General features: G+C 68.8%; 56 protein-coding genes, 1 tRNA gene, 1 pseudogene and 1 riboswitch (2 of these 59 running past the window's edge). Of the genes and pseudogenes, 30 read left to right on the plus strand and 28 right to left on the minus strand.

All coding sequences use genetic code 11. The features are described from left to right. Both DFR41_RS08985 and DFR41_RS08990 read right to left on the minus strand, forming a co-directional pair. Positions 1-48, minus strand: the start of a protein-coding gene (locus DFR41_RS08985) for a patatin-like phospholipase family protein (protein WP_114802467.1). Its footprint begins 1,044 nt before the window's first position; only the first 48 of its 1,092 coding nucleotides appear in the window; it begins with the start codon at positions 46-48; its stop codon lies beyond the left edge, outside the window. A gap of 107 nt (positions 49-155) precedes the next feature. Continuing rightward, positions 156-1,256, minus strand: coding sequence for a tartrate dehydrogenase (locus tag DFR41_RS08990; protein ID WP_114802468.1), 1,101 nt, complete (start codon positions 1,254-1,256; stop codon positions 156-158). Positions 1,257-1,355: 99 nt separating this feature from the next. Between DFR41_RS08990 and DFR41_RS08995 the strand changes: the two genes are divergently transcribed. After that, on the plus strand, positions 1,356-2,300 hold the full coding sequence (locus DFR41_RS08995; RefSeq protein ID WP_017758801.1) for a LysR family transcriptional regulator: 945 nt from the start codon (positions 1,356-1,358) through the stop codon (positions 2,298-2,300). On the opposite strand, the gene DFR41_RS09000 is transcribed toward DFR41_RS08995, so the two are convergent. Continuing rightward, on the minus strand, positions 2,248-3,105 hold the full coding sequence (locus DFR41_RS09000; RefSeq protein ID WP_425326696.1) for an AraC family transcriptional regulator: 858 nt from the start codon (positions 3,103-3,105) through the stop codon (positions 2,248-2,250). The genes DFR41_RS08995 and DFR41_RS09000 overlap by 53 nt on opposite strands. A 204-nt stretch (positions 3,106-3,309) precedes the next feature. Here DFR41_RS09000 and DFR41_RS09005 point away from each other — a divergent pair, with 204 nt between their 5' ends. Then, a complete protein-coding gene (locus tag DFR41_RS09005) occupies positions 3,310-4,557 on the plus strand; it encodes an MFS transporter (protein WP_114802470.1) in 1,248 nt (415 codons plus the stop codon). A gap of 126 nt (positions 4,558-4,683) precedes the next feature. On the opposite strand, the pseudogene arsC reads toward DFR41_RS09005, so the two are convergent. Beyond that, a pseudogene (gene arsC, locus DFR41_RS09010) lies at positions 4,684-5,037 on the minus strand (arsenate reductase (glutaredoxin)); the annotation flags it as partial. A 29-nt stretch (positions 5,038-5,066) separates the two neighbouring features. Between arsC and DFR41_RS09015 the strand changes: the two are divergent. Next, positions 5,067-5,903: an SAM-dependent methyltransferase gene (locus DFR41_RS09015; protein WP_114802471.1), complete on the plus strand. Its 837-nt coding sequence runs from the start codon at positions 5,067-5,069 to the stop codon at positions 5,901-5,903. 75 nt (positions 5,904-5,978) lie between these two features. Beyond that, on the plus strand, positions 5,979-6,446 hold the full coding sequence (locus tag DFR41_RS09020) for an EVE domain-containing protein (RefSeq protein WP_114802472.1): 468 nt from the start codon (positions 5,979-5,981) through the stop codon (positions 6,444-6,446). Positions 6,447-6,500: 54 nt separating this feature from the next. Here DFR41_RS09020 and DFR41_RS09025 read toward each other — a convergent pair whose 3' ends face one another. The 12 genes from DFR41_RS09025 to DFR41_RS09080 all read right to left on the minus strand — a co-directional run bounded on the left by DFR41_RS09025 (position 6,501) and on the right by DFR41_RS09080 (position 18,361). Then, entirely contained in the window at positions 6,501-7,004 is a 504-nt protein-coding gene (locus DFR41_RS09025) for a 6,7-dimethyl-8-ribityllumazine synthase (protein WP_043112514.1), read from the minus strand. A gap of 124 nt (positions 7,005-7,128) precedes the next feature. Then, a riboswitch (FMN riboswitch) is annotated at positions 7,129-7,302 on the minus strand. A gap of 64 nt (positions 7,303-7,366) precedes the next feature. Then, positions 7,367-8,281, minus strand: a complete 915-nt coding sequence (locus DFR41_RS09030) for a DMT family transporter (protein WP_017760066.1) — start codon at positions 8,279-8,281, stop codon at positions 7,367-7,369. Positions 8,282-8,354: 73 nt separating this feature from the next. Continuing rightward, positions 8,355-9,233, minus strand: coding sequence for a sugar phosphate isomerase/epimerase family protein (locus DFR41_RS09035; protein WP_017760067.1), 879 nt, complete (start codon positions 9,231-9,233; stop codon positions 8,355-8,357). After that, positions 9,233-10,420, minus strand: a complete 1,188-nt coding sequence (locus DFR41_RS09040; RefSeq protein ID WP_017760068.1) for a dihydrodipicolinate synthase family protein — start codon at positions 10,418-10,420, stop codon at positions 9,233-9,235. Before DFR41_RS09040 ends, DFR41_RS09035 begins: the two co-directional genes overlap by 1 nt. Positions 10,421-10,445: 25 nt before the next feature. Further along, positions 10,446-11,621: a Gfo/Idh/MocA family protein gene (locus tag DFR41_RS09045; RefSeq protein ID WP_017759123.1), complete on the minus strand. Its 1,176-nt coding sequence runs from the start codon at positions 11,619-11,621 to the stop codon at positions 10,446-10,448. 40 nt (positions 11,622-11,661) lie between these two features. Next, positions 11,662-13,119: an enolase-like domain-containing protein gene (locus tag DFR41_RS09050; protein WP_114802473.1), complete on the minus strand. Its 1,458-nt coding sequence runs from the start codon at positions 13,117-13,119 to the stop codon at positions 11,662-11,664. Further along, on the minus strand, positions 13,109-13,936 hold the full coding sequence (locus DFR41_RS09055; protein ID WP_017757979.1) for an ABC transporter ATP-binding protein: 828 nt from the start codon (positions 13,934-13,936) through the stop codon (positions 13,109-13,111). Before DFR41_RS09055 ends, DFR41_RS09050 begins: the two co-directional genes overlap by 11 nt. A 31-nt stretch (positions 13,937-13,967) precedes the next feature. Beyond that, positions 13,968-14,966: an ABC transporter substrate-binding protein gene (locus DFR41_RS09060; RefSeq protein ID WP_017757978.1), complete on the minus strand. Its 999-nt coding sequence runs from the start codon at positions 14,964-14,966 to the stop codon at positions 13,968-13,970. A gap of 46 nt (positions 14,967-15,012) precedes the next feature. Then, positions 15,013-15,834, minus strand: coding sequence for an ABC transporter permease (locus tag DFR41_RS09065; RefSeq protein ID WP_114802474.1), 822 nt, complete (start codon positions 15,832-15,834; stop codon positions 15,013-15,015). Next, entirely contained in the window at positions 15,834-16,574 is a 741-nt protein-coding gene (locus DFR41_RS09070) for a phytanoyl-CoA dioxygenase family protein (protein ID WP_114802475.1), read from the minus strand. Before DFR41_RS09070 ends, DFR41_RS09065 begins: the two co-directional genes overlap by 1 nt. A 63-nt stretch (positions 16,575-16,637) precedes the next feature. Then, entirely contained in the window at positions 16,638-17,615 is a 978-nt protein-coding gene (locus DFR41_RS09075) for a tripartite tricarboxylate transporter substrate binding protein (RefSeq protein ID WP_114802476.1), read from the minus strand. Positions 17,616-17,716: 101 nt separating this feature from the next. Beyond that, positions 17,717-18,361 (minus strand): TetR/AcrR family transcriptional regulator, encoded by a 645-nt coding sequence (locus DFR41_RS09080; protein ID WP_017761246.1) that lies wholly within the window; start codon positions 18,359-18,361, stop codon positions 17,717-17,719. A 102-nt stretch (positions 18,362-18,463) separates the two neighbouring features. On the opposite strand from DFR41_RS09080, the gene DFR41_RS09085 reads away from it, so the two are divergent. Then, positions 18,464-20,170, plus strand: coding sequence for a thiamine pyrophosphate-binding protein (locus DFR41_RS09085; protein WP_114802477.1), 1,707 nt, complete (start codon positions 18,464-18,466; stop codon positions 20,168-20,170). Positions 20,171-20,284: 114 nt separating this feature from the next. Here the strand turns inward: DFR41_RS09085 and DFR41_RS09090 are convergent, their stop codons facing one another. Both DFR41_RS09090 and DFR41_RS09095 read right to left on the minus strand, forming a co-directional pair. Then, complete coding sequence (locus tag DFR41_RS09090) at positions 20,285-20,683, minus strand: SWIB/MDM2 domain-containing protein (protein WP_017757410.1); 399 nt, start codon at positions 20,681-20,683, stop codon at positions 20,285-20,287. A 160-nt stretch (positions 20,684-20,843) separates the two neighbouring features. Continuing rightward, positions 20,844-21,731, minus strand: a complete 888-nt coding sequence (locus DFR41_RS09095) for a DMT family transporter (protein WP_244917696.1) — start codon at positions 21,729-21,731, stop codon at positions 20,844-20,846. Between the two features lie 128 nt (positions 21,732-21,859). Here DFR41_RS09095 and DFR41_RS09100 point away from each other — a divergent pair, with 128 nt between their 5' ends. The 12 genes from DFR41_RS09100 to DFR41_RS09155 all read left to right on the plus strand — a co-directional run bounded on the left by DFR41_RS09100 (position 21,860) and on the right by DFR41_RS09155 (position 33,552). Further along, positions 21,860-22,309, plus strand: coding sequence for a gamma-glutamylcyclotransferase family protein (locus DFR41_RS09100; RefSeq protein ID WP_017758902.1), 450 nt, complete (start codon positions 21,860-21,862; stop codon positions 22,307-22,309). Between the two features lie 339 nt (positions 22,310-22,648). Further along, complete coding sequence (gene aceA / locus DFR41_RS09105; protein WP_043113209.1) at positions 22,649-23,980, plus strand: isocitrate lyase; 1,332 nt, start codon at positions 22,649-22,651, stop codon at positions 23,978-23,980. A 395-nt stretch (positions 23,981-24,375) separates the two neighbouring features. Continuing rightward, positions 24,376-26,283: a threonine--tRNA ligase gene (thrS, locus tag DFR41_RS09110; protein WP_017758900.1), complete on the plus strand. Its 1,908-nt coding sequence runs from the start codon at positions 24,376-24,378 to the stop codon at positions 26,281-26,283. A 106-nt stretch (positions 26,284-26,389) separates the two neighbouring features. Then, positions 26,390-26,986, plus strand: a complete 597-nt coding sequence (gene infC / locus DFR41_RS09115; RefSeq protein WP_081682094.1) for a translation initiation factor IF-3 — start codon at positions 26,390-26,392, stop codon at positions 26,984-26,986. A 142-nt stretch (positions 26,987-27,128) separates the two neighbouring features. Continuing rightward, positions 27,129-27,332, plus strand: coding sequence for a 50S ribosomal protein L35 (gene rpmI / locus DFR41_RS09120; protein WP_017758898.1), 204 nt, complete (start codon positions 27,129-27,131; stop codon positions 27,330-27,332). A 28-nt stretch (positions 27,333-27,360) separates the two neighbouring features. Next, on the plus strand, positions 27,361-27,720 hold the full coding sequence (rplT, locus tag DFR41_RS09125; RefSeq protein ID WP_017758897.1) for a 50S ribosomal protein L20: 360 nt from the start codon (positions 27,361-27,363) through the stop codon (positions 27,718-27,720). A gap of 178 nt (positions 27,721-27,898) precedes the next feature. Continuing rightward, positions 27,899-28,942, plus strand: a complete 1,044-nt coding sequence (pheS, locus tag DFR41_RS09130) for a phenylalanine--tRNA ligase subunit alpha (protein ID WP_017758896.1) — start codon at positions 27,899-27,901, stop codon at positions 28,940-28,942. Positions 28,943-28,957: 15 nt separating this feature from the next. Further along, positions 28,958-31,387: a phenylalanine--tRNA ligase subunit beta gene (gene pheT, locus DFR41_RS09135; protein ID WP_114802479.1), complete on the plus strand. Its 2,430-nt coding sequence runs from the start codon at positions 28,958-28,960 to the stop codon at positions 31,385-31,387. Between the two features lie 16 nt (positions 31,388-31,403). After that, positions 31,404-31,784: an integration host factor subunit alpha gene (locus DFR41_RS09140; protein WP_017760992.1), complete on the plus strand. Its 381-nt coding sequence runs from the start codon at positions 31,404-31,406 to the stop codon at positions 31,782-31,784. A gap of 160 nt (positions 31,785-31,944) precedes the next feature. Then, the gene (locus tag DFR41_RS09145) at positions 31,945-32,472 is read left to right on the plus strand and encodes a MerR family transcriptional regulator (RefSeq protein WP_114802545.1); all 528 of its coding nucleotides are present in this window, start codon (positions 31,945-31,947) and stop codon (positions 32,470-32,472) included. 65 nt (positions 32,473-32,537) lie between these two features. Beyond that, positions 32,538-32,614, plus strand: a tRNA-Pro gene (locus tag DFR41_RS09150). Between the two features lie 113 nt (positions 32,615-32,727). Continuing rightward, positions 32,728-33,552: an undecaprenyl-diphosphate phosphatase gene (locus DFR41_RS09155; RefSeq protein WP_017762249.1), complete on the plus strand. Its 825-nt coding sequence runs from the start codon at positions 32,728-32,730 to the stop codon at positions 33,550-33,552. Positions 33,553-33,760: 208 nt separating this feature from the next. On the opposite strand, the gene DFR41_RS09160 is transcribed toward DFR41_RS09155, so the two are convergent. The 5 genes from DFR41_RS09160 to DFR41_RS09180 all read right to left on the minus strand — a co-directional run bounded on the left by DFR41_RS09160 (position 33,761) and on the right by DFR41_RS09180 (position 40,871). Next, on the minus strand, positions 33,761-34,561 hold the full coding sequence (locus DFR41_RS09160; protein ID WP_114802546.1) for an alpha/beta fold hydrolase: 801 nt from the start codon (positions 34,559-34,561) through the stop codon (positions 33,761-33,763). Between the two features lie 163 nt (positions 34,562-34,724). Next, positions 34,725-35,555, minus strand: a complete 831-nt coding sequence (locus DFR41_RS09165) for a proteasome-type protease (protein WP_114802480.1) — start codon at positions 35,553-35,555, stop codon at positions 34,725-34,727. Between the two features lie 35 nt (positions 35,556-35,590). Beyond that, entirely contained in the window at positions 35,591-38,185 is a 2,595-nt protein-coding gene (gene mutS / locus DFR41_RS09170) for a DNA mismatch repair protein MutS (RefSeq protein WP_114802547.1), read from the minus strand. A 186-nt stretch (positions 38,186-38,371) separates the two neighbouring features. Then, a complete protein-coding gene (gene poxB, locus DFR41_RS09175) occupies positions 38,372-40,096 on the minus strand; it encodes a ubiquinone-dependent pyruvate dehydrogenase (protein ID WP_017762245.1) in 1,725 nt (574 codons plus the stop codon). Between the two features lie 193 nt (positions 40,097-40,289). After that, on the minus strand, positions 40,290-40,871 hold the full coding sequence (locus DFR41_RS09180) for an IMPACT family protein (protein WP_114802481.1): 582 nt from the start codon (positions 40,869-40,871) through the stop codon (positions 40,290-40,292). 56 nt (positions 40,872-40,927) lie between these two features. Between DFR41_RS09180 and DFR41_RS09185 the strand changes: the two genes are divergently transcribed. Then, positions 40,928-41,308, plus strand: coding sequence for a DUF1304 domain-containing protein (locus DFR41_RS09185; RefSeq protein ID WP_211322565.1), 381 nt, complete (start codon positions 40,928-40,930; stop codon positions 41,306-41,308). A 27-nt stretch (positions 41,309-41,335) separates the two neighbouring features. Here the strand turns inward: DFR41_RS09185 and trxC are convergent, their stop codons facing one another. The 4 genes from trxC to DFR41_RS09205 all read right to left on the minus strand — a co-directional run bounded on the left by trxC (position 41,336) and on the right by DFR41_RS09205 (position 43,813). Next, positions 41,336-41,800: a thioredoxin TrxC gene (gene trxC, locus DFR41_RS09190; protein WP_114802482.1), complete on the minus strand. Its 465-nt coding sequence runs from the start codon at positions 41,798-41,800 to the stop codon at positions 41,336-41,338. A gap of 27 nt (positions 41,801-41,827) precedes the next feature. Next, the gene (locus tag DFR41_RS09195; protein WP_052383560.1) at positions 41,828-42,184 is read right to left on the minus strand and encodes a hypothetical protein; all 357 of its coding nucleotides are present in this window, start codon (positions 42,182-42,184) and stop codon (positions 41,828-41,830) included. An 88-nt stretch (positions 42,185-42,272) separates the two neighbouring features. Further along, complete coding sequence (locus DFR41_RS09200; protein WP_114802483.1) at positions 42,273-42,593, minus strand: thioredoxin family protein; 321 nt, start codon at positions 42,591-42,593, stop codon at positions 42,273-42,275. A gap of 122 nt (positions 42,594-42,715) precedes the next feature. Then, positions 42,716-43,813 carry a helix-turn-helix domain-containing protein gene (locus DFR41_RS09205; protein WP_114802484.1) on the minus strand — a complete coding sequence of 366 codons (1,098 nt, stop codon included), beginning with the start codon at positions 43,811-43,813 and terminating at the stop codon, positions 42,716-42,718. Positions 43,814-43,970: 157 nt separating this feature from the next. Here DFR41_RS09205 and DFR41_RS09210 point away from each other — a divergent pair, with 157 nt between their 5' ends. The 12 genes from DFR41_RS09210 (at position 43,971) to DFR41_RS09265 (ending at position 55,204) form a co-directional block, all read left to right on the plus strand. Further along, positions 43,971-44,474 carry a (2Fe-2S)-binding protein gene (locus tag DFR41_RS09210; RefSeq protein ID WP_017761145.1) on the plus strand — a complete coding sequence of 168 codons (504 nt, stop codon included), beginning with the start codon at positions 43,971-43,973 and terminating at the stop codon, positions 44,472-44,474. A gap of 17 nt (positions 44,475-44,491) precedes the next feature. Then, positions 44,492-46,933 (plus strand): xanthine dehydrogenase family protein molybdopterin-binding subunit, encoded by a 2,442-nt coding sequence (locus tag DFR41_RS09215; protein WP_017761146.1) that lies wholly within the window; start codon positions 44,492-44,494, stop codon positions 46,931-46,933. 27 nt (positions 46,934-46,960) lie between these two features. Next, positions 46,961-47,752, plus strand: a complete 792-nt coding sequence (locus DFR41_RS09220; protein WP_114802485.1) for an FAD binding domain-containing protein — start codon at positions 46,961-46,963, stop codon at positions 47,750-47,752. A 10-nt stretch (positions 47,753-47,762) separates the two neighbouring features. Further along, positions 47,763-48,701, plus strand: a complete 939-nt coding sequence (locus tag DFR41_RS09225; protein ID WP_114802486.1) for an AAA family ATPase — start codon at positions 47,763-47,765, stop codon at positions 48,699-48,701. Between the two features lie 16 nt (positions 48,702-48,717). Beyond that, complete coding sequence (locus DFR41_RS09230) at positions 48,718-49,929, plus strand: vWA domain-containing protein (protein WP_114802487.1); 1,212 nt, start codon at positions 48,718-48,720, stop codon at positions 49,927-49,929. A 28-nt stretch (positions 49,930-49,957) separates the two neighbouring features. Further along, the gene (locus DFR41_RS09235) at positions 49,958-50,515 is read left to right on the plus strand and encodes an SRPBCC family protein (protein ID WP_114802488.1); all 558 of its coding nucleotides are present in this window, start codon (positions 49,958-49,960) and stop codon (positions 50,513-50,515) included. Between the two features lie 14 nt (positions 50,516-50,529). Further along, a complete protein-coding gene (locus DFR41_RS09240) occupies positions 50,530-51,543 on the plus strand; it encodes an XdhC family protein (RefSeq protein ID WP_114802489.1) in 1,014 nt (337 codons plus the stop codon). Positions 51,544-51,704: 161 nt separating this feature from the next. Next, entirely contained in the window at positions 51,705-52,766 is a 1,062-nt protein-coding gene (locus tag DFR41_RS09245; protein ID WP_114802490.1) for an aldo/keto reductase, read from the plus strand. Position 52,767: 1 nt separating this feature from the next. Further along, positions 52,768-53,265 carry an aminoacyl-tRNA deacylase gene (locus DFR41_RS09250; protein WP_114802491.1) on the plus strand — a complete coding sequence of 166 codons (498 nt, stop codon included), beginning with the start codon at positions 52,768-52,770 and terminating at the stop codon, positions 53,263-53,265. A 106-nt stretch (positions 53,266-53,371) separates the two neighbouring features. Then, positions 53,372-54,025, plus strand: a complete 654-nt coding sequence (gene plsY, locus DFR41_RS09255) for a glycerol-3-phosphate 1-O-acyltransferase PlsY (protein ID WP_114802492.1) — start codon at positions 53,372-53,374, stop codon at positions 54,023-54,025. Positions 54,026-54,038: 13 nt separating this feature from the next. Continuing rightward, positions 54,039-54,392, plus strand: coding sequence for a RidA family protein (locus DFR41_RS09260; RefSeq protein WP_114802493.1), 354 nt, complete (start codon positions 54,039-54,041; stop codon positions 54,390-54,392). A gap of 56 nt (positions 54,393-54,448) precedes the next feature. Continuing rightward, positions 54,449-55,204 carry a hypothetical protein gene (locus tag DFR41_RS09265; protein WP_114802494.1) on the plus strand — a complete coding sequence of 252 codons (756 nt, stop codon included), beginning with the start codon at positions 54,449-54,451 and terminating at the stop codon, positions 55,202-55,204. A gap of 30 nt (positions 55,205-55,234) precedes the next feature. Here the strand turns inward: DFR41_RS09265 and DFR41_RS09270 are convergent, their stop codons facing one another. Continuing rightward, on the minus strand, positions 55,235-55,385 hold the 3' portion of the coding sequence (locus DFR41_RS09270) for a retropepsin-like aspartic protease family protein (protein ID WP_425326691.1). Its footprint extends 512 nt past the window's final position; 151 of the gene's 663 nt are visible here — the last part of the coding sequence; its start codon lies beyond the right edge, outside the window — the gene reads right to left on this strand; it ends in the stop codon at positions 55,235-55,237.

Raw genomic sequence — 55,385 nt, forward strand, 5'->3', positions numbered from 1 at the left:
ACGGATGCGGGCGCGGCGGGGAAGGGAAGGGGGAAGTCCTGCTGTCATCGGAAGGGACGGAGTGTGACCGCGGCGAAAAGTGCCCGGCCCGCACGCGCGTGGCCGGATCGCTGCGGCATTCCTGCCCTCCCGCCTTGCGGGGGAGGGACCCACCGTCAGCCGGCGATGTGCCGCGCCACCGCCTCGCCCAGTTCCGTCGTGCTGGCCTGCCCGCCCAGGTCCGGCGTGCGCGGTCCTTCGCGCAGCACCGCCTCGATGGCCGCCAGGATGGCGTCGTGCGCCTGCCGGCAGGCGCCTTCGCCGTGGCCGAGGAAGTCCAGCATCATCGCGCCCGACCAGATCATGGCGATCGGGTTGGCGATGTTCTTGCCGTAGATATCCGGCGCCGAGCCGTGCACCGGCTCGAATAGCGACGGGAAGGTGCGGTCCGGGTTCAGGTTGCCCGAGGGCGCCAGGCCGATGGTGCCGGTGGTGGCCGGGCCCAGGTCCGACAGGATGTCGCCGAACAGGTTGGTGGCCGCCACCACGTCGAAGCGGCCCGGCTGCAGCACGAAGCGCGCGGACAGGATGTCGATGTGCTGCTTGTCCAGCGCCACCTCCGGATAGGCCTTCTTCACCTCGTCGGCCTGCTTGTCCCACCAGGGCATGCTGATGGCGATGCCGTTGCTCTTGGTGGCCAGGGTGACGTGCTTGCGCGGCCGCGACTGTGCCAGCTCGAAGGCGAACTTGAGCAGCCGCTGCGCGCCGACGCGGGAGTACACCGACTCCTGGATCACCATCTCGCGCTCCGTGCCCTCGTACATCACGCCGCCCAGCGAGGTGTATTCGCCCTCGGTGTTCTCGCGCACCACGAAGTAGTCGATGTCGCCGGGCTTGCGGCCGGCCAGCGGGCAGGGCACGCCCTCGAACAGGCGCACCGGGCGCAGGTTGACGTACTGGTCGAACTCGCGGCGGAACTTCAGCAGCGAGCCCCACAGCGACACATGGTCCGGAACGGTGGCCGGCCAGCCCACGGCGCCGAAGAAGAGGGCGTCCATGCCCTGGAGCTGAGCCTTCCAGTCGTCCGGCATCATCTTTCCGTGCGCCGCGTAGTAGTCGCAGCTAGCCCATTCGAAGTGGCTGTACTCGATGGCGATGCCGAAGCGCTTGGCCGCGGCGTCTAGGGCGCGCAGGCCTTCGGGCATGACTTCCTTGCCGATGCCATCGCCGGGCAGGACGGCGATGCGGAAGGGACGGGTTGGGGTGCTTGCGGCCATGGTGGGTCTCCAGATGCGGGAAGGGAAGCGATGGCGTGCATTCTCGTTGCACACGCTATCCATACAATCCTGCATCCGTGAAGACATTGGCCACGAATCGTGAGCAATATCCCTGCCAACGAAGACCTGCGCGTCTTCCTCATCGTGGCCCGCCAATCCAGCTTTGCGGCGGCGGCCGAGCAACTGGGCGTCTCGACCGCCTATGTCAGCAAGCGCATCCGCGTGCTGGAAGAGACGCTGGGCGTGCGCTTGCTGCATCGCACGACGCGGCGGGTGAGCGTGACCGACCAGGGCGAGCGTGTCTTCCACTGGGCGCAGCGCGTGCTCGACGATGTGGAGCAGCTGATGCAGGAAGTGGCCGTCACCCGCGGCGAGCCGCGGGGCCTGCTGCGCATCAGCAGCAGCTTCGGCTTCGGCCGCCGCGTGGTGGCGCCGATGCTGTCGGCCATGGCGCGACGCCATCCCGGCCTGCAGGTGCGGCTCGAGGTGCTGGACCGGCTGGTGGACGTCGCCGCCGAAGGCTACGACGTGGACGTTCGCGTGGGCGACGAGATCGCGCCGCACCTCATCGCCCGGCGGCTGGCGTCCAACCACCGCGTGCTGTGCGCCGCGCCCGCCTACCTGGCCCGTCGCGAGCCGCCACGCACGCTGCAGGACCTGGCCAGCCACGACTGCCTGGTGATCAAGGAGCGCGACCATCCCTTCGGCGTCTGGCGGCTGCGTGCCGGCGCGCAGGAGGAGGCGGTGAAGGTCACCGGCCCGCTGTCGTCCAACCATGGCGAAGTGGCGGTGCAGTGGGCGGTGGACGGCCATGGCGTGGTGCTGCGCTCGCTATGGGATGTGGCCCCGCTGCTGGCCGACGGTCAGCTGGTGCAGCTGCTGCCCGAATGGCGGCAGGAGGCCAACGTCTGGGCCGTCTATCCCGAGCGCCTGGCCAGCTCGGCCAAGGTGCGGGTCTGCGTCGAGTACCTGATCGAGGCTTTCGCGGAAGTCAGCGCCGCCGATGCTGGAAGGCCGTCGGCGACTTCCCCGTCGCCTGCTTGAACATGGCACAGAACGCACTGTCGGTGGCATAGCCGCAGGCGGTGGCCACCTGGCTCACGGCCATGCCGCGGGCCAGCAGCGGCAGCGCATGGGCCAGCACCGCCTGCTGGCGCCAGGCCTGCCAGCTCATGCCCAACTGGTCGCGGAACAGGCGCGCCACGGTGCGCTCGCTGGCGCCGATGCCGCGGGCGCGCTCGGCCAGCGTGGCGCGGTCGTCGGGGGCGCGCAGCACCGCCTCGCACAGCTGTCGCAGGCGCTTGTCCTGCGGCAGCGGCACGTCGATGCGGATCTGCTGGGCGCGCTCCAGTTCGTCCACCAGCAGCGGCGCGATCCAGCGCTCGCGTTGCGGCGACGCGGGGTCGGCGGGCGGCAGGCCGTCCGGCGTGGTGTCCAGCGCCAGCATCAGGGCGCGCAGCAGCGGGCTGATCTCCAGCACCTCGCAGCGCGCCCAGTCCGGGCCCAGCCAGCGGTGCAGGTAGACGGTGCGCAACTCGGCGTCTTCCACCAGCGTGATGCTGTGCGGCACGTCCGCCGGCACCCAGAGTGCACGCGAGGGCGGGATGATGTAGCTGCCATCCCGCGTCGAAAGGCGGATCACGCCGCGGGTAGAGAAGGTGAGCTGTGGCCAGGGATGGGTGTGGGGCTCGACCTGGGTGTCGGCCGAGAGGAAATGTTCCTTGGCCCGCAGCGGTCGCAACGCATCGGGCGCGTAGAGGTGCGGCGTGAGCGGGCCCACGCTGTGCGCGGGGGCGGCTGCCGATGGCGCCGGGGCCGCACGCGGTACTGCGGAGGCCGTCCGCGGCAGCAAAGGGGCCCGCGCGGCGGGCGCTTCGGCGGGCGGTGCAAGGTCTGGCATGTTCTCGACAGAGGTTGGCAGGGTATCGGCATTCTGCCGTTTTTCGCCGCCTACCATGACGGGGCGCTGCGGGCCCGGGTCGGGTGACGCAGCCGCTTCCTCCAACGACAAGAAACCCGCCTGCTGCGTCCCCGAGGCGCGCGGCCCGCTGCCATGACCACTGCTTCCGCGTCGCCCCCGGGCGGCTCTTCCTCCCTTCGCTCCGACGCCACCCTCATCGGCCTGGTGGGCCTGGCGCATGCCATCAGCCATTTCAGCCAGCTGATCCTGCCGCCGCTCTTCCCCTGGCTGAAGGACGCCTTCGGCGTGAGCTACACCGAGCTGGGCGCGGTGCTGACCGTGTTCTTCGTCACCTCCTGCGCGGTGCAGGCGGGCTCGGGCTTCATCGTCGACAAGCTGGGTCCGCGGCCGGTGCTCTTCGTGGGCCTGGGCTGCCTGGGCCTGGCGGCCTTCGGGTATGCCATGGCGCCCAATTACTGGGGCCTGGTTGCGAGCGCCGTGGTGGCGGGTGTGGGCAACGGCGTGTTCCACCCGGTCGACTACACCCTGTTCAACCGCAAGGTGGCGCCCACCCGCCTGGGCCATGCCTACAGCGTGCACGGCATCACCGGCAGCCTGGGCTGGGCGCTGGCGCCGGCCTTCGTCGTGCCGCTGGCCATTGCCTTCTCCTGGCGCGTGGCGCTGGCCAGCGCCGGTGCTCTGGCCCTGACGGTGCTGGTGGTGCTGTGGTTCGGCCGGGCCGCGCTGGCGCTGGACGTCAAGGCGGTGCAGAAGGCCACGGGCCAGGGCCCGGGCACCGAAGGCGCCTTCGCCTTCCTGCGCATCCCGGCGGTGTGGATGTGCTTCGGCTTCTTCTTTTTCTACGCCATGGTCATCAGCGTGGTGCAGACCTTCGCGCCGCAGGCCGCCGGTCGGCTGCACGCCGTGCCGGTGGCGCTGGTCGCCATCTGCGTGACGGTCTACATGGTGGCCAGTTCGGTGGGCATGGTGCTGGGCGGCTTTCTGGCCTCGGACCCGACGCGCTGCGAGCGCATCGTGGGTGTGGGCTTCGGCATCGCGGCAGCGCTGGCGCTGGTGCTGGGCCTGGCGAACTTTCCGCCGGCGGTGGTGCCGGTGTTGTTCGGTGCCATGGGCTTCGCCTCGGGCATTGCCGGCCCCTCGCGCGACCTGATCGTCAAGCGTTCGACGCCGGCGAATGCCAGCGGGCGGGTCTATGGCGTGGTGTATGCCGGCCTGGACATCGGCCAGGCGGTGGCGCCGCTGATCTTCGGCCGCCTGATGGACGCCGGCCAGTACACCAGCGTGATCCTGGGGCTGGCGATGGTGCAGGCCGTGCTGATCGCCAGCGCTTTCAATGTGCGCCGGGCGCGGCGCGAGCTGCTGACGCCGGCTTCGGCCTGACTTTCCCGCGCCACGGGTCGGCAGTGCAGGCCGCAGGAACACGACGAGGACTTGCAGGCCGCCGCCGACCGATCCGCCGCGCGGTCGCTGTCGCGCTTTTCGCCCGGCATCGGGCGACGGCGCTCAGAGGATCTCCAGCACCACCTCCTTGGGCCGGCACAGCCGCGTGCCCTTGGGCGTGACCACCAGCGGGCGGTTGATGAGCACGGGGTGCGCCAGCATGGCGTCCAGCCGCTCTTCATCGCTGCGGTCCGGATCGAGCAGACCAAGCTCGGCGGCCAGCGGCTCCTTCTCGCGCAGCACTCCCCGCACGCCGAGGCCGCTGTCCGCGCAGAGGCGCCGCAGCGTCTCGCGGTCGGGCGGCGTCTTCAGGTACTGGACGACGGTGGGCTCGACGCCCCGTTCGCGCAGCATCGCCAGCGTGTTGCGCGAGGTGCCGCAGGAGGGGTTGTGATAGATCGTGGTGTCGTTGCTTGGCATCCGGGAATTATTCCCACCATACTGGCCGGATGCGCTGCCGACCTCTCCTGCTTCTGCTGCTTGGGCTTGCGGCGACGGCTGCGGTGCCCACGGCCGTGGCGCAGCCGCGGGGCGATGCAGCCGCCGCGGCATCGATGGTGGCGGCCGAGCGGCTCGCTCAGGCCATCGTCCGGATGGCCGCGCTGCGCAGCGACGACCATCTGCTCGACCTGGGCACGGCAGAAGGCCGCGTGGTCGTGGCCGCGGCGCTGGCCGGTGCACGCGCCACCGGCGTCGAGACCGAACCCGAGCTGCTCAACCGCGCCCGCCAGCGCGCGGCCCAGGCGGGCGTGGCGGACCGGGTCGTGTTCCGGGAGGAGGACCTCCTGCGCACGCGCCTCACCGGTGCCAGCATCGTCGTGATGCACCTGCCGCCCGAATCGCAGCAGCAGCTGCGCCCGGCGCTGCTGCGTCTGGCGCCGGGCACGCGGGTGATCTCCGACACGGACGGGTTGTCCGGCTGGCCGGCCGAGCAGACGCAGACCGTGGAACTGCTCGACCGCAGTCCCGGCCGTCTACGGACGCAGCGCATCTTCCTCTGGCGCGTGCCGGCACCGGTCGACGGCGCATGGTGCGCGCCGGGCGGCTTCCAGCTCAGCTTTCGTCAGTCGATGCTGGCGTACCAGGCCACCTTCGCGCGCGGCGCCGGGACGCCCGTGCAATGGCGCGGCCGCATCGACGGCGCGAGCCTGCCGCCGCCGGTCGGTGGCCAACTGCGGCCCTGGCTGATCTGGAGCGACGGCCAGTTGCTGGTGCGGCGCGGCATTCCCGGGCTGCCGGACGGCATCCGCCTCTTGCGGCGGCCCGCTGCCGGCTGCCCGTCCTGAGCCGCCCTGACCGGCCAGGGTGCGCAGGTGAGACGTCGTCAACCTGTGCCCGGCACCAGCCCGGACAATGCCGCCATGAGTCCCCGTTACTGGTTGATGAAGTCGGAGCCCGACGAATGCTCCATCGACGACGCCCTGGCCGCGCCCGCGCAGACCGTGCCCTGGACGGGCGTGCGCAACTACCAGGCGCGCAACTTCATGCGCGATGCGATGCAGGTCGGCGACGGTGTGCTCTTCTATCACTCCAGCTGCCCGCAGCCAGGCGTGGCCGGCATCGCGCGCGTGGCCTCGGGCGTGCGGCCCGACCCGACGCAGTTCGATGCGGCCTCGCCGTACCACGACGCGGCGTCCAAGCCCGATGCGCCGCGCTGGCTGCTGCTGGACGTGCAGGCGGTGCGCAAGACGCGGCTGCTCGGCCTGCCCGAGCTGCGCGCCGAACCGGCGCTCGCCGACATGCTGCTGCTGCGCAAGGGCAACCGGCTGTCGATCACGCCGGTGACGCCGGCCGAGTGGGCGGCCGTGCTGGCGCTGGCGGATCGCTGAGCCGACGCAAGGCTCGGGCGGCCCGCCGCCAGGCCGCCCCGCGACTGCGCGCCCTCAGGCGGCGAGCAGCGCGTCCAGCCGCGAAAGCCCCGCGATGGTCTTCACGCAGGCCTCGGCCGCCTCGGTGCCCTTGACCGCGAAGTGGCGGTGGAAGTACTTGCGGTGCTCGATGTGCTCGTGGAAGTGGTGCGGCGTGAGCACGGCCGAGATCATGGGCACCTCGGTCTCCAACTGCACCTGCATCAGCGACTCGACCACCGTGCTGGCCACGAACTCGTGGCGGTAGATGCCGCCGTCGACCACCAGCGCGCAGCACACCACGGCGGCATAGCGGCCGCTGCGGGCAAGCCGCTTGGCGTGCAGCGGGATCTCGAAGGCGCCGGGAACGTCGAAGATGTCGATCTGCGAGGCGGGCACGCCCAGGCGTTCCATCTCGGCGAGGAAGGCGTCGCGCGCCTGGTGGACGATGTCTGCATGCCACTGGGCCTCGACCAGCGCGATGCGCCGGTCACCCAAGGCGGGCAGGATCTGGAGGGGAAGGTCGTTGAGCTGACTCATGGTGTTGCCTTTGAACAAAGGGTTGGCCTGAATCAGGGCATCGAGAACACGCACGAAAAGCCGCGCCCGACCCGCAAGCCGCGCGCGGCATGACGCCGCACGCGACCAGGAGCCTGGCCGCATCTCGCGCTCTCTTTCATCCGGACTGTGACCGTCGGCTTCGGAATCGCACCGAAATCTGCTGACCCCGCTACCACGGCCCGTCAAGACTGCAGCGGCGGGCGCTCGCGGGCTCGTGCGGAAGTCGCCTTCCACCATGACCGCCGGTAGGGAATTCCACCCTGCCCTGAGAACGCTTGGCGGCCACCCGGAGGTGGCCGCGGGCGGATTTTAGGAGCGGGTCAATAGCCTTGCTGTCGCCTTCATTCCGCCTGGGCCTCCAGCGTGCGCACCGGCTGGCGGTTGCGCTCGCTGCGGATCACCTGCAGGCCCGAGCCCACCAGCAGCGCGATGCCGGCCCAGGCCCAGGCATTGGGCACGTCGTCCCAGACCGCATAGCCCAGTCCCACCGCGAAGAGCAGGGCCGAATAGCGGAAGGGCGCGGTGAGCGACACCTCGCCCTGGCGCATGCACTGGATCAGCAGGAAGTAGGCGGTGGCCAGGAAGGCGGAGGACAGCGCCAGCAGCCCGAGCTGCCCGGCCGTGGCCGGCTGCCAGCCCTCGGCCACCGACAGCGCGCCCGACAGCAGCGTGACGGCCAATGCGGTGGAGAGCGTGACCACAATGGAGGGAATGGCCGGGTCCAGCCCACGCGTGAGCAGGTCGCGCGTGGCATGGAACAGCGTGGCCGAGAGGCACAGCAGCGCCCAGGCGTTGAAGCCGTCGCCGCGCGGCTGCACCACCAGCAGAACGCCGACGAAGCCGATCCCCACGGCCCACCAGCGCGCCGCGCCGGGCCGCTCGCGAAGGAAGATCGCGGCGAATACCGTCATGAAGAGCGGTGCCGCGAGGTTGATGGCGGTGGCATTGCCCAGTGGCAGGCGGAACAGCGAGAGCAGGTACATCACCGTCGCGCAGGCATCCACGCTGGCGCGCAGCAGCACGCGCGGATGGCGCAGCGCGCCCAGGCGCCGGTGCTCACCCAGCACCACCGCCACGGCCAGCACCAGCAGCGTGGCCATCAGCCCGCGCAGGAAGATCAGCTGCCCGGCCGGCAGCCCTTGACTCACGAACTTGCTCAGTGCGTCGTTGACGACGAAACAGGCCATGGCGCCGAGCATGCAGCCGATGGCGCGCCGGCCGCGGCGGGCCGGATCAGGGAAGGAGAGGGAAGGCACGGAGGGCGAGGGTAACGCGGCTCGCCATCCGTTCTCCTTGGACCTGTCGGAGGGCAGAACGGCGCACAGCCCCTCACACCACGCTGCGATGCCGCTCGATGCAGATGCGCAGCGTCTCTTCCCCGTCGCGCTGCCACCAGTCCTGCGTGGAGAAGATCTCCACCTCGCAGTGCCCCGCATAGCCTGCGGCCTCGACCCAACCGCGCAGCTGCTGCAGCTCGATCACGCCGTCGCCCATCATCCCGCGGTCGTTGAGCAGGTCGCGCGTGGGTGTGAGCCAGTCGCACACGTGGTAGGCCAGCAGGCGCTCGCGGCCGGCGCGGGCGGTCTGGGCTTCGAGCTTCGGGTCCCACCAACAGTGATAGGCATCGAGGGCGACACCCAGCATGCCGGTGCGGTCGGGGTCCAGTTCGTCGCACAGGTCCAGCGCATGTTCGAGCGTGTTGATGCAGGCCCGGTCGGCGGCCTGCATGGGATGCAGCGGCTCGATGGCCAGCGGCATGCCCACGCTGCGTGCGTACTCGAGGGAGGCGGCGATGCCGTCGCGCACCTCGCCGCGCGCGCGGGCGATGCTCTTGTAGGCGGGCTTTCCTTCCAGCGCACCGGGCAGGGCGCCGACCACCAGCACCAGGCAGGGCGCATCCAGCGCCTTGGCCTCGTCGATGGCGCGGCGGTTGTCGTCCAGCGCGGCGCGCAGGCCGGCCGCATCGGCGGCGGGATAGAAGCCGCCGCGGCAGTAGCCTGACAGCTGCATGTCCAGCGCCCGAAGCTGTCTGCCCACGGCCTCCAGGCCGGCCGCGGCCACCTGGTCGCGCCAGGGGCTGATGGCGCGGACGCCCTGCTCGGCGCACTGGTCGATGATGCGCGCCAACGGCACCTCGGCGCCACGCTGGCGGCGGAGGGTGGCGGTGTTGATCGACAGCCAGCGGCTGTCCTGCGACAGGTCGCGCATCAGCCCTCCACCCCGTGCGTGGCCAGCAGCGCCTTCATGCGCCGCACCGCCAAGTCCGGATCGGCCAGCAGGTGCGCGGCGTCGGCCAGGCGGAACAGCTCGGCCAGGTGCGGCAGCGAGCGCGTGCTCTGCTGGCCGCCCACCATCGTGAAGTGCGACTGGTGGCCGTTGAGCCAGGCCATGAACACCACGCCCGTCTTGTAGAAGCGCGTGGGCGCCCGGAAGATGTGGCGCGACAGCGGCACCGTCGGCGCCAGGATCTCGTGGAAGCGCGCCGTGTCGCCCTGCGCCAATGCGGCCAGCGCCGCGCTCGCCGCCGGCGCGATGGCGTCGAAGATGCCCAGCAGCGCATCGCTCTTGCCGTGCGTGGGCTCGGTGCCCGCGCCGTCGCCGGCGATCAGCTCGGCATAGTTGAAGTCGTCGCCGGTGTACATGCGCACGCCCGGCGGCAGCCGGCGGCGCATGGCGATCTCCTTGTCCTTGTCGAGCAGCGAGATCTTGATGCCGTCCACCTTGTGCGGATGCGCGGCGATGATGCCCAGGGCCGTGTCCATGGCGGCGTCCACGTCGGCGGTGCCCCAGTAGCCGGCCAGCGCCGGGTCGAACATGTCGCCCAGCCAGTGCAGCACCACCGGCTGCTTCGCCTGGCTCAGCACGCGGTCGTACACGCGCTCGTAGTCGGCCGGGCTCTGCGCCACGCGGGCCAGGGCGCGGCTGGCCATCACGATCAGCTTGCCGCCCAGGCCTTCGATGGCGGCCATCTGCGTCTCGTAGCCGCGGATCACGTCGTCCACGCTGCGCACCTCGGCCAGGTCCAGGTGGTCGGTGCCGCAGCCGGAGGCGAGGAAGGCGCCCGGCACGTCGCGCGCCGCGTCGATGGAGCGGCGGATGAGCTCCAGCGAGGTGGGCCAGTCCAGGCCCATGCCGCGCTGGGCCGTGTCCATGGCCTCCGCCACGCCCAGCCCCAGCGACCACAGGTGGCGGCGGTAGGCCAGGGTGGCGTCCCAGTCGACGGCGCATTGCAGCCAGGGGTCGATGGCCGCCAGCGGGTCGGCCACCACATGCGCGGCGGAATAGGCGATGCGGTCGAAGCGCGCGCCCGGCTGCGGCTGCACCGGCGTGGCGCCGCTGAGCGTGTAGGCGGCCAGGCGGCCGTCGGCGTCGGGCAGGCGAAGGGTCAGGGCCATGGTCATTTCCTCGTCGGCGCGGCCATCAGACCTTCAGCGGCGGCACGTCGATCCAGCGCCGCTCCTTCCAGGAGTCGAGCGCGGCCTCCACCAGCTGCACACCCTTGGCGCCTTCGGGCAGGGTCCACTTGTAGGGCGCGTCTTCCACCACATGGCGGATGAAGTGCTCCCACTGGATCTTGAAGCCGTTGTCGTAGGTCTCGACGTCCGGAATCTCCTGCCACTGGTCGAAGAAGTTCATCGTCTGCTTGATGTCGGGGTTCCACACCGGCCGCGGCGTGGCCACGCGCGACTGGGCGCGGCAGCTCTGCAGGCCGGCGACGGCCGAGCCCTCGGTGCCGTCGACATGGAAGGTCACCAGGTCGTCGCGGCGCACGCGCGTGACCCAGCTCATGTTGATCTGCGCGATCACCGGCTCGCCGTTGTGGCCGGTGAGTTCGCAGGTGGCGTAGGCTGCGTCGTCGGCGGTGGCCTCGTAGGGTTTGCCGGCCTCGTCCCAGCGCTTCGGGATGTGCGTGGTGCCCAGGCAGCTGACCGATTGGACTTCGCCGAAGAGGTTGTCGAGCACATAGCGCCAGTGGCACATCATGTCCAGGATCATTCCGCCGCCGTCTTCCTTGCGGTAGTTCCAGCTGGGGCGCTGGATCGGCTGCAGGTCGCCTTCGAACACCCAGTAGCCGAACTCCAGCCGCACCGACAGCATGCGGCCGAAGAAGCCGGCGCGGCGCAGCATGTCCAGCTTGCGCAGGCCGGGCAGGAAGAGCTTGTCCTGCACGGCGCCGTGCTTGATGCCCTTCGTTCGACCGGCCTCGTCGGCCAGGCGCGCGATTTCCACCGCCTCGTTGAGGTTGGTGGCGATGGGCTTCTCGCAGTACACGTGCTTGCCGGCGCGGATGGCCTTGGCCAGCAGCTGGGGGCGCATCTGCGTGGTGCCTGCGTCGAAGAAGACGGTGTCGTCCGCGTTGGCGAGCGCCGCATCCAGGTCGGTGCCCCAGCGCTCGATGCCATGGGCGCGGGCCAGCGCCTCGATCTTGTCGGCATTGCGGCCGATGAGGATGGGGTCGGGCATCACGCGGTCGCCGTTGGCGAGTTGGACGCCGCCTTGCGCGCGGATGGCGCAGATGGAGCGGATCAGGTGCTGGTTCATGCCCATGCGTCCGGTGACGCCGTGCATGATCAGTCCGAGTCGTTGTGTGGCCATGGAAGGCTCCTCTCTAGAAATGGCAAGGGAAAGGGGCGGCTCAGACCATGGACGGCGCGTGGTCGAGCGGTGCGAGATGGTCGAAGTCGGGCAGGGCGCCGGTGGCAAAGCCAGGCTGGGCGAACAGCGAGTCCAGCGCGATGGCGCCCTCGCGGATCGCCAGCCGGGGCCGGCCGGCGCTGCACTCGTACAGATCGGGGTGGGCCGTGGCAAAGGCCTGGGCTTCGGCATCCGGTGCGGTACCGAAGCCATCCACGTAGTGGTGGCCGTTGCGCTCCGCATGCGTGAGGCCGAGCAGGGCGGCCCAGGCCAGGTCCTGCTGGACCGACAGGCCGGCCTGGCAGGTGAGGTCTTCAGCCGACAGGAAGGGCGGCGTGCCATCGGCGCTCGCCTGACGCTCGCAGCGCGCGCGGTTGGCCAGTGCCTTCCAGATGCCCTTGCAGCCTTTGCTGGAGATGCCGGCCCAGCCTGCGGCGCGCGCCTGCACGAAGCTGTCCAGCGCGGCATCGCCCTCGTCCAGCAGCAGCGGCGCAGGAAGATGCAGCGCCGCCAGGCCGTCGACGAAGCTGCCGTCGCGCGGCAGCGGCTGCTCCAGGTAGAGCAGTGCCTGCGGCCGCTGCGCCACGCGCGGCAGCGTGCGCAGGCCGTCGGCGAGTTGCGTCAGCCGGTCGATGTCGGCGTACTGCTCGTTGCCGTCGAGCGTGTAGCGGTGCTGCGGGCAGAGGCGGTCCAGCACGGCGAGCACGGCGTCCAGGCGCTCGATGTCGGCCTGCGGGTCGCCGCCCAGCTTGATCTTGAAGAAGCGGTGGCCATAGCGGCGGATCACCGCGGGCAGGGTGACGGGCAGTGCCCCGGCGTCCGGCTCGGCCGGTTCGTCGCTCAGCGCATCGAGCATGCCGATGGTGTGGCGTGCCTGCAGCGAGGCGGACGGGCGCCGCGTGCGCAGCCAACCGTTCCAGTCCCAGCCGGCCAGATCGGGCAGCAGCGGCGTGTCGGCCAGGCCGGGAAGGTTGCGCGCCAGCGCCTCGTGGACCGGCAACCCGGCGGCGCGGCAAAGCGCGTCGAGCACGGCGCGGTCCAGCACGGCCTGGCCGAAGGTGGTGCTCAGGGCGGTCTCGCCCGCCGATCGGCCTGCAGCGGCCAGCGCGCCGCAGTGCCGCTCGAAGAGGCCGAAGGCGCTGGCCGCCTTGTCGTTCTCGTAGGCTTGCGCGGCACGGGTGAAGGCTGTGGCCAGGTCGGCGATGTTGCGGCTGGCATCGCGCTCCGGGCGCTTGTCGAACCACCGCGGCACCATCATCTCGGCGGCATGGCCGAATGCGCTGCCGTGGCCGGCCACCTCGATCTCGGCCCGCACGAAGAGCTGCGGGCAGCGGGTGAGCGTGACCTGTCCGAAGCGGAAGGGCAGGCGCAGCCGCATGTCGCGCACGCCGGCCTCCACCCGCCGCACGCGCAGCGGCAGCCCGGCGCCGGCCGACGAAGAACCCGCCTCAGTGCGCATCCAGGTGGCCCTGCGCGTAGAAGTGCGCGCGCAGCTGGCGCGCGTAGGCGGCGAAGGCCTCGGTACCCATCACGTCCAGCGGACGGGGGCGGGGCAGGTCGATGTCGTAGGTGGCGGCGATGCGGCCGGGTCGCTCGCTCATCACCAGCACGCGGTCGGACAGGAACACCGCCTCCGGGATGCTGTGGGTGATCAGCAGCACCGTCTTGCCCGAGGCCTGCCAGATGCGCTGAAGCTCCAGGTTCATGCGCTCGCGGGTCATGGCGTCCAGCGCGCCGAAGGGCTCGTCCATCAGCAGCACGGGCGGGTCGTGCAGCAGGGCGCGCAGGATCGCCACGCGCTGCTGCATGCCGCCCGACAGCTGCCAGGGGTACTTGTGCTCGAAGCCCTGCAGCCCGGCCATGGCGATCAGCGACTCGGCCCGCTGGCGCGCGGCGGCCATGGGCATGCCGCGGATCTCGGCCTGCAGCAGGATGTTGTCGATCACCCTGCGCCAGGGCAGCAGCAGGGCGCTCTGGAAGACGATGCCGACGTCGGTCTGCGGTCCGGTCACCGGCCTGCCCGCCAGCCGCAGCTCGCCGCCGGAGATGGGCAGCAGGCCGGCCACCATCTTCATCAGCGTGCTCTTGCCGCAGCCCGAAGGCCCCACCACCGAGACGAACTCGCCGGCGCGGATCTGGAAGTCCAGCGGGCGCAGCGTCTCGACCTCGCCCTCGCGGGTGCGGTAGACCTTGCGAACGCCCCGGCCTTCGATCAGCACCTGGCCGGTGCGGGCGCCGGCGGCCAGCGGAACGACGTTGGACGGCACGGCACTCATGGATTCGCCTTCGGGGTGGCCAATGCCTCGCTCATTGCGGCAGGAAGTCGTTGGTGACCCAGTCCTGGGCCTTGCCACGCTGCGCAGCGTCGAGGCCGCCGTACTGGACCAGCAGGTCGAGCGACTCGTCGATGTCCTTCATCGAGGCGCGCAGCGGCCGCAGCTTCTGCGTGTCGGCCGTGTGATAGAGCGGCGTGGTGAGCTTGATGCCGATGACCAGGGTGTCGCGCTGACCGGCCTTGCTGTTGGCCTTGAGCATTGCGTCGATGGCGGCCTCCGGCTCCTTCTCGGTGGCCTCGAAGGCGCGCGTGGTGGCGCGCATGAAGCGCCGTACCAGGTCGCCCTTGTTGGCCAGCGTGTCCTTGTGGGTCACGATGCCCGAGCTGATCAGGTTGACGCCGTAGTCGGCGAAGCGGATGACCTGCACCGGCTTCTTGGTGGCATCCTGCACCTTGATGTTCTGGTCCATCAGGTAGCCCAGCAGGAGGTCGGCCTGGCCGTGGATCACGGCATTGAGCTTGGTCTGCGCATCGCCGGAGACCACCTTGTACTGGCCTTCCTGCAGGCCGGTCTTCTTCAGGAACAGCGGCCAGATCTGGCTCATCGAGTCGCCGGGCGTCATGGCCACCGTCTTGCCGATGATGTCCTTGGGTGTCTTGATGTTCTTCTCGGCCAGGCCCATGACCGACATGGGGCTGACCTGCAGCGCCACGCCCACCGCCTTCACCGGCGCGCCCTTGGTGGCGGCCTTGATCATGGTCGGCACGTCCACGTAGCCGAAGGTGGCCGAGTTGGCCGCGACGGCCTGGATCGAGACCGCGGAGCCGCGGCCCTCCTGGATGTCGAGGTCGATGCCCTCGTCGGCATAGAAGCCTCGTTCCTTGCCGATGAAGAAGGGCGCGTGCTCGCTGTACACGTACCAGTTCAAGAGCAGCGTGACCTTGTCGCGCTGCTGCGCGAAGGCAGGTGCGGCCATGCTGGCAGCCAGGGCGGCCGTAGCGGCCGCGCGCAGAAGGTGTCGACGTTCCATGCGAAGTGTCTCCTTGAGGGGCGAAGGCGAAAGGGGGCGGCGTCGATCAGGCCGTGGCCTGAAGGTCGTGGCGCTGCGAGGCGTGCCAGGGCATGAGCCATCGCTCCACCACCTCGACCGCCAGGAACAGCAGCACACCCATCATCGAAAGCACCACCAGCGCCGCGAACATCAGCGGCAGGTCGAAGGTGCCCGTGGCGCGTTGCAGCACGAAGCCGATGCCGGAGTTGGCGCCGACGAACTCGCCCACCACGGCGCCCACCACCGCCAGCGTGACCGACACCTTCAGTCCGCTGAAGATGGCGGGCAGGGCTTGCGGCAGGCGGAACTTGAGGAAGATCTTGAGCGGGTTGGCGCCCATCGAGCGGGCCAGGTCGATCACGTCCGGCTCCACCGACTTGAAGCCCTGCACCGTGGATACGACCACGGGGAAGAAGCCCAGGAGGAAGGCGGCGATGACCTTGGGCACGATGCCGAAGCCGAACCACACGACGAACAGCGGTGCCACCGCCACCTTGGGCACGGACTGCGAGAACACGAGCAGCGGGTAGACGAAGCTTTCGACCGTGCGCGAATAGGCGATCCACATCGCGATCGGCACGCCGATCACCGCCGAAGCGATGAAGCCACCCAGCGTGGCATAGAGCGTGGGCAGGCTCTGCTGCAGCAGCATCGGCCACTCGGCCACCAGCTGCTTGACCACCGCGGCGGGCGGTGGGATCAGGTAGGGCGGGATCGAGAAGACGCGCACGGCCAGGTCCCACAGCACCAGCAGCAGCACGAGCAGCCAGACGGGGCGCGTGGCCGGATGCATGAGCCAGCGTTGCAGCTCGAAGCGCGGGCGGGCAGAGGGGGTCGATCCATCCATCACGACACCTGCAGCTTCAGCGAGTGGTCATAGGGCAGGGCCGGCTTCGCGAAATGGTTGGTGTTGCTCACGAAGTGCAGCGCGCAGGCCCGGCGCCAGTGGCGACTCTCGTTGGGGCCGGAGTAGTGGAAGGTGTTGCCATGGTGGAAGCTCACCCCGCCTTTGCGCACCGGCGCAGGGGTCATCGGCTGGCGGTCCAGGATCTCGTGCGGCACTTGCAGGTTGTAGGGCTCGTTCTCCGGCGCGAAGTGTTCGTACACCGGCCCCAGGTTGGTGCCGTCGCCGTAGTAGAGGCAGCCGTTCTCCAGCGTGGCGTCGTCCAGGGCGATCCAGGCGGTCACCATGCCCTCCGGATCCTCGGGGCCGAAATAGAAGTTGTCCTGGTGCGCTGGCTTGGGGCCACCCCCTTCGGGCGGCTTGAAGAAGATCTGGCTGAAGTACACCGACACGCCCGGGCCGATCAGCGTCTCCACCAGATCGAGCAGTCGTCGGTCGCGCGCCAGGGCCTGCACGGCCATGCGCTGGGTGTGGGGGTTGTCCAGCTTGCGCAACACGGTGCGGGCCTGAACGCCGCCGTCGACGTACCAGGCGCGCTGCTCGGGCGGCAGGGCGCCCAGGAAGGACTCGCCCCAGGCCTCGATGTCGTGCACCACGGCATCCATCTCGGTCGGGGTGAACACGCCATTGACCGTCAGGTGGCCATGGTGCCGGTAATAGGCGGCGTCGTACGCATCCATCATGGGACTTCGCTCCTCGAGTTTGGAAGGCGGAAGGGGCCGGGGCGGCGGCGCCGCCGCCGTGCGTCACTGCTGGGCCGCCAGGCCGGCGGCCTTGACCACCGAAGCGTTGCCGGCGATCTCGTCCTTGATGTAGGCGTCGAACTGCTCGGGCTTGAGCGTCCAGGTGTCGGCGCCCAGCTTGGCGAAGCGCTCCTTGACCTCGGGCGTGGCCAGGGCCTTGAGCACCTCGGCGTGCAGCCGCTCGATCACGGGGCGCGGTGTCTTGGCCGGGGCCATCATGCCGATCCAGAAGTTGAATTCGGAGCCGGGCACGCCGGCTTCGGCCGTGGTGGGCACGTCGGGCAGAGCGCTGGCGCGTTTCGGCGATCCCACCGCCAGGGCCAGCAACTGGCCTTCGCGGATCTGCCCGATCACGGGGGCGATGGGCGAGAAGTAGTAGTCGACGCGGCCGGCCAGCACCTCGGTGACGGCCTCGGCCGAGCCCTTGAAGGGAATGTTGGTCGCAGCTATGCGCGCCGCCAGCTTGAACTTCTCGGCATTGAGGTGCGTGGCGCTGCCCTGGCCGGCCGAGGCGAAGTTGAGCTTGCCCGGCTGGGCGCGCGCGGCGGCCAGCAGATCGCCCAGCGTGCGGTAGCCCTTCTGCGGCGACACCACCAGCGCATTCGACAGCGAGGAGATCGGTGTCACGCCCGCAAAGTCGCGCACTGTGTCGAAGGGCAGCTTGGCGAAGGTGGACGGGCTGACGGTGTGCGAGGACGAATGGATCATCACCGTGTAGCCGTCCGGCGCGGCCGAGGCGACGGCCGCCTGCCCGATGGTGCCGCTCGCGCCGCCGCGGTTGTCGATGACCAGCTGCTGGCCCATGCTCTGGCTCATCTTGTCGGTGATGGCGCGGGCAATGATGTCGGTGGTGCTGCCGGCCGCGAAGGGCACGATCACGCGGATCGGCTTGCTGGGGTAGGCGGCCTCGGCCAGTGCGGGCGCCGAGGCGACGGACAGGGTGAAAGCGGCCGCCAGGGCGGCGCCGGCAACAAAGCGCATCGGTCTTGTCTCCTGTTTTTATTCACCAATTGGTGAATTTAGGAGATTCTGTCTCCGAGGCTCTCGCGCCGTCAACGCGTCCTCGTCGGTAGATACCCGGGTCAGTGCATCAGGTAGCCCAGCACCAATTCCGTCATGTGGGACAGCCGCTGCGCCATGGCCTTGGGCGCGCGCAGGTCACGCCCGAAGATGGCCGAGAGCGTGTGGTTGTTCGACAGGTAGAAGTAGCACAGCGAGGCGATCGAGATGTAGAGCTGGATGGGGTCGACGCCCGCGCGGAAGACGCCCGAACGGCGGCCTCGCTCGACCACGCCGTCCAGAAGCTGCACCAGCGGCGAGTTCATCTCCTGGATGCGGTCGGAGCGGCGCAGATGCTCGGCGCGGTGCAGGTTCTCGCTGTTGAGCAGGGTGATGAACTCCGGATGCTCCAGGTAGTAGTGCCAGGTGAAGGAGATCAGGCGCCGCACCGCCTCCACCGGCTCGACCTCGTCCAGGTGCAGCTGCTGCTCGGCCATGCGGATGTCGGCATAGACGCGCTCGAGCACGGCCAGGAACAGGTCGTCCTTGCTGCCGAAGTAGTAGTAGATGAGGCGCTTGTTGACGTCGGCGCGTTCGGCGATGCGGTCCATCCGTGCGCCGGCAAGGCCGTGTCCGGCGAACTCTTCGCGCGCAGCCAGCAGGATGGCGGCCTGCGAGCGGTCGGCATCGCGCAGGCGCGTTTCGGAGAGGGTGGGGTCGTCGCTCATCTTTTAATTCACTATATGGTTAACTAAGGCCGCCGGCAACGCGGGCTGCCGATAATCGCCCAACTTTCTGCAGCTTCCGGCGCCCGCGCCTCACTTCACCTCATGACCGCTTCCCGTCCCGCCGGCCATCTGCTGGTCGAATGCCTCGTCGCCCAAGGTGTTTCCCATGTATTCGGCGTGCCGGGCGAAAGCTTCCTGGCGGCGCTCGATGGCTTCCATGACCACGAGGCGCAGATCCGCTTCGTGGCCTGCCGGCAGGAAGGCGGTGCCGCCTTCATGGCCGAGGCCCACGGCAAGCTGAGCGGGCGCCCGGGCGTGTGCTTCGTGACGCGCGGGCCGGGCGCCACCAACGCGTCCATCGGTGTGCATACCGCCTTCCAGGATTCGACGCCGATGGTGCTGCTGGTCGGGGATGTGGGCAGCGATTTCCGCGACCGCGAGGCCTTCCAGGAGGTGGACTTCGCCAGTTTCTTCGGCCCCAGCACGAAGGGTTTCGCCAAGCGGGTCGAGCGCGTGGACGATGCCGATCGCTTGCCGGAGTACGTGGCCCGTGCCTTCGCGACCGCCATGAGCGGCCGCCCGGGCCCGGTGGTGCTGGTGCTGCCCGAGGACATGCTGCGGGCGCCGACCGCAGCCCTGCCGCTGCCGCGCGTCGAACCGCCGCAGGCCTGGGCCGACCCGGGCGCGCTTCGCACCCTGCGCACGATGCTGCTGGCCGCCGAGCGGCCGCTGGTCATTGTGGGCGGCGGTGGCTGGACGCCGCAGGCTGCCCAGGCACTGCAGCGCTTTGCCGAGAACTGGCAACTGCCGGTGGCCAATGCCTTCCGCTTCCAGGACACCTTCGACAACCACCATCCGCTCTACGCCGGCGACGTGGGCATCGCCATCAACCCGCGCTTGGCGGCCCATGTGCGCGAGAGCGACCTCGTGATTGCCATCGGTCCGCGGCTGGGCGAGATGACCACGGGCGGCTACACGCTGCTGGAGGCGCCGCGCAGTCGCCAGAAGCTGGTGCATTTCCACGCCAGCGGGGAAGAGCTTCATCGCGTGTACCAGGCCGACCTGGCGTTCAACACCACCATGAATGCCGCGGCCCGTGCGCTGGAAGTGCTGACCGCCCCGCCGGAGGTGCCCTGGGCCGGCTGGGCGCAGCAGGTCCATGCCAGCTACGAGGCCAACCTGGTGCCGCAACCACTGCCCGGCCCCGTCGACATGGCCGCCATCGTCGGCGTCGTGCAGAAGCACCTGCCCGCCGATGCGGTGGTAACCAATGGCGCCGGCAACTTCGCCAGCTGGATGCACCGCTTTTTTCGTCACCATGGCCTGGCCAAGGGCTTCAAGACGCAGCTCGCGCCCACCAGCGGCGCGATGGGCTACGGCGTGCCGGCGGGCATCGCCGCCAGCATCGTGTCGGGCCGGGTGGCCTTCACCGTGGCGGGCGACGGCGACTTCCTGATGAACGGCCAGGAACTGGCCACGGCCATGCAGCAGGGCGGCCGCAGCATCGTGGTGCTGCTCAACAACGGCATGTTCGGCACCATCCGCATGCACCAGGAGCGCGAGTACCCCACGCGCATCAGCGGGACGGCCCTGGGCAATCCGGATTTCTGCGCACTCGCCCGCGCCTACGGCTATGCGGCGGAACGCGTGACGCGCACAGAGGACTTCGAGGCGGCGTTGTTGCGCGCGCTGGAGGCGCCGACCGGCACACTGATCGAGATTCCGCTCGACCCCGAAGTGATCACCACGCGCACGACGCTCGGCGCGATCCGGGAGGCTGCCATCGCCAAGGGCGCGGCTGCTGGCTGACGTGCTGAACGGCCGGGTGTCGGCTTTTTCGATCCAGGCCCACTGTCAGGCCCGATAGGCAAAGAAAAAGGGACGTGCATTGCACGTCCCTTTCTGCTGGCCGGAAGGCGCGTCTTACTTGACGTGCGAGCCGATCAGCGAGGCCAGTTCGAACATCGAGACCTGGGCCTTGCCGAAGATTTCCTTCAGCTTGGCGTCGGCGTTGATCATCCGCTTGTTGGCCTTGTCCTGCAGGTTGTTCTTCTTGATGTAGTCCCACAGCTTGCTCACGATGGCAGTGCGGGGCAGCGGGGTGCTGCCGACCACGGCGGCCAGCGCGGGGCTGGGGGTGAGGGCCTTCATGAAGGCGGCGTTGGGTGTGCGCTTGGCAGCGACCTTCTTGGCAGCAGCCTTCTTCGCCGGTGCGGCGGCCGTCTTGGCCGGAGCTGCCTTCTTCGCCGGGGCCGCCTTCTTGGCAGGCGCCGCGGCCTTCTTCGCCGGCGCCTTCGCCGGAGCTTTCTTTGCAGTTGCCATGGTTGAGTCCTTGTCGTTGGATAGATGCAGTCTTCCCAATGAAAACGGTGTCTTCCTGGGTGTCCCTGATGCTAATGGAGAAGAAACGCCTTTCCAAGGGAGAACAAGGCTTTTCAAAGGGCCGCGTTGCTTTTTTTCCGAGGGAACGGGCCTGCGCCATTCAAAGCTGCGTCTGCGTTGTTCCGCGACTGCGCGAAGGCCATGTGGCCAGTACGACACCGGCCAGCGCGGCAGCAAAGGCCAGCAGTTGCAACGCCGACAGCGACTCGCCGAGCACGAACACGCCCACGAGCGCCGCCGCCACTGGCAACATCACCGTGAAGACACCGGCCTGCGAGGCTGGCACGCCACCCTTCAGTCCGGTCATCCAGAGCCACACCGTCCAGATGCTGGCCGCCAGGGCGTAGGCCACCAGCAGCATCCACATGCCCGACGGAACCGCGGCGAAGTCGAAATGCCAGGCCAGCGCGACGCCGAACGGGGTGCTCAGCGCCAAGCCCCACAGGTTGATCAGTGCGGAGATGCGGCGAGGCCCCAGCCGACCCGTGAGCGATTTGCCGATGACCGCATAGGCCGCTTCGCACAGCACCGCGCAGAACACCAGCAGGTTGCCGAGCCAGGGCATTGCCGGCGCGCCGCCGGTGGCGTCCGCATGGGCCGGATGCGGGGCCAGCGCCAACAGGCCGATGCCCGCGGCGGCGCAACCGATGGCCGCCACCACGCGCGCGCCGATGCGCTCGCGCAGGAACAGCCAACTGCCGATGGCCACCATCGCGGGAATGGCCGCCATGATCACGCCCGCCGAGACCGCGCTCGTCATGCGCACGCCGAACAGCATGAAGATGGAGAAGAGGAAGTTGCCTAGGAAGGATTCGAGGAACACCAGCACACGCGTTCGCCCGGTCATCGGCGGCTCGTCGGCGGGCTTGCGCAGCCAGTGCGGCATCGCGAGTGCAGCGATGCCGAAGCGCAGCCAGGCCAGCAGCAGCACCGGAAAGGTCGCCGCCAGTGGCTTGGACAGCGCCACATAGCTGCCGACGAGCGTCATGCTGAGCGCCAGGCAACCATAGGAAAGCAGGCGATGGGACGAGGTCGGCGCAGAGGAGGGCGTCACTAGACTGTTCTTTCTTTCCTTCATGCTCCGCTCTAGCGCTTTCGCGCGCGGGGCGGTCGATCATGCCTGAGCCGCTGAACACCTTCCTTCCGGATCGCGCCCCGGCGCAGCCACGCGCCGTGTTCGTCTATGGCACCTTGCGGCGCCGGGGCAGCAATGACATCCATCGCTTCGGACCACCGGCCCCGCGCTTCCGCGGCGCAGGCTGCATCGCCGGTGTGCTGCACGACCTGGGGCCGTATCCGGGCGTGGTGCTCGGGGGAGACGGCCGGGTCGTGGGCGAGGTGTACGAGGTCGCGCCGGAGGTCGAGCGCGCACTCGATGCGCTGGAGGAGGTCCAGGATGACGACGAAGGCGAGTACCGTCGGCGCCACGTGTCGGTTGCGCTCGACGAGGGGCGGCAGGTTACGTGCCTGGTCTACGAGATCCATCCACGGCACGTCCGCGGGACGCCGGTGATTCCGTCGGGCGACTGGATTGCGCATTGGCAGGCGCGGCAAGGGCGTGGATGAGCGATGGCTCCATGAGGTCAAGGCTCCGTCTTTTCGCCTGCGGTGCACCTGGGGATTTACGCGTTGCCGCCGTTCGATGGCCGGGCGCATCGCCTTCCACGCAAGGAAAAGGCATTTCTCATAGTGGGATATAGGATCGGACGGACGTACTTTTGTCTTTCATGACAAAGAAGTGAATTTCTCGATGCGGAATTTGATCTCTAACTCATTGAATTCATTGGACTAAAAAAAGTCTTATATAAGACATAAGACACAAGAGGTGGCCATAAAGTAGAGGCCAAGCAGCGACCTCGCCGCCCAGCCTTCCGACCACGCATTGCAACCTTGGAGTTCAGCACCATGCCTCAAGCCATCACCGAACAACTCAGCCGCGACCAGCAGATCAGCGCCCTCGAGAAGGACTGGGCGACCAACCCGCGCTGGAAGGGCGTGAAGCGCGGCTACAGCGCCGCCGACGTGGTCCGCCTGCGGGGCTCGGTGCCGATCGAATACACACTGGCCCAGCGCGGTGCCGAGAAGCTGTGGGAGAAGATCAACGGTGGTGCCAAGAAGGGCTACGTCAACGCCTTCGGCGCCATCACCGCCGGCCAGGCCATGCAGCAGGCCAAGGCCGGCCTGGAAGCCGTGTACCTGTCGGGCTGGCAGGTCGCCGCCGACGGAAACACGTCCGAGACCATGTACCCCGACCAGTCGCTGTACGCGTACGACTCGGTGCCCACCATGGTCCGCCGCATCAACAACACCTTCAAGCGTGCCGACGAGATCCAGTGGGGCCGCGGCATCAATCCCGGTGATGCCGAGTTCGTCGACTACTTCCTGCCCATCGTGGCCGATGCCGAAGCCGGCTTCGGCGGCGTGCTCAATGCCTTCGAGCTGATGAAGAACATGATCGCGGCCGGCGCTGCGGGCGTGCACTTCGAAGATCAGCTGGCTGCCGTCAAGAAGTGCGGCCACATGGGCGGCAAGGTGCTGGTGCCCACGCAGGAGGCCGTCGAGAAGCTGATCGCCGCGCGTTTCGCCGCCGACGTGATGGGTGTGCCTTCGATCGTGCTGGCCCGCACGGACGCCGAGGCTGCCAACCTGATCACCAGCGACCACGACGCCAACGACAAGCCCTTTCTGACGGGCGAACGCACGCAGGAAGGCTTCTTCCGCGTCAAGAATGGCCTGGAGCAGTCCATCAGCCGCGGCGTCGCCTACGCGCCCTATGCCGACCTGGTGTGGTGCGAGACCGGTGTGCCCGACATCGGCTTTGCCCGCGAGTTCGCCCAGGCCGTGCATGCCGCCTGCCCGGGCAAGCTGTTGAGCTACAACTGCTCGCCCTCGTTCAACTGGAAGAAGAACCTGAACGAAAAGCAGATCGCTTCGTTCCAGGAAGACCTGTCGGCCCTCGGCTACAAGTTCCAGTTCATCACGCTGGCTGGCATCCACATCAACTGGTTCCAGACCTTCCAGTTCGCCCATGCCTATGCCCGCGGCGAAGGCATGAAGCACTACACCGAGATGGTGCAGGAGCCCGAGTTCGCCGCGCGCGAGAAGGGCTACACCTTCGTGTCGCACCAGCAGGAAGTCGGCGCCGGTTATTTCGATGACGTGACCACCGTCATCCAGGGCGGTTCGTCCAGCGTGAAGGCGCTGACGGGCTCGACGGAGGAAGAGCAGTTCCACTGACCGGTTGAGCAGGTTCGTTCAGGGAGCAGGGCTCGGCCGGTGGCCGGGCCCTTTTTGCTTGCTGCCTGCGCGTCGGGAATGCGCTGCGCCGGTCCGGCCTCTTGCGGTTCGCAAAGGTGCCTTGATCTTTCTTTGCAGCGTGTTGCGCATCGGCATCTGCAGCAGGGCTGCGGCCGAGCGCCCGCTACAATCGCGCGCTCATCGTCTGTCCACCAACAAGGGCGAGAAAGGCAATCTGGTTATGACACCGCGAACTACTGGCACCGCATCGTTCGGTCCGCTTCCCCAGGGGAGCGGCCGGTAGGCCCGCGCAGCGCCGGCAGGTCCGGCACGCTCATCCAGCACGAAGCGCGGCTCACCCCCGCGCTTTTTTGTTTTCCGCTCCGAGGTTTCCCATGATCCAGATCACGCTCCCCGACAACTCCCGCCGCGAATACCCCGGCCCCGTGACGGTGGCCGAAGTGGCCCAGTCCATCGGCCCCGGCCTGGCCAAGAACACGGTGGCCGGCAAGGTGGACGGCAAGCTGGTGGACGCCAGCGACCTCATCGACCACGACGCCCGTCTTCAGATCATCACGCCCAAGGACGAGGAAGGGCTGGAGATCATCCGCCACTCCTGCGCCCACCTGGTCGGCCATGCGGTCAAGCAGCTCTATCCCACGGCCAAGATGGTGATCGGCCCCGTGATCGACGAGGGCTTCTACTACGACATCTCCTACGAGCGTCCCTTTACGCCCGACGACATGGCGGCCATCGAGCAGCGCATGAAGGAATTGATCGCGCAGGACTACGACGTCATCAAGAAGATGACGCCGCGCGCCGAGGTGATCGATGTCTTCAAGTCCCGCGGCGAAGACTACAAGCTGCGCTTGGTCGAGGACATGCCCGACGAGCAGGCCATGGGCCTGTACTACCACCAGGAATATGTGGACATGTGCCGCGGCCCGCACGTGCCCAACACGCGCTTCCTGAAGGTCTTCAAGCTCACGAAATTGGCCGGCGCCTACTGGCGCGGCGATGCCAAGAACGAGCAGCTGCAGCGCATCTACGGCACGGCCTGGGCCGACAAGAAGCAGCTGGACCAGTACATCCAGCGCATCGAGGAGGCCGAGAAGCGCGACCACCGCAAGCTGGGCAAGGAGCTCGATCTGTTCCACATCGACGACGTCGCGCCTGGCGTCGTCTTCTGGCACCCGAAGGGCTGGGCCCTGTGGCAGGCCGTGGAGCAGTATATGCGCCAGGTCTACAAGGACACGGGCTACCAGGAAGTGAAGGGCCCGCAGATCCTCGACAAGAGTCTGTGGGAGAAGACGGGCCACTGGCAGAACTACCGCGAGAACATGTTCGTCACGGAGTCGGAGAAGCGCGATTACGCGCTCAAGCCGATGAACTGCCCCGGCCACGTGCTCATCTTCAAGAGCGACCTGCGCAGCTACCGCGAACTGCCGCTGCGCTACGGCGAGTTCGGCCAGTGCCACCGCAACGAGCCCTCGGGCGGCCTGCACGGCATCATGCGTGTGCGCGGCTTCACGCAGGATGACGGCCACATCTTCTGCACGGAGGACCACATCCTCGAGGAGTGCGTGGCCTACACGTCGCAGTTGCTCAAGGTGTATGCGGACTTCGGCTTCACGGACATCCTCTACAAGGTGGCCACGCGCCCCGAGCATCGCATCGGCTCCGACGAGCTCTGGGACAAGGCCGAAGGCGCGCTGATGGAAGCGCTGCGCCGATCGGGCGTAGACTTCGTCATCGCCCCGGGTGATGGGGCCTTCTATGGCCCCAAGATCGAGTACACGTTGCGCGATGCCATCGGCCGCCAGTGGCAATGCGGCACGATGCAGGTGGATTTCAACATGGCAGAGCGCCTGGGCGCCGAGTACGTGACGGAGTCCAGCGGTCGCGCCCACCCGGTGATGCTGCACCGGGCCATCGTCGGCAGCCTCGAGCGCTTCATCGGAATGCTGATCGAGCACCACGCCGGCGCCATGCCCGTCTGGCTCGCGCCGGTGCAGATTTCGGTGCTGAACATCACGGATGCGCAGGCGGACTACGCTGCAGAAGTTGCGAAAACGCTGCGCCATCAAGGGTTTAGGGTGCAGCTCGATCTGCAGAACGAGAAGATCACGTATAAAATACGCAAGCATTCGCTGCAAAAGCTTCCCTACATCCTCGTCGTCGGCGACAAGGAGAAGGAAGCCGGTGCCGTCGCGGTGCGCGCCCGAGGCAATGTCGATCTCGGGGTCATGTCGGTGGAGGCGTTCTCCCAAAAGATCGCCGACGACATCTCCAGCAAGCGTTGACAACCCTCAGGTCCGAGCTTTACTGCCGGGCCTGTGCTTTGCCTGGGTGCGTGCCAATAACGGCGTTAGCTACAAAATTTGTAGCATATGATGAAGGACTGAAGCCATCGCTACTGCATTTCGCGACCGTCGCCAACGCGAGGAACGCCAACACCGCCTGAACCGGGAAATCATGGCCCCGGAAGTTCGCCTGTTCGGACCCGAAAACGAGGCCCTGGGCGTTGTGAGCCTTTCCGAGGCATTGCGTCTGGCCGGCGAGCACGACGTGGACCTGGTCGAGGTGGTTGCTGCCGCCAATCCGCCGGTCTGCCGGTTGATCGAGTACGGCAAGTTCAAGTTCCTCGAACAGAAGAAGGCCGCCGAGGCGAAGTCGAAGCAGAAGGTCATCGAGGTCAAGGAAGTCAAGTTCCGGCCCGGTACCGACGATGGCGACTACAACATCAAGATGCGCAACATCCGTCGTTTCCTGGACGACGGCGACAAGTGCAAGATCACGCTGCGCTTCCGCGGTCGCGAGATTACGCACCAGGAGCTGGGCCTGGCCCTGCTGCAGCGCATCCGGGACGAGCTGGGCGACGCCATCGTGGTCGAGCAGTTCCCCAAGCTGGAAGGCCGGCAGATGATCATGATGATCGCGCCGGGCCGCAAGAAGGGTGGGGCGGCTCCCAAGGCCGCCGAGCCGGCAACGTCCGGCCAGGCCTGAAGCGCGAGCTTCGCCTGCCTGCAAAGGATTTCGCCGCTGGCGCCGCAAGGCGCGGGTGGCGGGATGAAGAAGTGCCTCGAAGGCCAACAAGTTCGGGAAGGATTCCCGGCGCCTTGCGAGCACAAGTAAAAGGAGCATTCACATGCCCAAGATGAAGACCAAGAGCAGCGCGAAGAAACGCTTTCGCGTTCGTCCCGGTGGCACCGTCAAGCGCGGTCAAGCCTTCAAGCGTCACATCCTGACCAAGAAGACCACCAAGAACAAGCGCCACCTGCGCGGTGCGGTGACGGTTCACGAGACCAACATGGTTTCGATGGCCGCCATGCTGCCCGGCCAAGGCATTTGATCAACCGACGAACTAGGAAGGATTCAATATGCCTCGCGTCAAACGTGGTGTAACCGCTCGCGCCCGCCACAAGAAGGTTCTCGCCCTTGCCAAGGGCTTCCGCGGTCGTCGCGGCAACGTCTTCCGCATCGCCAAGCAGGCGGTGATGAAGGCGGGCCAGTACGCCTACCGTGACCGCCGCGCCAAGAAGCGCGTTTTCCGTCGTCTGTGGATTGCGCGTATCAACGCCGCCTCCCGTGAACTGGGCCTGACGTACAGCCAGTTCGCCAACGGCATCCGCAAGGCCGGCATCGAGATCGACCGCAAGGTCCTCGCCGACATCGCCGTGCACGACAAGGCGGCTTTCGCCGGCATCGTGGAGCAGGTCAAGGCCAAGCTGGCTGCTTGATTCCGCCCAGTGCGCGTCCGCTCCGGCGGAGTCGCGCACGCCCACGGTTCCAGGGCTGGCGCTTGAAAAAGCTCCGGCCCTTTTTCATGGGCCCCGCGGCGCGTGCATCGACTCCCGGTCGGTGCCATCGCGTCCCGCGGTCAGGGCCCTCTCCATTTCTCCGCATCGCACGCATTCCATGAACGAACTGGACACCCTGGTCGACCAAGCCCGTGCCGCCTTCGCCGGCGCCCGGGCACCCGCTGAGCTCGAGAACGCGAAGGCGCAGTTCATGGGCAAGTCCGGCCGCGTCACGGAACTGATGAAGGGCCTGGCCCAGCTGCCGGTCGACGAGAAGAAGAGCCGCGGCGCCGCCATCAACGTGGCCAAGCAGGCCATCGAAGCCGCGCTCAATGCCCGTCGGCAGGAGCTGGCCGATGCGGAACTCAATGCCCAACTGCAGGCCGAGGCGCTGGATGTCACGCTGCCCGGCCGCCGCCGCGCCGGGGGCGGTCTGCACCCCGTGGCGCGCGCGCAGGAGCGCATCGAGGCCATCTTCGCCAGCATGGGCTTCGACGTGGCCGACGGCCCCGAGGTCGAGACCGACTGGTTCAGCTTCACCTCGCTGAACAACCCGCCGAACCACCCCGCGCGGTCGATGCAGGACACCTTCTACGTCGACATGAAGGACGACGACGGCCAGCTGTTCAACCTGCGCCCGCACACCTCGCCGATGCAGGTGCGCTATGCGCAGGCCCATGCGCGCCAGTACGCCGGCCAGGAGAGCATGCCCGACATCCGCGTGATTGCGCCGGGCCGCACCTACCGTGTGGACAGCGATGCCACGCATTCGCCCATGTTCCATCAGGTCGAGGGCCTGTGGATCGGCCAGAACGTCAGCTTCAAGGACCTGAAGGTGATGTACCTGGATTTCATCCAGGCCTTCTTCGAGACCAGTGCGCTCAAGTTGCGCTTCCGTCCCAGCTACTTCCCCTTCACCGAGCCCAGCGCCGAAATCGACATCATGTTCGAGAAGGGGCCGCTGGCCGGCCGCTGGCTGGAGGTGTCGGGCTCTGGCCAAGTGCATCCGCAGGTGGTGCGCAACATGGGCCTGGACCCGGAGAAGTACATCGGCTTCGCCTTCGGCTCGGGCATCGACCGCCTGGCCATGCTGCGCTACGGCGTGAGCGACCTGCGCCTCTTCTTCGACGGCGACCTGCGTTTCCTGAACCAATTCCAATAAGACGAGGGCGACCCGATGCAATTTCCCGAATCCTGGCTGCGCGCCTTCTGCAACCCGCCCCTGTCCTCCGAAGCCTTGGCCGATACGCTGACCATGGGCGGCTTCGAAGTCGAGGAGCGCCGCCCCGCCGCGCCACCCTTCACCAAGATCGTCGTGGGCGAGGTCAAGGAGGCCGTGCAGCATCCCAATGCCGACCGCCTGCGCGTGTGCCAGGTAGACGCCGGCCAAGGTGCCCTGTTGAACATCGTCTGCGGTGCGCCGAACGCCCGTGTGGGCATCAAGGTGCCCTGCGCGCTGGTCGGTGCAGAACTGCCGCCTGGTGAGGATGGCAAGCCGTTCAAGATCAAGCTGGGCAAGCTGCGCGGCGTGGAAAGCCAGGGCATGCTGTGCTCCGCCCGCGAGCTGGGCCTGAGCGACGACCACGGCGGTCTGCTCGAGCTTGCTGACGATGCGCCGGTGGGCGCCGACGTGCGCGATCTGCTGCAGCTCGACGACGTGCTGATCACCATCAAGCTCACGCCCAACCTGGCGCACGGCCTGTCGGTGTACGGGATCGCGCGCGAGCTGTCGGCGCTCACCGGTGCGCCGCTGCAGACGCCGGCCATCGAGCCGGTGCAGCCGCAGTTGGACGACAAGCTGCCGGTGCGCGTTGAAGCCGCCGACCTGTGCGGCCGCTTCTCCGGCCGCATTGTGCGCGGGGTGAACACGCGCGCCGCCACGCCGGCCTGGATGGTCGACCGCCTGGCGCGCTGCGGCCAGCGCAGCGTGTCGCCGCTGGTGGACATCTCCAACTACGTGATGTTCGAGTACGGCTCGCCCTCGCACATCTTCGACCTGGACAAGATCCACGGCGGCCTGACGGTGCGCTGGGGTCGCGCGGGCGAGCAGCTCAAGCTGCTCAACGGCAACACCGTCACTGTCGACGAACAGGTGGGTGTGATCGCCGACGAGCGCGAGGTCGAGTCCCTGGCCGGCATCATGGGTGGCGACGCCACGGCCGTGTCCGACGACACGAGCAGCATCTACATCGAGGCGGCCTTCTGGTGGCCGGCCGCGATCCAAGGCCGTTCGCGCCGCTTCAACTTCTCGACCGACGCCGGGCACCGCTTCGAGCGTGGCGTGGACCCGAGCCGCACCGTGGCCATGATCGAGCGCATCACCCGCCTGGTGCAGGAGATCTGCGGCGGCCAGGCTGGCCCCATCGACGATCAAGTCTTGAAGCTGCCCGAGGCCGCGCCGGTCACCCTCCGCGTCGCTCGCGCCGAGCGTGTGATCGGCATGCCGATCACCCAGGCGCAGTGCGCGGACGTGCTGCGCAAGCTGCACCTGGACTTCACCGAAGGCGAGGGCACGCTCACCGTCACGCCGCCGCCGCACCGCTTCGACATCGCCATCGAAGAGGACCTGATCGAGGAGGTCGCGCGACTCGTCGGCTACAACAACCTGCCGTCCACGCCGCCGCTCGCGCCCATTCGCGCCCGCGTGCTGTCCGAGTCGCAGCGCAGCCGCTTCGCCGTGCGCCACCGCCTCGCCGACCTGGGCTACCAGGAAACGATCAACTTCAGCTTCGTCGAAGCCGCCTGGGAGCGCGATCTGGCCGGCAACGCCAACCCGGTGCAGCTGCTCAATCCCATCGCCAGCCAGATGAGCGTGATGCGGTCCTCGCTGATGGGATCGCTGCTGGCCGTGCTCAAGTTCAACCTGGACCGCAAGGCGCCGCGCGTACGCGTGTTCGAGGTGGGCCGCGTCTTCATACGCGATGACGCCGTCCCGACCAGCGACACCAGCGTCAAGGGCGTGCGCCAGCCAGTGCATGTGGCGGGCCTGGCCTGGGGCGACGACGCGGCCTCGCGCTGGGACGGCAAGCCGCAGCGCGTGGACTTCTACGACGCCAAGGGCGATGTCGAGGCGCTGCTCGCGCCGCGCGCCGTGCGTTTCGAGAAGGCCGAACATCCTGCGCTTCATCCGGGCCGCTGCGCCCGGGTGCTCGTGGATGGCCAGCCGGTCGGCTTCATCGGCGAGCTGCATCCGCGCTGGCGCCAGCAGTGGGACCTGCCCTTCGCGCCCATGCTGTTCGAACTGTCCGTCGACGCCGTGACGGCGCGGGCCATGCCGGCCCTGCGTCCGGTGCCGCGCCACCAGTCCGTGGAGCGCGACATCGCGGTGGTGGTGGCCGAATCGGTCGGCCACGACGCCCTGCTGGACGCCGTGCGCGCCGCCGACACCGGTGGCCTGCTGCGCGATGCGGCGCTGTTCGACATCTACCGGCCGGCGCCTGAGGCAAACGCTGCCGCGCCCGGTGCCCTCGCCGCGGGCGAGAAGAGCATGGCCGTGCGCCTGGCCTTCCTGGGGGAGGCCACGCTGACCGACGAGCAGGTCGATGCCGCCGTGGCGGCCATCTTGGCGAAGGCCCAGCAACGGGTCGGCGCCCGCCTGCGCGGCTGACACCGAGGACGACGACATGGAATTCAAGATCGACGCCATCGAGACGCCCGCGCTGACCAAGGCGCAGCTGTCGGAACTGCTGTTCGAGCAGATCGGCCTCAACAAGCGCGAAGCCAAGGACATGGTCGAGGCCTTCTTCGAGGTCATCGCCCAGCGCCTGATCGAAGGCGACGAGGTCAAGATCTCGGGCTTCGGCAACTTCCAGATCCGGACGAAGGCGGCGCGGCCGGGGCGCAATCCGCGCACGGGCGAATCGATCCCGATCGGCCCGCGCCGGGTGGCGGTCTTCCACGCCAGCGCCAAGCTCAAGGAGCAACTGCACGAGGCCGTCGCGGCCGACGCCGCATCCCCGGTCACCGCCGCCCCCATCGAGGCCGAGCGCGCCGAGCTTGGCTGATGCCAGTGCGAGCCCGCAGGGCGCCCGAGCGCACGCAGCGCTGCGGCACCCGGGCACGAGGACCCAGTCACATCTGCGCGCACTTTGAACGTTCGGTGTCTGGTATGTGCTGCACTGCTGGAGTAACCTCGCACGTTTGCCTCGCACCGTGTTGATTTCGATGGAGAACAGCCTCCCTCCGATTCCCGTCAAGCGCTACTTCACCATCGGTGAGGTGGCTGAGTTGTGCGGGGTCAAGCCGCATGTGCTGCGCTACTGGGAGCAGGAATTCACGCAGTTGCGGCCTATGAAGCGCCGAGGCAATCGCCGCTACTACCAGCACCACGAGGTGCTGATGATCCGCCGCATCCGGGACCTGCTCTACGAGCAGGGCTTCACGATCAGCGGCGCCCGCAACCGGCTGCAGGAACTGGCGCAAGCCGAGCGCGAGCGCCGTCGCCGTGGGGACGTGCCTGCGGACGAGGCCGACACCCAACCTGCCTTCGCCGAGCCGTCCTTCGACGACGCGCCCGTCTTCGAGGAGCCGCCCACGTTCGTGGCGGAAGGCGCGCGGCACTCGGCGCATCGTGTCGCGGCCGACGCCGAACTGGTCGCCGGGTCGCCGTTGCCGATGATCTCGGGCGCCTATCCCGTGGCGCTGCTGCGCCGCGAGCTGGTGGAGATCCGCGACCTGCTCAGCTTCTACTGAGCGAACCGAATTTCTCTCTTCGAAGTTCGCGAAGACGGTGGAATCCGGTATATACTTTATGGCTTCGGTGTGTGGCGCAGCCTGGTAGCGCACTTGCATGGGGTGCAAGGGGTCGAAGGTTCGAATCCTTTCACACCGACCACTATTAAAGAAGCTGAAAGCCGCTGTGGAGTCAAATCCACAGCGGCTTTTTGTTTTGGGTGTTGTGTGTCTCGCGGGCTGAATGGCCCGGCTTTCGAAAACAGGAGTTCCGTTTTGGACATCGTTCTGCTGACCAAGGCCGCCATCATGGGCATCGTGGAAGGGCTCACCGAGTTCCTTCCGATTTCCTCCACGGGTCACCTCATCCTCGCAGGCTCGCTGCTGGGCTTCGATGACGGCAAGGCCAAGGTCTTCGACATCGCGATCCAGACCGGCGCGATCTTCGCGGTGATCCTGGTGTACTGGCAGAAGATCAAGTCCACCGTCGTGGCCTTGCCCCGTCAGCGAAAGGCGCAGCGTCTGGCGCTCAACGTGCTGATCGGCTTCCTGCCCGCCGTGGTGCTGGGCCTGCTGTTCGGCAAGGCCATCAAGGCACACCTGTTCATCCCGACCGTGGTGGCCAGCACCTTCATCATCGGCGGCTTCATCATCCTCTGGGCCGAGAAGCGGCCGCCGGGTGCCGTGCGCGTCGAGCATGTGGACGACATGACGCCCTGGGACGCGCTCAAGGTCGGCCTGGTGCAGTGCTTTGCCATGATCCCCGGCACAAGCCGCAGCGGCTCCACCATCATCGGCGGCATGCTGCTGGGCCTCTCGCGCAAGGCGGCTACGGACTTCTCTTTCTTCCTGGCTATCCCGACGCTGATCGGCGCGGGCGTGTACAGCCTCTACAAGGAGCGGGCGCTGCTGTCGGTGGCCGACATCCCGATGTTCGCGGTGGGCCTGGTCTTCTCCTTCATCAGCGCCTGGCTGTGCGTGCGCTGGCTGCTGCGCTACATCTCCACCCACAGCTTCATTCCCTTTGCCTGGTACCGCATCGTGTTCGGCCTGATCGTGCTGGGCACGGCCTGGAGCGGCATGGTGGTCTGGGCGGATTGAGTGGCGCGGGGCAGGTCATCGCGCCCCGGCTTCGATAAGCTCAGCCTGAACGGTTTGGGGGCGCATAGGTCGGGTGTAGCGCGCTTCCCTGAGCCTTCGCATGAGGTGCAAACAGAAAAGCCACCGGTCGCAGGCCGGTGGCTTTTGTCCTTTGGCGCCCCGCATCGTGCTCGCCGACCCCCATGCCCCACGCGGGCCGAGAAAGTCCTCAGAGCAGGTTGCGCAGCGTCGCTTCGATGGCCGCTGCCGTGGCGATCGGCTTTTCCATCGGGAAGAGGTGTGTGCCGTCCAGCATGCTGATGCGCCCGCGCGTCAGGCGCAGGGTGGCGGCCATGCCGGCGCGCTTCATCTCCAACGACTGGCGGCCACCGATGAAGGCGCAGGGGCACTGCAGCGGCCGGCTGCGCAGCAGGCGGCCGATGTTGTCGGGCAGGTTGTCGTAGATCGCGGTCTCGACGTCGCGGTCGAAGGCGAGGGCGCGGGCATCGCCATGCACGAAGGTGCCATGGTCGATGTAGTCGTGCAGCACCTGGGGATCCCAGCGCGCGAAGGCCTTCTTGTGTCGGAAGTGCTCGAACACCGCCTCGCGGTCTTCCCAGCTGTCGCGGCGCTTGCGGCTCACCATGCCGGGCGAGACGCGGCGCATCAGCGGGGTGCGCTTGACCAGGCCCAGCGTGCCGGCGCGCCAGCCGTCGATGATGGGCGAATCGATCATCACCACCCCGCGCGCCAGCAAGGGATGTTTCGACGCGCACATGACGCTCAGGATGCCGCCCAGCGAATGCCCGACCAGGAACGGGGCGGTGCCCGCCGCGTCGGCCACGGGCGCGGCGAATTCCGCCAGTTGTTCCACCAGATGCGGCCAGTTGTCGGTGACCGGGAAGCGCGGGTCGTGGCCGAACTTCTCGATGGCGTGCACCGCGAAACCACGGGCGCGCAGGCTGTCGAGCATCACCCGGTAGGTGCTGGCCGGAAAGCTGTTGCCGTGAGAGAAGACGATGGGCGGCAGCGTGGCCGCGGCGGATGGCAAGGGCGCGGAGGCAGGCACGGTCGGCAGCAGGCGGTGGATGCGGGAATCAGGAGGACAGGGGGCGAACGCCGGTAAGGGGTGTGGCGCCGCTCGGCTCACAAGGTGGAGATGAACTCGGTGCGGCCACAGCGGGCCGGCCTTCTCAGATGAGCTTCTCGTCCCGCGTGGATATCTTGCGCAGCGCCCCGTGGCGGCCGGCCGGCATCTTCAGCGGATGCGCCGTCTGGTCGTCGTTCCAGACCGGGTCTTCCAGGCTGTCGAAGACTTCGCGCAGCTTGCGGCCCCAGCCGTCGCGGATCATGCGGAAGTAGGGGTTGTCGGCGTCGATGCAGATCACCTTGTCGGTCTGCAAGCGGTTGGCTTCGTACACCACCAGGTCCAGCGGCAGGCCCACCGACAGATTGGACTTCATGGTCGAGTCCATCGACACCAGCGCGCACTTTGCGGCCTCGTCCAGCGGCGTGTCGGGCGTGAGCACGCGGTCGAGCACGGGCTTGCCGTACTTGGCTTCGCCAATCTGGAAGTAGGGGGTTTCGGGCGTGGCCTCGATGAAATTGCCAGCCGAGTAGACGAGGAAGAGTCGCATGCCCTCGCCCTTGACCTGGCCGCCGAGGATGAAGCTCACGTTGAAGTCCACGCCCGCCGCCTTCAGCGCCTCGCCGTCGCGGTCGTACACATGGCGCACGGCCGAGCCCAGCACGCGCGCGGCGTCAAACATGCTCTTGGCGTTCCAGATCGTGATGGGCGGGCCCTCGCGGCCGCGCTCTTCCAGCTCTTCGATCTGCAGGATCTCGCGCACCGACTGCGAGATCGACAGGTTGCCGGCCGACAGCAGCACCATCGTGCGGTCGCCGGCCTTCTCGTAGACGATGGTCTTGCGGAAGGTGCTGATGTGGTCCACGCCCGCGTTGGTGCGGGAATCCGACAGGAAGACCAGGCCGGCGTTGAGTTTGATGCCTACGCAGTACGTCATGGTGATGCGCGGTCGGCGGGCGGGCCGCGGAGGCTTCAGTCCCGACGCTCGCGTTGGTGCAGCTTTTTGAGTGTGTAGAGCGCTTCGAGCGCCTCCCGGGGGCTCATCGCATCGGGGTCGAGCGTGGCCAGCGCGGATTCTACGGGGCTCTCCTGCGGCGTTTGGGCCACGGGCGGGGGCGCGAACAGGTCGACCTGGGCCTGCGCCTGGGTCTGCTGCGATTCCAGCGCTTCCAGCGCGCCGCGGGCATGGTGGATCACCGCTGCCGGCATGCCGGCCAGCCGCGCCACCTGGATGCCGTAGCTGCGGCTGGCCGGGCCGGGCTGCATCTCGTGCAGGAAGACGATGTCGCGGCCGCTCTCGGTCGCGCTCACGTGCATGTTGAGCGCCGCGCGGTGCGTGGCCGGGAACTCCGTCAGCTCGAAGTAGTGCGTGGCGAAGAGCGTGAAGGACTTGGCCTTGTCGTGCAGGTGCGCCGCGATGCCGGCCGCCAGCGCCAGGCCATCGAAGGTGCTGGTGCCGCGGCCGATCTCGTCCATCAGCACCAGCGAATGCGCCGTGGCGCTGTGCAGGATCTGCGCGGCCTCCGTCATTTCCAGCATGAAGGTGGACTGGGCGTTGGCCAGGTCGTCGGCCGCGCCGATGCGGGTGTGAATGGCGTCGATGGGCCCCAGCCTGCAACTGTGGGCCGGCACGCAGGAGCCGATGGAGGCCAGCAGCACGATGATGGCCACCTGCCGCATGTAGGTCGACTTGCCGCCCATGTTGGGGCCGGTGATGACCTGCATGCGCTGGCTGGGCCCGAGCCGCGTGTCGTTGGCGATGAAGGCGCCGCTCGATTTTTCGGCCAGGCGTGCCTCCACCACCGGATGGCGGCCCTGCTCGATCTCGATGCAGGGATGGGCCACGAAGCTGGGCGCGTTCCAGTTGAGCATGTGGGCGCGTTCGGCCAGCGCCGCGAGGGCGTCGAGCGAGGCCAGCGCAGCCGCCACACGCGTGAGGGCCGGCACATGCGGCTGCAACTGGTCGAGCAACTGCTCGTAGAGCCACTTCTCGCGCGCCAGGGCGCGGTCCTGCGCCGACAGCGCCTTGTCCTCGAAGGCCTTGAGTTCGGGCGTGATGAAGCGCTCGGCGTTCTTCAGTGTCTGGCGGCGGCGGTAGTGCTCGGGCACGCGCGAAAGGGCGCTCTGCGTGATCTCGATGTAGAAGCCGTGCACGCGGTTGAACTGCACCCGCAGGTTGGCGATGCCGGTGAGGGCGCGCTCGCGCGTCTCCAGCTCCAGCAGGAAGCCGTCGCAGTTCTCGCCGATGGCGCGCAGCTCGTCCAGCTCGGCGTCGAAGCCGGTGGCGATCACGCCGCCCTCGCGGATCAGCGCAGCAGGCTCGGGCCGGATGGCGCGCGCCAGCAGCTCCGCGCAGCCGGGCGGCGGCACCAGCTCTTCGGCGAAGTAGCCCAGCAACGGGGAACCTCTCGGCAGCAGCGGGCCGAGACGCTCGCACTTGGTCAGCGCCAGCTGCAGCGCGACCAACTCGCGCGGGCGCACCTGGCGCAGCGCGACGCGGGCGGAGATGCGCTCCACGTCGCTGGTGTTCTTGAGCTGCTCGCGTAGCAGCTTCCAGGGCGCGGCGGTCTCGCCGGGCGCGGGTGCGCGCAGGGCGGCGATCGCGCCCAGCCGGGCCTGGGCTTCGGCCCGATCGCGGCGCGGGGCCAGCAGCCAACGCTTGAGCATGCGGCTGCCCATGCCGGTCATGCAGGTGTCCAGCAGCGAAAAGAGGGTGGGCGACTCCTCGCCACGCAGCGTCTGCACCAGCTCGAGGTTGCGACGGGTGGTGGCGGGCAGCGCGATCAGCTCGCCATCGCGCTCGACGGCCAGGCGCTGCAGGTGCGACAGCGTGCGACCCTGCGTGTGTTCGGCGTAGCCCAGCAGCGCGGCGGCAGCGGCATGGGCCTGGCCCAGCGATTCGGCACTCCACGCGGCCAGGCTGGCAGCACCCAGTTGCTCGCGCAGCTTGCGCTCGCCCAGACCGGCGTCGAACTGCCACGCGGGCCGCACCGACAGCGTGAAGCCGCCCGGCTCGCGTTGCAGCTTCAGGCGCTGCTCGAAAGCCGGCGTGACCTCGGCGCTGTAGAGCAGCTCGCTCGGGCCCACGCGTTGCAGCCAGCCTTCGAGCGCGTCGGCGTCGCACTCCGCCAGGTGCACCTCGGCGCCGGTGACGCTGAGCCAGGCCAGGCCGCAGGCGTTGCGCGGGCCGGCATGCACGGCCATGAGGATGGCGTCGCTCTTGTCGGCCAGCAGCTCGGCATCGGTGAGCGTGCCGGGCGTGACCACGCGCACCACCTTGCGCTCCACCGGGCCTTTGGCAGCGCCGACCTCGCCCACCTGCTCGCAGATGGCGACCGACTCACCCAGCTTGATGAGGCGGGCGAGGTAGGTGTCGACCGAATGGAAGGGAACGCCGGCCATGACGACCGGCGAGCCAGCGGACTGGCCGCGGGTGGTCAGCGTGATGTCGAGCAGCCGCGCGGCCTTCTCGGCATCGCCGTAGAACAGCTCGTAGAAGTCGCCCATCCGGTAGAACAGAAGCGTCTCGGGATGGTCGGCTTTCAACCGTAAATATTGCGCCATCATTGGCGTGTGCGCGGAGAAGTCGGCGCTGGCCGGCGTCGGCAGGGCGGTGCTCGGGTCTTGCAATTGCTTGTCGATGTCCAGGGGCCGCGCATGCCTGCTGCCGGATGGCGGATGCTGTGCGCGAGGTCGGCCCGCTGCGGGGCGGGCCGACGAAGGGCGTGGATTATCGACCCGGGCGCCCCGTCCTCAACGCCACAGGTTCGTCCGCGCCAGCTCCATCACCTCGTCCCCGCGCCCATTCATGATGGCCTTGAGCAGGTACAGCCCGAAGCCCTTGGCCTGCTCCGCCTCGATCTTGGGCGGCAGCACCAGTTCCTGCTTGGCCGTGACCACGTCCACCAGCGCCGGGCCGTCGTGGGCGAAGGCGGCGGCCAGGGCGCCGTCAAGCTCGGCGGAGTCGGTCACGCGGATGCCGCGCACGCCCATGGCCGTCGCCATCGCCGCGAAGTCCGGGTTCGCCAGGTCGGTGCCGGTGTCCAGGTAGCCGCCGGATTTCATCTCCATGGCGACGAAACCCAGGCTGCCGTTGTTGAAGACGATTACCTTCACCGGCAGGCCCAGCTGCACCAGGCTCAGGAAGTCGCCCATCATCATGGTGAAGCCGCCGTCGCCCGAGAGCGAGACCACTTGCCGCCCGGGCGCTGCCGCCTGTGCGCCCATGGCCTGCAGCATGGCGTTGGCCATGGAGCCATGGTTGAAGGAGCCGATAAGCCGGCGCCGGCCGTTCATCTTCAGGTAGCGCGCTGCCCACACCGTGGGGGTGCCCACGTCGGCGGTGAAGACGGCATCGTCGGCCGCCATCGCGCTCACCCGCTGCGCCACGTACTGCGGGTGCAGCGGTCGACCCGCACCGGTGGGCACGGCCAGGTCGTCCAGGCCCTCGCGCGCCTTCGCATAGTGGGCCAGTGCGCCATCGAGGAAGCGCCGGTCGTCGTGGTCTTGGAGTCGCGGCAGCAGTGCGGCGATGGTGTCGCCCACGTCGCCGACCAAGCCCTGCGCCAGCGGCGCCCGGCGGCCGAGGGCGCCGGGGTCGCGGTCGATCTGCACGATGTGCGCGTCCTTGGGATAGAAGGCGCGATACGGAAAGTCGGTGCCCAGCATCAGCAGGGTGTCGGCGTTCTCCATGGCGTGGTAGCCGGAGGCGAAGCCGATCAGGCCGGTCATGCCCACGTCGTAGGGGTTGTCCCATTCCACATGCTCCTTGCCGCGCAGTGCATGAACGATGGGCGCCTTGAGCCGCTCGGCCAGGGCCACCACGGCATCGTGGTGCCCGGCACAGCCGCTGCCGGCGAGGATCGTGATGGCCCGGCTTCCGTCGAGGTGGGCGGTGAGTTCGTCGAGCGCGGCGTCCGGCGGCACGATGCGCGGCCGCGGCGCCAGGGGGATGCGGGGCGCCGCGTCGACCGGCGCAGCGGCCAGCGCCACGTCGCCGGGGATCACCAGCACCGCCACACCCCCTCGCCCCACGGCCGTCTGGATCGCGCGGTGCAGCACAGCCGGCATCTGCGCCGGGTTGGAGACCAGCTCCACATAGTCCGCGCATTCGCGGAACAGCTCCTGCGGATGCGTCTCCTGGAAGTAGCCCAGCCCGATCTCCGAGGAGGGGATGTGCGCGGCGATGGCCAGCACCGGCACCCGGTTGCGCTGGCAGTCGAACAGGCCGTTGATGAGGTGCAGGTTGCCGGGCCCGCAACTGCCCGCGCAGACCGCCAGCCGGCCGGTGAGCGCCGCCTCGGCGCCGGCGGCGAAGGCGGCCGATTCCTCGTGCCGCACATGCATCCATTCGATGCGGCCCAGCCGGCGCAGGCTGTCGTTCAGGCCGTTGAGGCTGTCGCCCGTCACGCCCCAGATGCGCTCGACGCCGAGATCGGCAAGGCTTTGGGCGAGGAGGTCGGCGACGGTGAAAGGCATGGCGGCTCCAGGTTGAGGGTAAATACGAATGGACTCACGTTCATCCTACAAATGCCACCAGGTGGGCTGCGTAGGAGCTAAGCGATAGCGGCGCTCCCGGTCCGCGGTGTGGGCGTCCATTGGCTCGCACAGCAGGGCGCTCTGGGGCGAATTGCGTCCCTGACGCGCAATGCCAACGGTCTCAGGGCGCGCGTCAGGACCAGCCCACGCGCCCCTGCGACGCGTCGGTGATGGCCGCTATCAGGGCCGGCGCCGCGTCGTCGACCACCTCGAAGCGAAAGCGCACGACGCTGCCGTGGTCCACCTCCAGCAGCGCGGCGTCGGCATTCGCCAGGGCGCGGCGAACGGTGCCTTCCAGCGCATAGGGCACCTCGCAGCTCAGCAGGACACGCCGCTGCAGCGGCACGGCCTGCGCGGCCTTCAGGGCTTGCGCCACGGCGTCGGTGTAGGCGCGGACCAGGCCGCCGGCGCCCAGCTTCACGCCGCCGAAGTAACGCACCACCGTGGCCAGAACGCCTTCCAGGTCATGGTGGCGCAGCACCTCCAGCATCGGCCGGCCGGCGGTGCCCGCGGGCTCGCCGTCATCCACGGCCGCCGACTGCCCGCCTGCCATCAGTGCCCAGCAGACATGGGCCGCATCCGGATGCTGGGCTCGCAACTGCGACACGATGGCCTGAGCCGCCGCCCGGTCGGGCACCGGCTGCACGCAGGCCAGGAAGCGGCTCTTGCGTACCAGCAGTTCGAAGCTGGCGGGCGCCGCGATGGAAAAAGGCATGGGAACAGGGCGACAGGCGCCGCGACGGTCGGGTCGGCGATGATGCCGCAGGCCGAATGGCGGTCGAGGAAAGAGAGAACAACGTGATCGGAAATCTGCTGACGGGCCTGGTGGCCCTCATCCACGTCTACATCCTGATGCTGGAGATGTTCTTATGGGACACGCCGCGCGGCCACAAGGCCTTCGGCCTCACGCCCGAGTTCGCACGGGCCACCCGCGTGCTCGCGGCCAACCAGGGGCTCTACAACGGCTTCCTGGCGGTGGGGCTCATCTGGGGACTGTGGCTCGGCGCTGCCGGCCTTGCGGTCAAGCTCTTCTTCCTGGGCTGCGTGGCGGTGGCAGGGCTGTACGGTGCTGCCACGTCGAACCGAAAGATCCTGTTCGTGCAGACCGTGCCGGCCGTGCTCGCCATGGCCGCGCTGCTGGCGCTCGGCTGAAGCGGACGCGCCGGCGACGCCCGGTCTTCAGACGGTCGGCGCGCGCCGCAGCGCGTGCTGCGTCCAGCGCACGATGTCGGCGCTGCCCATCGCGCCGGGCTGGCGGGCGATCTCGCGGCCACCGACGAACAGGGCCAGCGTCGGAATGCTTCGGATGTTGAAGCGCGCGCCCAGCGCAGGCTGCGCCTCGGTGTCGACCTTGGCCAGGCGCACATGCGGTTCCAGGGTCCGGGCCGCCTGCTCGAAGGCCGGCGCCATCTGCCGGCAAGGGCCGCACCACGGCGCCCAGAAGTCCACCAGCACCGGCAATTGGCCGCGCCCCACATGCCGCTCGAAGGCCGCCGTGTCGAGCGCCACCGGATGGCCGGTGAACAGCGGCTTGTGGCACTGACCACAGTCAGGGGCGCTGCCCAGCTGTTGGGTACGCACGCGGTTGGTGGTCTGGCAGTGAGGGCAGACCACATGCAGGCTGTCGGCCGTCTTCTCGCTCATGGGCTTCTCCGATCGTGCGCGTGGACTTCAGGCGGCGGCCGGGCCGGAAGCCTGGCCACCGGCCGGCGCGGCACCCTTGCGGGCCAGGGCCTGCGCCCGGTCGATGGCCGCCCGCGCGGTCTGCTCGGCGGCCAGTGAGGCCTCCAGCGGCGACCGGCACAGGCCGGCATGCTGGTAGCGCAGGTTCTCGTACACGGCGGCTGCGGCCGGCGAAGCCTGCAGCAAGGGCTGCAACACGTCGGTGTCCTGGACCTGGTCCAGCGCGGCGGCCAGCCGCTGGGCCACGAGCCGGTACTGGCCCGCGTCGGGGTGGCCGCGCTCCATCCGCTCCAGATCGTGAGCGAGCAGCACGGCATGGGGGGTATGGGTGCGAGAGGTGTTCATGCCCCCGAGTTTTGGGGCGTGCATGCGCATTGCAAGAGGCGCCGCTGCGCTGCCGCAGTTGCACGCGGCGGGCGCCTGGCTCCGTGCCTCAGGCCAACTGCCGCAGGGGTTCCCGCACGGCATCGGCAGATGCGGGGCGAACCACCCGGGCCACTTCCTGGCCGTCTTTCAGGAACACCAGCGTCGGCCACAGCTTGACGCTGAAGGCCCGGCCCAGCGGGCGGCCGCTGCCGTCTTCCACCTTGATGTGGCGCAGGCCCTCGGGTGCTTCGGCCAGTGCTTCGGTGATGGCGGGCTGGGCGCCCTTGCAGATGCCGCACCAGTTGGCGCCGAATTCGAGGACGGTGGGGCCGGTGAGGGCGGCCACTTCATCCTGGCGCAGGGTTTCCGGTTCGTAGGGTCGGGTCATATCGGGAGTGTGGCAGCGTCGGGCCGGCCGCGTGTGCGGCAGGGCCGGCATGGAATGTCGGTGGCTGCCCGGGAAGGGAAGGGGTACATCGGACGCTGGCGGCAGAAGGGCCGGCCCCGCGGTCAACCGCCCCGCCGCCCCAGCTTGCGGTAGACCGTCGCCCGGCTCACGCCGAGCAGCCGGGCCGCCTCGGCGACATTGCCCTGGGCCTCGTCGACCGCCTGGCGGATCCACGCGTCCTGTGCCTCCTTCAAGCGTGGGCGCCCGGCCGCGCGCGGGCCGGTCCCGCCGCTTCGCGTGGCACGCAGCTGGGTGCGCAGGCCGTTCCACAACGGGACTTCGAGCGGCGCGGCGCCGCGGCTGGCAGCGTCGAAGAGCAGAGGCGCGGGCGCCGCGAACACTTCGTCGGCCGGCCAGGGGCCCGTGCCCTGCAGGCCGAGCAACTGACGTGCGAGCGCGTTGGCGCCCGTGATGCATCCGTCGGTGTCCAGCACCAGCAGCCCGTCGCTGTCGGCACCTTCGACGGGGCCCAGGCAGCCGGGCCAGTTGAGCTGCAGCAGCAGGGCATGCGGCTGCGCGCGCAGCAGGCGGTTGCCGATGGCCTGGCCGGCATGGCGGGCCAGGTGCTGCAGCTCGGGCCGCTCCTCCACCTGCACGCCCGTCAGGTCCAGCATGCCGATGCAGCGGCCCTGCGGGTCGAAGAGCGGCGCGCCGGCGCAGGTGTAGACGCTGGTGTCGTCGAAGAAGTGCTCGCCGCGGTGGAGCCAGACCGGCGCCTGCTCCGCCAGGGTGGCACCGATGGCCGTGGTGCCGACGGCCCGCTCCGACAGATCCACCCCCACGCGGGCGATGTCGGCGATGGCGCGGTCTTCCTGTGCGGGCAACGCGCCCACGTCGAGCACCGTGCCCTCGGCATCGGTCAGCAGGGCGAAGTAGCGGGTGGCGGCAATGGCGCGCGACAGGCGGTCCATCACTGGACGGGCCGCCTCGATCAGCCGCCGGCTGGCCTCGGTGGCCTGGCGCAGCCGGGGGGCCGAGACCGGGTCGAACTGCACGCGCTCGTTCGGCTGACGGCCGGCGGCCAGGCAGCGCTGCCAGGAGCGTGTGATCCAGGGCTCGATGGGCGGCGCATGGCGTCCTTGGGTGCCATGCAGCCAGTGCCCGCGCGCCAGCGCAATGGCGCCGGCGCGGTCGGGCGCGGGACGGACCGGTGTCTCCATGGGGGCTTTTCGTGGGGGTGTTCCATTTTGAGAATTTCGGGCCCGACCGTCCATCGCGCTAGGGTTTTGCCTGAGCGCTGCCCCTGGGTGGGCGCGGAACATGAGACGCTTCGGCCCTCGTGCCACCCAGCCATCCCCTCGAATGGAGACAGCCAGCATGCAGGTATCCCTCAGTGTCAATGGTCGCGCCGTCAATGTGGACGCAGCGCCCAACACCCTCCTCGTCACAGCCATCCGCGAGCATCTGCAACTCACCGGCACCCACGTGGGCTGCGACACCGCCCAGTGCGGCGCCTGCACGGTGCACATGAACGGACGTGCGGTGAAGTCCTGCAACATCCTGCTGGCCCAGGCGGCCGGCGCCGAGATCACCACCATCGAGGGCATCGCCCAGCCCGACGGCACGCTGCATCCGATGCAGGCCGCCTTCAAGGAATGCCATGGCCTGCAATGCGGCTTCTGCACGCCCGGCATGGTGATGAGCGCCATCGACCTGTGCCAGCAGCATCCCGGTGCCGACGAGCAGGAGATCCGCGAGCTGCTCGACGGCAACCTGTGCCGCTGCACCGGCTACCAGAACATCGTCAAGGCCGTGAAGATGGGCGGCCAGGGCATGGCCGAAGGCCAGTCCGCCACCTCGTCCGCCACCGCCACGGCCTGAGCGAAAAGGAGTCCGCCATGGGTGCATCCGACTTCTCCAAGCTGCCGCACATCGGCGAGGCCATCCGCCGCAAGGAAGACCTGCGCTTCCTGACCGGCGCCGGCAACTACACCGGCGACGTGGTGCTGGCCAACCAGGCGCATGCCGTCTTCCTGCGCTCGCCGCACGCCCACGCGGCCATCAAGTCCATCGACACCTCGGCCGCGAAGCAGATGCCCGGCGTGGTCGGCATCTTCACCGGCGCCGACATCGACGGGAAGATGGGCGGCTTGCCCTGCGGCTGGCAGATCAACAACCCCGACGGCTCGCCCATGAAGGAGCCGCCGCACCCCATCCTCGCCATCGGCAAGGTGCGCTACGTGGGCGACCATGTGGCCATGGTGGTGGCCGAGACCGTGGAGCAGGCGCGCAATGCCTCCGAGGCCATCGTGGTCGAGTACGACGTGCTGCCCGCCGTCGTGAGTCTCGTCGACGCAGCCAAGAAGACCGGCCCCGCCATCCATGAGATTGCGCCCGACAACCAGTGCTACAAGTGGACGCTGGGCGACAAGGCGCAGGTCGATGCCGCCTTCGAGAAGGCTGCCCATGTCACCAAGCTGGACCTGGTCAACAACCGACTGATCCCCAATCCCATCGAGCCTCGCGTGGCCGTGGCCGGCTACAACCGCGCCGGCGACGAGTACGTGCTGTACGTGGCCAACCAGAACCCGCACGTCGAGCGCCTGCTGATGACCGCCTTCGTGCTTGGCCTGCCTGAGCACAAGGTGCGCGTGATCGCGCCGGACGTGGGCGGCGGCTTCGGCTCCAAGATCTTCCTGTACGCCGAGGACGTGGCCCTGACCTGGGCCAGCAAGCAGCTCAACCGCAACATCAAGTGGACGGCCGAGCGCTCCGAATGCTTCCTGTCGGATGCCCATGGCCGCGACCACGTGAGCCATGCCGAGATGGCGATGGACAAGGACGGCAAGTTCCTGGCCATGCGCGTGCACACCGACGCCAACCTGGGCGCCTACCTGTCGACCTTCTCGACGGCGGTGCCCACCATCCTCTACGCCACGCTGCTGGCCGGGCAGTACACCACGCCGCAGATCTATGTGGAGGTGGACGCTTGGTTCACCAACACCGCGCCGGTCGACGCGTACCGCGGCGCGGGCCGGCCCGAGGCCACCTACCTGCTCGAACGCCTGGTCACCCGCTGCGGCTGGGAGATCGGTCTGGGGCAGGACGAGATCCGCCGCCGCAACTTCATTCGTGAATGGCCGTACCAGACGCCCGTCGCGCTGCAGTACGACGTGGGTGACTATGAAGCCTGCATGAAGCGCGCGCAGGAGCTGGCCGAGGTGAGCGGCTTCGACGCCCGCCGCGCCGAGAGCGAGAAGAACGGCAAGCTGCGCGGCATCGGCTATTCCAGCTACATCGAGGCCTGCGGCCTGGCGCCGTCGAACATCGCCGGGGCGCTGGGTGCGCGGGCCGGCCTGTTCGAGGCCGGCGAGGTGCGGGTGCACCCCACCGGCAGCGTGACGGTGTTCACCGGCTCGCACAGCCACGGCCAGGGCCACGAGACCACCTTCGCGCAGGTGGTGGCCGCGCGCCTGGGCATTCCGGTCGAGAACGTGGACATCGTGCACGGCGACACCGGCCGCATTCCCTTCGGCATGGGCACCTACGGCTCGCGCTCGATCAGCGTGGGCGGCGCGGCCATCATGCGGGCGCTGGACAAGATCGAGGCCAAGGCCAAGAAGATCGCCGCCCACCTGATGGAAGCCAGCGATGCCGACATCGACTTCAGTGGTGGCGAATTCAGCGTCAAGGGCACCGACAAGAAGATCCCCTTCGGCCAAGTGGCGCTGACGGCCTATGTGCCGCACAACTACCCGCTCGACAAGCTGGAGCCGGGCCTGAACGAAACCGCCTTCTACGACCCCACCAACTTCACCTACCCGGCCGGCACCTACATCTGCGAGGTGGAGATCGACAAGGCCACGGGCGAGGTCAAGGTGGACCGCTTCACCGCCGTGGACGACTTCGGCACCATCATCAACCCCATGATTGTGGAAGGCCAGGTGCAGGGCGGCATCGTGCAGGGCATCGGCCAGGCGCTGCTGGAGAACTGCGTCTATGACAACGAGACCGGCCAGCTGCTTACCGGCAGCTTCATGGACTACGCCATGCCGCGCGCCGCCGATTTCCCCAACTTCAAGCTGGACACGATCTGCACGCCCTGCACCCACAACCCGCTCGGTACCAAGGGCTGCGGCGAGGCGGGCGCGATCGGCTCGCCGCCGGCGGTCATCAACGCGGTGCTCGACGCGCTGGCGCCGATGGGCGTGAAGGAGTTCGACATGCCCGCCACCCCGGCCCGTGTGTGGGAAGCCATGCAGCGCGGCAGCACCACGCCCCAGCAGCAACCGCAGACGCCCTCGTTGGCGGCCAGCACCCAAGGCCGTCCGGCCGCCTGATCACCCTCGAAGGAAGGAGACTTTTCCATGTACGCATTCACCTTCGAACAGCCCGCCGCACTCGACGAAGCACAACGCCTGGCAGCCGCTGGCGGCAAGCCGCTGGCCGGTGGTCAGACGCTGCTGGCTTCGATGAAGCTGCGCCTGTCGGCACCCGAACAGCTGGTCGACCTGGGCCGCTGCAAGGAGCTGTCGGGCATCGGCCTGCAGAACGGCGAGCTGGTCATTGGCGCCATGACGCGTCATGGCGAGGTCGCGGTCAATCCGCAGGTGCGCGAGGCCTATCCCGCGCTGGCCGACCTGGCCTCGCGCATCGGCGACCGCCAGGTGCGGGCCATGGGCACGCTGGGCGGCTCGGTGGCCAACAACGATCCGGCCGCCTGCTACCCGAGCGCCGTGCTCGCCTCGGGCGCGACCATCGTCACCACGCAGCGCGAGATCGCGGCCGACGACTTCTTCCTGGGCCTGTTCGCCACGGCGCTGGAGGAGGGCGAGCTGATCAAGGCGATCCGCTTCCCGCTGCCCAGGCAGGCGGCGTACGAGAAGCTGCGCCAGAAGGCCTCGCACTTCCCGCTGGTGGGCGTGTTCGTGGCCCGCTTTGACGACGGCGTGCGTGTGGCTGTCACCGGCGCGGGCAACGGCGTGTTCCGCCATGCGGGGCTGGAGCAGGCCCTGTCGCAGGCCTTCACGGCCCAGGCGGCCGGCGGCGTGGAGATCGACGCCAGCGAGCTCAACAGCGACCTGCACGGCACAGCGGCCTACCGCGCCAACCTGATCAGCGTGCTGGCGCAGCGCGCCGTGATCAAGGCGAGCCGCTAAGCTCGGCACGATGACCGACGCCGCCCGCCTCCCACCTGCGCCCGACCTTTCCTCCATCGACGCGCTGGAACGGGGGCTGGCGTCGCGCGGCTACCTGGCCGACCGGCGGCTGGCGACGGCCGTCTTCCTCGCCCTGAAGCTGCAGCGGCCGCTGTTGCTGGAGGGCGAGCCCGGCGTTGGCAAGACCGAACTGGCCAAGGCGCTGTCCGGCCTGCTCGGCCGACAGCTGCTGCGCCTGCAGTGCTACGACGGCCTGGAGCAGCGCGAGGCGCTGTACGAGTGGAACTACGCCGCGCAGTTGCTGCACCTGCGTGCCTCCGAGGCCGGTGTCAATGCGAAGGACGAAGGCGCGCGCGACGCGGAGGCCGAGGTCTACCAGCCGCGCTACCTGATCCAGCGCCCGCTGCTGCAGGCCCTGCAGTCGCCCGCCCCCGGCGCCGTGCTGCTGATCGACGAGGTGGATCGGGCCGACGAGCCCTTCGAAGCCTTCCTGCTCGAATACCTGGGCGAATACCAGGTCAGCATTCCCGAGCTGGGCACGGTGCGTGCCGCGGTGCCGCCCGTGACCCTGCTCACCAGCAACCGTACCCGCGACCTGAACGATGCGGTCAAGCGCCGCTGTCTCTATCACTGGCTGGACTACCCCGAGCGTGAGCGCGAGCTGGCCATCGTTCGCGCCCAGGTGCCGCAGGCTGGCGAGGCGCTGTCGGCCCAGGTGGCCGATTTCGTTCAGCGCGTGCGCGCGCAGCCCTTCGCCAATGCCTTCCAGCGTGCGCCTGGCATCGCCGAGAGCGTGGAATGGGCGCGAGCGCTGGTGGCGCTGGACACGGTGGTGCTCGACCCCGAGGTGGTGGTCGATACCGCCGGCATCCTGTTCAAGCAACGCGACGATGTGGCGGCGCTGAACCACCAGCTCGCCACCGAACTGCTTGCGCCGGAAGCCGCCTGACAAGGAGCCGGTCGCCATGCGAGGCATCCAGCAACTCGGCGACGCACGGCGCGGCAAGCTGGCCGGCCACCTGGCGGGCTTCGGCCGGGCGCTGCGGCGGGCTGGCGTGCGCATCGATCCTTCGCGCATCGCGCTGGGGCTGGAAGCGGCGCTGCTGGTGGGCATCGAGCAACGGGCCGACCTGCAGGCGGCGCTGGAATCGGTGATGGTCAGCCGCGAGCAGGACCGGCAGGTCTTCCGGGAACTCTTCGATGCCTGGTTCCAGGACCCGGCCCTTGCCCAGAAGATGCTTGCGCGCATGCTGCCCAATGCCGAGGGACGCGCCGAGCCGGTGCAGCGCCGCAACCGCGTGCGCGAGGCCCTGGCTGCGCCCACCACGCTCAAGCCTGCCCCGCAGGACGAGGAACTGCAACTCGACGCCGCCATGAGCGCCGGCACGCGCGAGCGCCTGCAGCATGCCGACTTCAACAGCCTGGGCGCCGCCGAATACCGCCTGGTCGAACGCCTGGCACGCGAGAAGGCGCTGCCCGTGCCCACCTATGCCTCGCGCCGGCTGCGGCCGGTGGCGCAGGCCGGTGCGTCGGCCCGCATCCACTGGCCCGGCGTGTGGCGCCAGGCCGCGCGGCACGGCGGCGAGATCCCGCGCCTGCCGCGCCAGGTGCGGCGCGCACGGCCTCGGCCGCTGCTGGTGCTGGTCGATGTCTCCGGCTCCATGGAGCGCTATGCGCGGCTGCTGCTGGCCTACCTGCATGCGGCCACTCGGCCGCTGGTGGGTGAGGGCGCACGGCGGGACGTCTTCGCCTTCGGCACCGGCCTGACCGACCTCACGCCGGCATTCCGCCATGCCGACACCGACGTGATGCTGGCGGAGGCCGGCCGCGCTATCGCGGACTTCGCGGGGGGCACCCGGCTGGGCGAGGCGCTGGCACAACTGCGCCGGCATCACGCGCGGCGCCTGGTCGGCCGGCGCACACTGGTGCTGCTGATCAGCGACGGTCTGGACACCGGCGAGCCGTCCGAGCTGGATACCCAACTGCAATGGCTGCGCCGCCATACGGGTGCGCTGCTGTGGCTCAATCCGCTGCTGCGCTTTGCCGGCTATGCGCCGCTGGCGCGTGGCGCCGCGCTGCTCGACCGGCATGCCGATGCCATGCTGGCCGTGCACAACCTGCAGGCGCTGGACGAACTCGCCGACAGCCTGGCCGCGCTCATGCGCCGCCTGCGCTGATTCCTTCTTTTTTCTTCAGGAGACCCACATGGACATGCAAGGCAGCCGCCCGCTGGGCGTGACCCAGCAACAGGCCTGGGAGGCCCTCAACGACCCCGAGACGCTCAAGCGCTGCCTGCCCGGCTGCGACAAGTTCGAAGCGACCGGCGAGGGCCAGTACACCGTCACCATGGCCGTCAAGGTCGGCCCCGTGTCGGCCAAGTTCAGCGGCAAGGTCACGCTCAGCGACATCCAGCCGCCGGAGAGCTACCGCCTCAGCTTCGAAGGGCAGGGCGGCGTGGCCGGCTTCGGCAAGGGCGCGTCCTCGGTCTCGCTGGCACCCACCGACACCGGCTGCACGCTCAGCTACACCGTGCAGGCGCAGGTGGGCGGCAAGATCGCGCAGCTGGGCCAGCGCCTGATCGACGGCGCGGCCAAGTCCATGGCTGACGACTTCTTCAAGCGCTTCGATGCCGAGATGCAGCGCGTGCACGGCGTTCCGCCCGCGGCTGCCGCCGAGCCGGCAGAAGAGGCCAAGACCGGCGCCGTCGCCGGCCTCATGCAGAAGATGGGCTTCGGCAAGAAGGACAAGACGGAAGAAGGCTGAGAAGGTCGAACACCATGGAAAACCTCGACGTGATGGTGCTGCGCCAGCTGCGCGACTGGCGCCAGGCCGGCCGCCGGGCGCTGCTGGCGACGGTGGTGCGCACCTGGGGCTCCTCGCCGCGGCCGGTGGGCTCCATCATGGCGCTGGCTGAGGACGGCGCGGTGGTCGGCTCCGTCTCCGGCGGCTGTATCGAGGACGACCTGATCGCCCGCCACAGCCGCGTGGGTCAGCAGGCCATGCCCATGGGCGCGCCGGCGCGCGTCAAGTACGGCATCACGGCAGACGAGGCGCACCGCTTCGGCTTGCCTTGCGGCGGCACGCTGGAACTGGTGCTGGAGTTCGATCCGGATGCCACCGTGCTTGCCGAGCTGGTCCAACGCCTGGAAGGCGGCCAGCTCACGCAGCGCATCGTGCACCTGAGCGATGGCGCCGTCACGCTCGAAACGGCGCACGCCCCTGCCGAGCTCGCCATCGACGACGCCCGGCTGGTCAACACCTTCGGCCCCGAATACCGCATGCTGTTGATCGGCGCGGGCCAACTGGCCGAGTACCTGGCGGCCATGGCCAGCTTCAGCGGCTTCGCCGTCACGCTGTGCGACCCGCGCGAGGAATACCGCGGCGCCTGGTCACTGCCCAACGTGCGCCTGTCCACCGAGATGCCCGATGACGCCGTCGCCGCCTTCCGGCCCGACCGGCGCAGCTGCGTGGTCGCCCTCACACACGACCCCAAGCTCGATGACCTGGCGCTGCTGGCGGCGCTGGAGAGCGAAGCCTTCTACGTCGGCGCCATCGGCTCGCGCCGCAATGCCCAGGCGCGGCGCGAGCGGATGATCGAGCACTTCGACCAGACGCCAGAATCGCTCGCCCGCCTGCGGGGGCCCATCGGCCTGTACATCGGCAGCAAGACTCCGCCCGAGATCGCCGTGAGCGTGATGGCCGAGATCCTGGCCGTCAAGAACGGCGTGGCCCTGCCGCGCGAGATGGAAGTGGCGCAGGCCAAGGAACAGCTGCAGGCGCAGCCGGGCTAGCAGCGCTCGGGCCACCCGCGCCGCCGCCGCCGCGACGGACGGTCCGGCATGATCGCCGCATGCGCGCGGCGGAAGCAGGGAGCCGGGGCACTGGGCCTGTGCCTGCAGGCGCGGACCCGGCGCGCTACAGTGCCGGACTTCCGTTTTCCAGACTCTCCGCCATGCAACGTATCCAGCTCGGTCGCAGCGATCTGCACGTCACGCCCATCTGCCTGGGCACCATGACCTTCGGCGAACAGGTGGACGAGCCCACCGCGCACGACATCCTCGACCATGCGGTGGCCCGCGGCGTCGATTTCCTCGACACCGCCGAGATGTACGCCGTGCCCGCCCGCAAGGAAACCTACGGCGCCACCGAGACCATCCTCGGCAACTGGTTCGCCAAGAACCCGGGCCTGCGCCAGAAGCTCACGCTGGCCACCAAGGTGGCGGGCCCCTCGCGCGGCATGCCCTGGGTGCGCGAAGGGGGCGGCATGACGGCTGCCGACATCGTGGCCTCCTGCGAGGGCAGCCTGCGCCGGCTGCAGACGGACGTCATCGACCTTTATCAGATCCACTGGCCCGAGCGCAATGTGCCCGCCTTCGGCACCATGTACTACGACCCCACCAAGGAACGCACGCAGACCTCGATCCACGAGCAGCTCGAAGCGCTGGCCGGACTGGTGAAGGCGGGCAAGGTGCGCTACATCGGCCTGTCCAACGAGACGCCCTACGGCGTGCACGAGTTCGTGCGGCTGGCCGAGCAGCACAACCTGCCGCGCGTGGCCACGGTGCAGAACGTGTACTGCCTCATCAGCCGTGCGCTCGAGAACGGCCTGGACGAGACCATGCACCGGCTGGACGTCTCGCTGCTGGCCTACTCGCCGCTGGGTTTCGGCCTGCTGGCCGGCAAGTACGACGCCAGCGGCATCGAAGGCCCGGATGCACCGAAGGACGGCCGCATCGCCCGCTACGAGTCCGTGCGCAAACAGCGTTGGGGCCGCCCGGAGGCGCTGGTCGCCGCCCGCCGCTACAACCAGCTGGCCCGCGACCACGGCATGTCGCCCGTGCGCCTGGCCCTGGCCTTCTGCTACACCAAGTGGCAGGTGGCCAGCACCATCATCGGCGTCACGACCAAGGCCCAGCTGGACGAGGATCTGGACGCCTGGGGCACCACGCTGTCGCCCGAGCTGCTGGCCGAGATCGACAAGATCCGTTGGGAGATGCGCGACCCGGCGAACTGAGATGGCCAAGAAGGACAAGGCCCACGTTTCGGAAACGCCCGCCACGGCCGTGCTGCGCGCGGCCAAGGTGGCCTTCACCGAGCATCCGTACGAGTACCTGGAGCACGGCGGCGCGCAGCACAGTGCGGCGGTGCTGGGCTTCGACCCCTTCACGGTGGTCAAGACGCTCGTGATGCAGGACCAGGACGCCAAGCCGCTGATCGTGCTGATGCACGGCAACCGCACCGTGTCGACCAAGAACCTGGCGCGGCAGATCGGCGCCAAGTCGGTGGAGCCGTGCAAGCCCGAGGTGGCCCAGCGCCACAGCGGCTATCAGGTGGGCGGCACCTCGCCCTTCGGCACCCGGCGGGAGATGCCGGTCTACATCGAATCGACCATCCTCGACCTGCCGCGCATCTGCATCAACGGCGGGCGGCGCGGCTACCTGGTCGGCATCGAGCCGCAGGTGTGCGTGCAACTGCTCGGTGCGCGGCCGGTGCAGTGCGCGCTGGCAGAATGAGGCACGGCCGAACGAGGCCGCCCCGCCCACGATTCCCGAATGCCAAGACGCCGCCTCATGCGCGGCGCGCAACGGCCGCGCATGAGCGGCCGGCGAAGGTCCTTCCATGAGCCTGCCTGTGTCTTCCATCCTCGTCGTCGTTGCCGCCTACCTGATCGGCTCGCTGTCCTTTGCCGTAATCGTCAGCCGCCTGATGGGCATGGACGATCCGCGCAGCTACGGCAGCGGCAACCCGGGCGCCACCAACGTGCTGCGCTCCGGCCGCAAGGGTGCGGCCCTGGCCACGCTGCTGCTGGATGCCGCCAAGGGCTGGCTGCCGGTGTTCCTGGTGCGGCGCTTCGGCGTGGCCTACGGGCTGGACGAGAACGTGGCGGCACTCGCCGGGCTGGCCGCCTTCCTGGGCCACCTCTATCCGGTGTTCTTCGGTTTCAAGGGCGGCAAGGGCGTCGCCACCGCAGCCGGCGTGCTGCTGGGCATCGACTGGATGCTGGGCCTGGCGACGGGGCTGACCTGGATCATCATCGCCTTCTTCTTCCGCTACTCCTCGTTGGCCGCGCTGGTGGCGGCCTTCTTCGCGCCTGCCTACTACCTGCTGGGCGGCGGCATCGCCTGGCCCCTGCACCGCGGAGTGCTGGCGGCCATCGTGGTGATGGGCCTGCTGCTGGTGTGGCGCCATCGCGAGAACATCCGCCGGCTGCTGGCCGGCACCGAATCGCGGCTCGGAGCCAAGGCGAAGGCCGCGAAGACTTCTTCTTCCTGATCAGGATTTCCCCATGGCAGAACTTAAGCGCTTCCACGTCGGCCCCCGCCTGTCGGAGATGGCCATCCACAACGGCACCGTCTATCTGGCTGGCCAGGTGCCGGACGACACCACGCAGGACATCCGCGGCCAGACGGCCCAGGTGCTGGCGATGGTCGATCGCCTGCTGGCCGAGGCCGGCAGCGACAAGACGCGCATCCTGATGACGCAGATCTTCCTGACCGACATCAGCGAGATCGGGGCGATGAACGAGGTGTGGGATGCCTGGGTGCCCGCGGGCCACACTCCGCCGCGCGCCACCGTGCAGGCGGCGCTGGCCAATGCGGCCTACAAGATCGAGATCGTCGTCACGGCCGCGCTGGCCTGACCGCGACGGCGCGACGGCGCGCGAGCGCTTCGAGCACGACGCGACTTCGGACCGCGATGCACGGCAGCAGCCCGGACGACGAGGCACTCACGGTCGGCCCACCCCGGTTCATCGATCGCCTGTGGGCCTGGATGGAAGGCCGCCCGCTGCGCCGCGCTATGGTAGGCGCGGTGATCTTCGTCGTGTTCTTCAGCGGGCTGTTCGCCTCGTGGATCGGAGTGGCGCTGTGGCGCGGTTCGACGGACCGCAATGCCGGGGCGGTGGCGCTGCTGTACGTGTTGGTGCCCTTCATCGCCGTGGTCTTGCTCTTCCTGATCCAGCGCATGATGTACCGGCTGCTGTGGAACCAGGAACGCGCCATCGCGCGCGGCGAATGGCGGTCGGGCGACCCCGTGTCGCCGCCTGGTCCTCGATCCACGCCTCCGGCGCCGCCGGTGCCCTGGCCGTGGTCATTGCGGGCGCGGCATGCGCTGCTCTACGTGCTCACTCTTGCCGGCCTGCTGTACGGCTTCATGCCTTATGAACACCAGGTCGAGCTGGTGCGGCTGGTCTGGCGGCTGGGCCCGGGCACGGCCACCCGGCGACAACTGCCGATGTTGCTCTTCGGCTACCTGCCGCTGGCCGTCTTCGGTCTGCTGGTCGTCGTGCTGACGCACCGCCAGCGGCGCCGGCGGGGCGCCGGGCGGCTCGACGCCCGCGCGCGCCTGGTGCTGCGAGCCGAGGTGAACTGGTTGTGCGCCTTCGCGGCGGCGGCTGCGATGACCGTCCTGATGCTGCAGCTCTTCGGCCAGCTCATCGTCGCCAAACTCTGATGCGTGCCCGTCGCCAGCGGCCCGGGCGAGTCAGTAGCGCCGTTCCAGCACCATCTGCTCGGCGTCGCGCCGCATCGAGAAGCGATTGATGAAGCTGTTGCCCAGCAGCACATAGGGCATGGGCTGGGGCGAGACGATGGCATCGACGTCGTACACCGTCACGTCGCCCACCTTCACCGAC

The organism is Pseudacidovorax intermedius, assembly GCF_003350475.1.
In the GTDB taxonomy this organism is placed as follows: Bacteria; Pseudomonadota; Gammaproteobacteria; order Burkholderiales; family Burkholderiaceae_C; genus Xenophilus; species Xenophilus intermedius.

Coding starts and splice junctions, on each gene's coding strand:
- DFR41_RS09215 (WP_017761146.1), top strand. CDS start 44,492: ATGGGTGCATCCGACTTCTCCAAGCTGCCGCACATCGGCGAGGCCATC.
- DFR41_RS09200 (WP_114802483.1), bottom strand. CDS start 42,593: ATGACCCGACCCTACGAACCGGAAACCCTGCGCCAGGATGAAGTGGCC.
- DFR41_RS09095 (WP_244917696.1), bottom strand. CDS start 21,731: ATGACGCTCGTCGGCAGCTATGTGGCGCTGTCCAAGCCACTGGCGGCG.
- DFR41_RS09050 (WP_114802473.1), bottom strand. CDS start 13,119: ATGCGCACTGAGGCGGGTTCTTCGTCGGCCGGCGCCGGGCTGCCGCTG.
- DFR41_RS09245 (WP_114802490.1), top strand. CDS start 51,705: ATGCAACGTATCCAGCTCGGTCGCAGCGATCTGCACGTCACGCCCATC.
- DFR41_RS09180 (WP_114802481.1), bottom strand. CDS start 40,871: ATGCCTTTTTCCATCGCGGCGCCCGCCAGCTTCGAACTGCTGGTACGC.
- DFR41_RS09025 (WP_043112514.1), bottom strand. CDS start 7,004: ATGAGTCAGCTCAACGACCTTCCCCTCCAGATCCTGCCCGCCTTGGGT.
- thrS (WP_017758900.1), top strand. CDS start 24,376: ATGATCCAGATCACGCTCCCCGACAACTCCCGCCGCGAATACCCCGGC.
- DFR41_RS09100 (WP_017758902.1), top strand. CDS start 21,860: ATGCCTGAGCCGCTGAACACCTTCCTTCCGGATCGCGCCCCGGCGCAG.
- DFR41_RS09220 (WP_114802485.1), top strand. CDS start 46,961: ATGTACGCATTCACCTTCGAACAGCCCGCCGCACTCGACGAAGCACAA.
- DFR41_RS09085 (WP_114802477.1), top strand. CDS start 18,464: ATGACCGCTTCCCGTCCCGCCGGCCATCTGCTGGTCGAATGCCTCGTC.
- DFR41_RS09070 (WP_114802475.1), bottom strand. CDS start 16,574: ATGATGGATGCGTACGACGCCGCCTATTACCGGCACCATGGCCACCTG.
- poxB (WP_017762245.1), bottom strand. CDS start 40,096: ATGCCTTTCACCGTCGCCGACCTCCTCGCCCAAAGCCTTGCCGATCTC.
- DFR41_RS09060 (WP_017757978.1), bottom strand. CDS start 14,966: ATGGAACGTCGACACCTTCTGCGCGCGGCCGCTACGGCCGCCCTGGCT.
- DFR41_RS09020 (WP_114802472.1), top strand. CDS start 5,979: ATGAGTCCCCGTTACTGGTTGATGAAGTCGGAGCCCGACGAATGCTCC.
- pheT (WP_114802479.1), top strand. CDS start 28,958: ATGCAATTTCCCGAATCCTGGCTGCGCGCCTTCTGCAACCCGCCCCTG.
- DFR41_RS09195 (WP_052383560.1), bottom strand. CDS start 42,184: ATGAACACCTCTCGCACCCATACCCCCCATGCCGTGCTGCTCGCTCAC.
- mutS (WP_114802547.1), bottom strand. CDS start 38,185: ATGATGGCGCAATATTTACGGTTGAAAGCCGACCATCCCGAGACGCTT.
- DFR41_RS09265 (WP_114802494.1), top strand. CDS start 54,449: ATGCACGGCAGCAGCCCGGACGACGAGGCACTCACGGTCGGCCCACCC.
- DFR41_RS09075 (WP_114802476.1), bottom strand. CDS start 17,615: ATGCGCTTTGTTGCCGGCGCCGCCCTGGCGGCCGCTTTCACCCTGTCC.
- DFR41_RS09225 (WP_114802486.1), top strand. CDS start 47,763: ATGACCGACGCCGCCCGCCTCCCACCTGCGCCCGACCTTTCCTCCATC.
- DFR41_RS09035 (WP_017760067.1), bottom strand. CDS start 9,233: ATGCGCGACCTGTCGCAGGACAGCCGCTGGCTGTCGATCAACACCGCC.
- DFR41_RS09090 (WP_017757410.1), bottom strand. CDS start 20,683: ATGGCAACTGCAAAGAAAGCTCCGGCGAAGGCGCCGGCGAAGAAGGCC.
- DFR41_RS09145 (WP_114802545.1), top strand. CDS start 31,945: ATGGAGAACAGCCTCCCTCCGATTCCCGTCAAGCGCTACTTCACCATC.
- aceA (WP_043113209.1), top strand. CDS start 22,649: ATGCCTCAAGCCATCACCGAACAACTCAGCCGCGACCAGCAGATCAGC.
- DFR41_RS09015 (WP_114802471.1), top strand. CDS start 5,067: ATGCGCTGCCGACCTCTCCTGCTTCTGCTGCTTGGGCTTGCGGCGACG.
- DFR41_RS09055 (WP_017757979.1), bottom strand. CDS start 13,936: ATGAGTGCCGTGCCGTCCAACGTCGTTCCGCTGGCCGCCGGCGCCCGC.
- DFR41_RS09240 (WP_114802489.1), top strand. CDS start 50,530: ATGGAAAACCTCGACGTGATGGTGCTGCGCCAGCTGCGCGACTGGCGC.
- pheS (WP_017758896.1), top strand. CDS start 27,899: ATGAACGAACTGGACACCCTGGTCGACCAAGCCCGTGCCGCCTTCGCC.
- DFR41_RS09210 (WP_017761145.1), top strand. CDS start 43,971: ATGCAGGTATCCCTCAGTGTCAATGGTCGCGCCGTCAATGTGGACGCA.
- DFR41_RS09250 (WP_114802491.1), top strand. CDS start 52,768: ATGGCCAAGAAGGACAAGGCCCACGTTTCGGAAACGCCCGCCACGGCC.
- rpmI (WP_017758898.1), top strand. CDS start 27,129: ATGCCCAAGATGAAGACCAAGAGCAGCGCGAAGAAACGCTTTCGCGTT.
- DFR41_RS09230 (WP_114802487.1), top strand. CDS start 48,718: ATGCGAGGCATCCAGCAACTCGGCGACGCACGGCGCGGCAAGCTGGCC.
- trxC (WP_114802482.1), bottom strand. CDS start 41,800: ATGAGCGAGAAGACGGCCGACAGCCTGCATGTGGTCTGCCCTCACTGC.
- DFR41_RS09040 (WP_017760068.1), bottom strand. CDS start 10,420: ATGGCCCTGACCCTTCGCCTGCCCGACGCCGACGGCCGCCTGGCCGCC.
- DFR41_RS09140 (WP_017760992.1), top strand. CDS start 31,404: ATGGAATTCAAGATCGACGCCATCGAGACGCCCGCGCTGACCAAGGCG.
- DFR41_RS09205 (WP_114802484.1), bottom strand. CDS start 43,813: ATGGAGACACCGGTCCGTCCCGCGCCCGACCGCGCCGGCGCCATTGCG.
- rplT (WP_017758897.1), top strand. CDS start 27,361: ATGCCTCGCGTCAAACGTGGTGTAACCGCTCGCGCCCGCCACAAGAAG.
- DFR41_RS09045 (WP_017759123.1), bottom strand. CDS start 11,621: ATGGCCACACAACGACTCGGACTGATCATGCACGGCGTCACCGGACGC.
- plsY (WP_114802492.1), top strand. CDS start 53,372: ATGAGCCTGCCTGTGTCTTCCATCCTCGTCGTCGTTGCCGCCTACCTG.
- DFR41_RS09260 (WP_114802493.1), top strand. CDS start 54,039: ATGGCAGAACTTAAGCGCTTCCACGTCGGCCCCCGCCTGTCGGAGATG.
- DFR41_RS09185 (WP_211322565.1), top strand. CDS start 40,928: ATGGCGGTCGAGGAAAGAGAGAACAACGTGATCGGAAATCTGCTGACG.
- DFR41_RS09065 (WP_114802474.1), bottom strand. CDS start 15,834: ATGGATGGATCGACCCCCTCTGCCCGCCCGCGCTTCGAGCTGCAACGC.
- DFR41_RS08990 (WP_114802468.1), bottom strand. CDS start 1,256: ATGGCCGCAAGCACCCCAACCCGTCCCTTCCGCATCGCCGTCCTGCCC.
- DFR41_RS09165 (WP_114802480.1), bottom strand. CDS start 35,555: ATGACGTACTGCGTAGGCATCAAACTCAACGCCGGCCTGGTCTTCCTG.
- DFR41_RS09080 (WP_017761246.1), bottom strand. CDS start 18,361: ATGAGCGACGACCCCACCCTCTCCGAAACGCGCCTGCGCGATGCCGAC.
- DFR41_RS09005 (WP_114802470.1), top strand. CDS start 3,310: ATGACCACTGCTTCCGCGTCGCCCCCGGGCGGCTCTTCCTCCCTTCGC.
- DFR41_RS09235 (WP_114802488.1), top strand. CDS start 49,958: ATGGACATGCAAGGCAGCCGCCCGCTGGGCGTGACCCAGCAACAGGCC.